The organism is Streptomyces corallincola, from assembly GCF_019104725.1.
Taxonomy (GTDB): Bacteria; Actinomycetota; Actinomycetes; order Streptomycetales; family Streptomycetaceae; genus Streptomyces; species Streptomyces corallincola.
Genome location: NZ_JAHRXF010000001.1, coordinates 224,572 through 282,242 on the forward strand (window position 1 = coordinate 224,572; position 57,671 = coordinate 282,242).

47 protein-coding genes and 2 pseudogenes (2 of these 49 only partly in view) are annotated in these 57,671 nt (G+C 72.4%); 25 read left to right on the forward strand and 24 right to left on the reverse strand.

The annotated features are described in order from the left end of the window. On the forward strand, nt 1-214 hold the final stretch of the coding sequence (locus KUM39_RS01030; protein WP_246619368.1) for a hypothetical protein. It extends 332 nt beyond the left edge of the window; the window shows 214 of its 546 coding nt (coding positions 333-546); its start codon lies beyond the left edge, outside the window; the stop codon is at nt 212-214. Here the strand turns inward: KUM39_RS01030 and KUM39_RS01035 are convergent. The 3 genes from KUM39_RS01035 to KUM39_RS01045 form a co-directional block, all read right to left on the reverse strand. After that, complete coding sequence (locus KUM39_RS01035; RefSeq protein ID WP_217783498.1) at nt 169-396, reverse strand: Mu transposase domain-containing protein; 228 nt, start codon at nt 394-396, stop codon at nt 169-171. The genes KUM39_RS01030 and KUM39_RS01035 overlap by 46 nt on opposite strands. A gap of 215 nt (nt 397-611) precedes the next feature. Next, the gene (locus tag KUM39_RS01040; RefSeq protein ID WP_217783369.1) at nt 612-821 is read right to left on the reverse strand and encodes a hypothetical protein; all 210 of its coding nucleotides are present in this window, start codon (nt 819-821) and stop codon (nt 612-614) included. Nucleotides 822-1,398: 577 nt separating this feature from the next. Beyond that, nucleotides 1,399-3,477: a SpoIIE family protein phosphatase gene (locus KUM39_RS01045; RefSeq protein ID WP_217783489.1), complete on the reverse strand. Its 2,079-nt coding sequence runs from the start codon at nt 3,475-3,477 to the stop codon at nt 1,399-1,401. A gap of 568 nt (nt 3,478-4,045) precedes the next feature. On the opposite strand from KUM39_RS01045, the gene KUM39_RS01050 reads away from it, so the two are divergent. From KUM39_RS01050 to KUM39_RS01065, 4 genes and pseudogenes are all read left to right on the forward strand, one after another. Then, nucleotides 4,046-4,882 carry a hypothetical protein gene (locus tag KUM39_RS01050; protein ID WP_217783490.1) on the forward strand — a complete coding sequence of 279 codons (837 nt, stop codon included), beginning with the start codon at nt 4,046-4,048 and terminating at the stop codon, nt 4,880-4,882. 306 nt (nt 4,883-5,188) lie between these two features. Further along, entirely contained in the window at nt 5,189-5,557 is a 369-nt protein-coding gene (locus KUM39_RS01055; RefSeq protein WP_217783370.1) for a hypothetical protein, read from the forward strand. Between the two features lie 289 nt (nt 5,558-5,846). Further along, nucleotides 5,847-7,862: an NADPH-dependent 2,4-dienoyl-CoA reductase gene (locus KUM39_RS01060; RefSeq protein WP_217783371.1), complete on the forward strand. Its 2,016-nt coding sequence runs from the start codon at nt 5,847-5,849 to the stop codon at nt 7,860-7,862. Between the two features lie 46 nt (nt 7,863-7,908). Further along, nucleotides 7,909-8,457 (forward strand): annotated as a pseudogene (locus KUM39_RS01065) (PadR family transcriptional regulator); the annotation flags it as partial. A gap of 193 nt (nt 8,458-8,650) precedes the next feature. On the opposite strand, the gene KUM39_RS01070 reads toward KUM39_RS01065, so the two are convergent. Together KUM39_RS01070 and KUM39_RS01075 are read right to left on the reverse strand one after the other, a co-directional pair. Continuing rightward, the gene (locus KUM39_RS01070; protein ID WP_217783373.1) at nt 8,651-9,214 is read right to left on the reverse strand and encodes a hypothetical protein; all 564 of its coding nucleotides are present in this window, start codon (nt 9,212-9,214) and stop codon (nt 8,651-8,653) included. 184 nt (nt 9,215-9,398) lie between these two features. After that, entirely contained in the window at nt 9,399-10,382 is a 984-nt protein-coding gene (locus tag KUM39_RS01075; protein ID WP_217783374.1) for a fibronectin type III domain-containing protein, read from the reverse strand. 224 nt (nt 10,383-10,606) lie between these two features. Between KUM39_RS01075 and KUM39_RS01080 the strand changes: the two genes are divergently transcribed. Continuing rightward, the gene (locus tag KUM39_RS01080) at nt 10,607-11,308 is read left to right on the forward strand and encodes a glycoside hydrolase family 75 protein (protein ID WP_217783375.1); all 702 of its coding nucleotides are present in this window, start codon (nt 10,607-10,609) and stop codon (nt 11,306-11,308) included. A 46-nt stretch (nt 11,309-11,354) separates the two neighbouring features. Here the strand turns inward: KUM39_RS01080 and KUM39_RS01085 are convergent, their stop codons facing one another. From KUM39_RS01085 to dhaK, 3 genes are all read right to left on the reverse strand, one after another. Beyond that, nucleotides 11,355-11,768: a PTS-dependent dihydroxyacetone kinase phosphotransferase subunit DhaM gene (locus KUM39_RS01085; RefSeq protein ID WP_217783376.1), complete on the reverse strand. Its 414-nt coding sequence runs from the start codon at nt 11,766-11,768 to the stop codon at nt 11,355-11,357. Between the two features lie 24 nt (nt 11,769-11,792). Beyond that, the gene (dhaL, locus tag KUM39_RS01090) at nt 11,793-12,395 is read right to left on the reverse strand and encodes a dihydroxyacetone kinase subunit DhaL (RefSeq protein ID WP_217783377.1); all 603 of its coding nucleotides are present in this window, start codon (nt 12,393-12,395) and stop codon (nt 11,793-11,795) included. Nucleotides 12,396-12,488: 93 nt separating this feature from the next. Continuing rightward, nucleotides 12,489-13,481: a dihydroxyacetone kinase subunit DhaK gene (gene dhaK, locus KUM39_RS01095; protein ID WP_217783378.1), complete on the reverse strand. Its 993-nt coding sequence runs from the start codon at nt 13,479-13,481 to the stop codon at nt 12,489-12,491. A gap of 309 nt (nt 13,482-13,790) precedes the next feature. Between dhaK and KUM39_RS01100 the strand changes: the two genes are divergently transcribed. Then, on the forward strand, nt 13,791-14,252 hold the full coding sequence (locus KUM39_RS01100) for a hypothetical protein (RefSeq protein ID WP_217783379.1): 462 nt from the start codon (nt 13,791-13,793) through the stop codon (nt 14,250-14,252). Between the two features lie 392 nt (nt 14,253-14,644). On the opposite strand, the gene KUM39_RS01105 is transcribed toward KUM39_RS01100, so the two are convergent. Further along, on the reverse strand, nt 14,645-15,010 hold the full coding sequence (locus KUM39_RS01105; protein WP_217783380.1) for a DUF6479 family protein: 366 nt from the start codon (nt 15,008-15,010) through the stop codon (nt 14,645-14,647). Nucleotides 15,011-15,164: 154 nt separating this feature from the next. On the opposite strand from KUM39_RS01105, the gene KUM39_RS01110 reads away from it, so the two are divergent. The 4 genes from KUM39_RS01110 to KUM39_RS01125 all read left to right on the forward strand — a co-directional run bounded on the left by KUM39_RS01110 (nt 15,165) and on the right by KUM39_RS01125 (nt 19,884). Then, a complete protein-coding gene (locus KUM39_RS01110; protein ID WP_217783381.1) occupies nt 15,165-15,539 on the forward strand; it encodes a four-helix bundle copper-binding protein in 375 nt (124 codons plus the stop codon). A 103-nt stretch (nt 15,540-15,642) separates the two neighbouring features. Then, nucleotides 15,643-16,485, forward strand: a complete 843-nt coding sequence (locus KUM39_RS01115) for an oxygenase MpaB family protein (protein ID WP_217783382.1) — start codon at nt 15,643-15,645, stop codon at nt 16,483-16,485. A gap of 108 nt (nt 16,486-16,593) precedes the next feature. Further along, nucleotides 16,594-18,165, forward strand: a complete 1,572-nt coding sequence (locus KUM39_RS01120; protein ID WP_217783383.1) for a phytoene desaturase family protein — start codon at nt 16,594-16,596, stop codon at nt 18,163-18,165. Nucleotides 18,166-18,387: 222 nt separating this feature from the next. Further along, nucleotides 18,388-19,884 (forward strand): acyl-CoA synthetase, encoded by a 1,497-nt coding sequence (locus KUM39_RS01125; protein ID WP_217783384.1) that lies wholly within the window; start codon nt 18,388-18,390, stop codon nt 19,882-19,884. Between the two features lie 66 nt (nt 19,885-19,950). Here the strand turns inward: KUM39_RS01125 and paaK are convergent, their stop codons facing one another. Continuing rightward, nucleotides 19,951-21,246, reverse strand: coding sequence for a phenylacetate--CoA ligase PaaK (gene paaK / locus KUM39_RS01130; protein ID WP_217783385.1), 1,296 nt, complete (start codon nt 21,244-21,246; stop codon nt 19,951-19,953). Nucleotides 21,247-21,498: 252 nt separating this feature from the next. On the opposite strand from paaK, the gene KUM39_RS01135 reads away from it, so the two are divergent. Continuing rightward, the gene (locus tag KUM39_RS01135) at nt 21,499-22,452 is read left to right on the forward strand and encodes an alpha/beta fold hydrolase (RefSeq protein WP_217783386.1); all 954 of its coding nucleotides are present in this window, start codon (nt 21,499-21,501) and stop codon (nt 22,450-22,452) included. An 88-nt stretch (nt 22,453-22,540) separates the two neighbouring features. Here KUM39_RS01135 and KUM39_RS01140 read toward each other — a convergent pair whose 3' ends face one another. Then, a complete protein-coding gene (locus tag KUM39_RS01140; RefSeq protein ID WP_217783387.1) occupies nt 22,541-23,434 on the reverse strand; it encodes a helix-turn-helix transcriptional regulator in 894 nt (297 codons plus the stop codon). Nucleotides 23,435-23,549: 115 nt separating this feature from the next. Between KUM39_RS01140 and KUM39_RS01145 the strand changes: the two genes are divergently transcribed. From KUM39_RS01145 to KUM39_RS01160, 4 genes are all read left to right on the forward strand, one after another. Beyond that, the gene (locus KUM39_RS01145; protein WP_217783388.1) at nt 23,550-24,257 is read left to right on the forward strand and encodes an SDR family NAD(P)-dependent oxidoreductase; all 708 of its coding nucleotides are present in this window, start codon (nt 23,550-23,552) and stop codon (nt 24,255-24,257) included. A 199-nt stretch (nt 24,258-24,456) separates the two neighbouring features. After that, nucleotides 24,457-24,699 carry a DUF397 domain-containing protein gene (locus KUM39_RS01150; protein WP_217783389.1) on the forward strand — a complete coding sequence of 81 codons (243 nt, stop codon included), beginning with the start codon at nt 24,457-24,459 and terminating at the stop codon, nt 24,697-24,699. A 191-nt stretch (nt 24,700-24,890) separates the two neighbouring features. Then, nucleotides 24,891-25,796, forward strand: a complete 906-nt coding sequence (locus tag KUM39_RS01155) for a universal stress protein (protein WP_217783390.1) — start codon at nt 24,891-24,893, stop codon at nt 25,794-25,796. 111 nt (nt 25,797-25,907) lie between these two features. Next, nucleotides 25,908-26,405, forward strand: a complete 498-nt coding sequence (locus KUM39_RS01160) for a hypothetical protein (RefSeq protein ID WP_217783391.1) — start codon at nt 25,908-25,910, stop codon at nt 26,403-26,405. A 70-nt stretch (nt 26,406-26,475) separates the two neighbouring features. Here the strand turns inward: KUM39_RS01160 and KUM39_RS01165 are convergent, their stop codons facing one another. Together KUM39_RS01165 and KUM39_RS01170 are read right to left on the reverse strand one after the other, a co-directional pair. After that, the gene (locus KUM39_RS01165; RefSeq protein ID WP_217783392.1) at nt 26,476-28,458 is read right to left on the reverse strand and encodes an N-acetylmuramoyl-L-alanine amidase; all 1,983 of its coding nucleotides are present in this window, start codon (nt 28,456-28,458) and stop codon (nt 26,476-26,478) included. 430 nt (nt 28,459-28,888) lie between these two features. Then, nucleotides 28,889-30,037 carry an aminoglycoside phosphotransferase family protein gene (locus KUM39_RS01170; RefSeq protein ID WP_217783393.1) on the reverse strand — a complete coding sequence of 383 codons (1,149 nt, stop codon included), beginning with the start codon at nt 30,035-30,037 and terminating at the stop codon, nt 28,889-28,891. Between the two features lie 332 nt (nt 30,038-30,369). On the opposite strand from KUM39_RS01170, the gene KUM39_RS01175 reads away from it, so the two are divergent. Then, a complete protein-coding gene (locus KUM39_RS01175; RefSeq protein WP_217783394.1) occupies nt 30,370-31,866 on the forward strand; it encodes a DNA-binding protein NsdB in 1,497 nt (498 codons plus the stop codon). Nucleotides 31,867-31,997: 131 nt separating this feature from the next. Here KUM39_RS01175 and KUM39_RS01180 read toward each other — a convergent pair whose 3' ends face one another. The 3 genes from KUM39_RS01180 to KUM39_RS01190 form a co-directional block, all read right to left on the reverse strand. Then, the gene (locus tag KUM39_RS01180) at nt 31,998-33,386 is read right to left on the reverse strand and encodes a SpoIIE family protein phosphatase (RefSeq protein ID WP_217783395.1); all 1,389 of its coding nucleotides are present in this window, start codon (nt 33,384-33,386) and stop codon (nt 31,998-32,000) included. A gap of 253 nt (nt 33,387-33,639) precedes the next feature. Then, nucleotides 33,640-34,674, reverse strand: coding sequence for a Gfo/Idh/MocA family protein (locus KUM39_RS01185; RefSeq protein WP_217783396.1), 1,035 nt, complete (start codon nt 34,672-34,674; stop codon nt 33,640-33,642). A 216-nt stretch (nt 34,675-34,890) separates the two neighbouring features. Continuing rightward, nucleotides 34,891-35,985, reverse strand: coding sequence for a baeRF3 domain-containing protein (locus KUM39_RS01190; RefSeq protein WP_217783397.1), 1,095 nt, complete (start codon nt 35,983-35,985; stop codon nt 34,891-34,893). A gap of 614 nt (nt 35,986-36,599) precedes the next feature. On the opposite strand from KUM39_RS01190, the gene asnB reads away from it, so the two are divergent. Beyond that, complete coding sequence (gene asnB / locus KUM39_RS01195; protein ID WP_217783398.1) at nt 36,600-38,441, forward strand: asparagine synthase (glutamine-hydrolyzing); 1,842 nt, start codon at nt 36,600-36,602, stop codon at nt 38,439-38,441. A 98-nt stretch (nt 38,442-38,539) separates the two neighbouring features. Here the strand turns inward: asnB and KUM39_RS01200 are convergent, their stop codons facing one another. Further along, nucleotides 38,540-40,159, reverse strand: coding sequence for an alpha/beta hydrolase (locus KUM39_RS01200; protein ID WP_217783399.1), 1,620 nt, complete (start codon nt 40,157-40,159; stop codon nt 38,540-38,542). Between the two features lie 298 nt (nt 40,160-40,457). On the opposite strand from KUM39_RS01200, the gene KUM39_RS01205 reads away from it, so the two are divergent. The 3 genes from KUM39_RS01205 to KUM39_RS01215 all read left to right on the forward strand — a co-directional run bounded on the left by KUM39_RS01205 (nt 40,458) and on the right by KUM39_RS01215 (nt 43,214). Then, nucleotides 40,458-41,183: a chaplin gene (locus KUM39_RS01205; protein WP_217783400.1), complete on the forward strand. Its 726-nt coding sequence runs from the start codon at nt 40,458-40,460 to the stop codon at nt 41,181-41,183. A 259-nt stretch (nt 41,184-41,442) separates the two neighbouring features. Then, the gene (locus KUM39_RS01210; RefSeq protein ID WP_217783401.1) at nt 41,443-42,297 is read left to right on the forward strand and encodes a GNAT family N-acetyltransferase; all 855 of its coding nucleotides are present in this window, start codon (nt 41,443-41,445) and stop codon (nt 42,295-42,297) included. Nucleotides 42,298-42,437: 140 nt separating this feature from the next. Continuing rightward, on the forward strand, nt 42,438-43,214 hold the full coding sequence (locus tag KUM39_RS01215; RefSeq protein WP_217783402.1) for a GNAT family N-acetyltransferase: 777 nt from the start codon (nt 42,438-42,440) through the stop codon (nt 43,212-43,214). 28 nt (nt 43,215-43,242) lie between these two features. On the opposite strand, the pseudogene KUM39_RS28735 reads toward KUM39_RS01215, so the two are convergent. The 3 genes and pseudogenes from KUM39_RS28735 to KUM39_RS01225 form a co-directional block, all read right to left on the reverse strand. Next, nucleotides 43,243-43,416 (reverse strand): annotated as a pseudogene (locus KUM39_RS28735) (GlsB/YeaQ/YmgE family stress response membrane protein); the annotation flags it as partial. Between the two features lie 63 nt (nt 43,417-43,479). Beyond that, entirely contained in the window at nt 43,480-46,209 is a 2,730-nt protein-coding gene (locus KUM39_RS01220) for a glycoside hydrolase family 2 protein (protein ID WP_217783403.1), read from the reverse strand. 228 nt (nt 46,210-46,437) lie between these two features. Next, on the reverse strand, nt 46,438-47,622 hold the full coding sequence (locus KUM39_RS01225; protein WP_217783404.1) for an ROK family transcriptional regulator: 1,185 nt from the start codon (nt 47,620-47,622) through the stop codon (nt 46,438-46,440). Nucleotides 47,623-47,757: 135 nt separating this feature from the next. Here KUM39_RS01225 and KUM39_RS01230 point away from each other — a divergent pair, with 135 nt between their 5' ends. Continuing rightward, on the forward strand, nt 47,758-49,215 hold the full coding sequence (locus tag KUM39_RS01230; protein WP_217783405.1) for an APC family permease: 1,458 nt from the start codon (nt 47,758-47,760) through the stop codon (nt 49,213-49,215). Between the two features lie 475 nt (nt 49,216-49,690). Here the strand turns inward: KUM39_RS01230 and KUM39_RS01235 are convergent, their stop codons facing one another. Further along, complete coding sequence (locus tag KUM39_RS01235) at nt 49,691-50,362, reverse strand: sigma-70 family RNA polymerase sigma factor (RefSeq protein ID WP_217783406.1); 672 nt, start codon at nt 50,360-50,362, stop codon at nt 49,691-49,693. 143 nt (nt 50,363-50,505) lie between these two features. Between KUM39_RS01235 and KUM39_RS01240 the strand changes: the two genes are divergently transcribed. Continuing rightward, the gene (locus tag KUM39_RS01240; RefSeq protein WP_217783407.1) at nt 50,506-51,684 is read left to right on the forward strand and encodes a MerR family transcriptional regulator; all 1,179 of its coding nucleotides are present in this window, start codon (nt 50,506-50,508) and stop codon (nt 51,682-51,684) included. 273 nt (nt 51,685-51,957) lie between these two features. Beyond that, a complete protein-coding gene (locus KUM39_RS01245) occupies nt 51,958-53,214 on the forward strand; it encodes an NAD(P)/FAD-dependent oxidoreductase (protein WP_217783408.1) in 1,257 nt (418 codons plus the stop codon). Between the two features lie 120 nt (nt 53,215-53,334). On the opposite strand, the gene KUM39_RS01250 is transcribed toward KUM39_RS01245, so the two are convergent. Together KUM39_RS01250 and KUM39_RS01255 are read right to left on the reverse strand one after the other, a co-directional pair. Then, complete coding sequence (locus KUM39_RS01250) at nt 53,335-54,714, reverse strand: cryptochrome/photolyase family protein (protein ID WP_217783409.1); 1,380 nt, start codon at nt 54,712-54,714, stop codon at nt 53,335-53,337. Nucleotides 54,715-55,025: 311 nt separating this feature from the next. Further along, nucleotides 55,026-56,555 carry an SDR family oxidoreductase gene (locus KUM39_RS01255; RefSeq protein WP_217783410.1) on the reverse strand — a complete coding sequence of 510 codons (1,530 nt, stop codon included), beginning with the start codon at nt 56,553-56,555 and terminating at the stop codon, nt 55,026-55,028. Between the two features lie 338 nt (nt 56,556-56,893). Between KUM39_RS01255 and KUM39_RS01260 the strand changes: the two genes are divergently transcribed. Further along, nucleotides 56,894-57,064 (forward strand): DUF8839 family protein, encoded by a 171-nt coding sequence (locus KUM39_RS01260; protein WP_217783411.1) that lies wholly within the window; start codon nt 56,894-56,896, stop codon nt 57,062-57,064. A 132-nt stretch (nt 57,065-57,196) separates the two neighbouring features. Here the strand turns inward: KUM39_RS01260 and KUM39_RS01265 are convergent, their stop codons facing one another. Next, a protein-coding gene (locus KUM39_RS01265; RefSeq protein ID WP_217783412.1) for an acyl-CoA dehydrogenase family protein crosses the window boundary here: on the reverse strand, nt 57,197-57,671 show its 3' end. 560 nt of this gene lie beyond the right edge of the window; the window shows 475 of its 1,035 coding nt (coding positions 561-1,035); its start codon lies beyond the right edge, outside the window — the gene reads right to left on this strand; its stop codon occupies nt 57,197-57,199.

The window sequence follows — 57,671 nt, forward strand, 5'->3', positions numbered from 1 at the left end:
CGTCAGGGTTCGTGGGCGGGCGATCACGATTCCGGGGACGGCCACCAGCCGGGTGATGGATGCCGAGCTTGAGCGGAAGCAGGTAGCCATTCAGGAGCGCTGGTCCCGCGCGGTAACGGCTGATGGACCGGTGAATCTCCCGGCTGAACGGGCCTGCTCCAGGGCCGTTCAGCCGGGAAAGGCACCCGGTTTGCGGACGAGGGCCTCCACGTAGTGGTCCAGCTCCAGGCGGATTCCGTACTTGGCGATCAGGCGTTCATGCCGGGCCACTTCCACGTTCTGGTCGTAGACCGCCAGGTGGGAGGCGTGCAGCATGACCCGGACCTTCTTGCCGATCAAGCGGACGGGGACCGAGTAGCGGTTGGTCCGGACGGTGATTTGGCTGTAGCGGTCCACTCGTGGTGTGAACAGCCGGCCCGTTTCGAACGGCTCGTCCGGCAGGGGCGTCAGCAGCGACTGTTCGACGGCGAAGTACTCGTCGATGGTCCGCGGTCTGGCACCGATGCGACGACGTCCGTCGTGGATGTCCCACTGATCGACCAGTTCGTTCAGCTCGGCGAGCGAGTCGACTTCGGGGGCGGGCGTGAAGTGGTGTGGCGGAAGTAGCCGATCTACCCCTCGACTCCGCCCTTCTCGTGGGCGCCCTCGATGCCGGGGCGACAGTAGAAGCTCTCGATGCCGAAGTGGGAGCGGAAGGCGATCCAGCGGTCCGTTTCCACCCGGGCCCGGCTGAGTCCCAGGACCTGGGCGGCAGCAGACTTCAGGTTGTCATGGCGGACCTTGGTTCGCGGAACCCCGCCCAGCGTCCTGAGCGCGTGCACGTGGCCTTCAAAGAACGCCTCCTGCCCGCAGGAGGCGGAAACGCGGTGGACGGCCTTGCCGGAATACGACAGGCGGAAGGAGAACAGGTAGCTGGTAGGAGATGTCCTCGACGCCTGTCTCCTCAACGAGCCGGTGGAAGATCCGCGTGACCGTGTGCCGCTGCTTCCGCGGCGCATCCAGGTCCGCCCACAGCATCTGGTCGATCACGAACTTGTACGGATCGAGAGCTGTAGCGCGAGGAGGGAGCTTCTTGGCTCCAGCCAGGCAGAGTTCACCGCCTTCCGAACCCTCCGATACGTCACCCCGTACTTGCGCTCCAGGGCTCGCATCGACATCCCAGCACGGTGGTCACGCCGGATCGCCGCATACCACTCGACCTTCGATATCTGCGGCATGATCAGCGCCTTTCACCAGGCGCATCCCGATGCCGCCCTGGCAAGAACCGCCGCGCTGTCAAAAGCACGTGAACATCACCCGACCGTGGATCGGGGTGCCTCCCAAACCCATGAACAACCGCTGTCGCTACCCGTGAACAAAGCCAATCCCAGTCGCAGCCGGGACGACGAACCCGGCCCCCTACCGAGCCCGAGCGATCAGCAGTGCCACGTCATCATGGTTGTCCGGCCGGTGCAGTGTCCGCAGAAGCAGATCGCAGGTCTCCTCCAACGGCCGCCCGGACCGCCCGAGCAGGGACAGCAGGGTGTCCAGCCGCTCGTCCAGGGCGTCGCTCCGTGTTTCGACCAGGCCGTCCGTGTAGAGCACCAGCTCATCGCCCGGCTCGAAGTCGAAGGTCACTGCGGAGAACCCCACCCCGCCCACGCCCAGCGGCACACCGGTCGGCAGATCGAGCAGTTCCGGTGCCCGGCCGGGGCGTACCCGTACCGGCGGCAGATGGCCCGCGTTGGCGATGCGGCACTGCCGCAGCCGGGGGTCGTGGACGACGTAGAGGCAGGTGGCGATGGACTGGTCGAGGCCGGAGGTGGTCCGGTCGAGGTGGCCGAGCAGGGCGGCGGGGTCCAGACCGAGGTGGGCCAGCGTGGTGATCACCGTGCGCAGCCGCCCCATCGTGGCGGCGGCGCCGATGCCGCTGCCCATCACGTCGCCCACCACCAGCGCGGTCCGGTCGCCGTCCAGCGGGACCACGTCGAACCAGTCCCCGCCCACCTCGCTGGTCGCGCCCGCCGGTTGGTAGCGCGATGCCACCTCCAGGCCCGCCGGTTCCGGCGGACGTTCCGGCAGCAGACTCCGCTGGAGGGTGAGCGCGGTGTCGCGGGCGTTCTGGTACCAGCGGGCGTTGTCGATCTGCACCGCCGCGCGCGCCGCCAGCTCGCGGGCGAGCAGGACGTCGTCGGCGTCGAACGGCGCCGGGTTCCGGGTCCGTTTGAGGTCCAGGGCGCCCAGCACCTCCCCGCGCGCGATCAGCGGCACCGCCAGATACGAGTGCAGCCCCGCGCGGGCGAGCTGCGCCGCCGCCTCCGCCGAGCGGGCGATGCGCGGCAGGTCCTCGTCGGTCACCCGGCGCACCAGCACCGGTTCGCCCGAGCGGACACACTCGGTGACCAGACGGTCCGGTGCGTACCGGGCGATCCGGCCGGGCGGGTCGGCGGCCCGTACCGCGTCCGAGTCCTGACGGGCGCGCAGCGCCAGCGCCCGCATCAGCGCCGCGTCCGCCGGACCGAGGGTGCTCGGGCGGCCGTCCACGACCGAGTCGAGCAGATCCACGGCGGCGAGGTCCGCGAGTTCCGGCACCGCCACCTCGGCCAGCTCGCCCGCCGTGCGGTCCAGCTCCAGCGTCGTACCGATCCGCGCGGTCGCGTCCGCGATGACCGCGAGCCTCCGCCGCGCCGCCTCCGCCGCCAGCGCGGCCCGGTGCGGCTCGGTGATGTCCACCAGGGACAGTGCCACGCCCAGCACATTGCCCAGGGAGTCCTCCAGCCGGTACAGGGACAGCGACCAGGTGCGGTCACCGTCCGGATCGGCGGGCGTACGGCCCACCACTGTCCGGTCGATGACCGGCGTGCCGGTGTCGAGGACCTGCCGGGACGTTTCCTCCAGCGTGTCGGCGTCGAGCAGCGGCAGGAGCTCGCGCAGGGTGCGCCCGAGGTGCGCCTCGGCCGGGATGCCGTCGGTCCGTTCCAGCGCCGGGTTCACCGACACGAACCGCAGCCCGGTGTCCAGCACCGCGAGCCCGTTGGGGGACTGCCGCACCATGCGCTCCGAGAGAGCCACGCCCTGTTCGAGCCGTCGTACGGTCGCCTGGTCGGCGGCGAGGCCGAGGGCGTAGACGGCGCCCTGGGCGTCCATGAGCCGCATGTTGCGGAACTCCACCAGTCGGATGGTGCCGTCCTTGTGCCGGATCGGGAAGCCGCCCGCCCAGCTCCGGCCGGTGCGCATCACGTCGGCGAACAGCTCCCCGACCAGCTTCAGGTGCCGTTCGTGCACCATCAGCCGGGCCGCGTACTGCCCCAGCGCCTCGCGCGCGGTGTAGCCGAACAGGTCCTCGGCCTGGGGGCTCCACAGCACGATGCGTCCGTCGTCGGCCAGCACCACGGAGGCCAGCCCGAGCGTGTCGAGCAGCCCGCCCGGCCGCAGCGCGCCCGACGGGGGTTCCTCGCCGTCGGCTCCCGCGTAGCCAGGCGTCCCGGCCCCGGTCACGCCGCGCACCGGCCTCTCACCGGTCTCCCCGGTGTCGTACGGGTACGGCGGACCGCCGCACGTACCGGTTCCGCTCGCTCCACCGCGCTCACCCCGGTTTCCGGCAGCCGCCCGTTTCTCTACGTATCCAGGTCGCTACGTAGCTACGTCGCTATGTCTCTGCGCCTCCCTCCACCATCCCCCACGACGGGCGACGGCGTCCGCCGGGAACGCGCCGGGGCGTCCAGCCGGAGCACATCGGAAGGCACCGGAGCGCGTCGAAACGCACCGGAGCACAGGGGAGCACATGGGGGATGGCGCCATGACTCCTTGAGAACTGGTGTGGCCCCGCCACGTCCTCGCCCCCTCGTCAGGGTTCACCCCCGCGTCTCGTAATTGGTCTGTACATGCCGACCTTGGCCCCGTCAGACTGTCCGCCGACGGAGTACCCCCACCCCCCACCTCTGTTGCAGGAGTTGGCATGCCCGCGTCCGCTACACCTTGCGCCACCACTCTTTGCGCCACCACCCCTCGCGCCGCCGCCCCACGCACCCGCCCCCGCGCTTTCTGCCGAGCCGCCCTCGCCGGACTGGTTACCCTCGCCTCCGCCGCTGTCGTGTCCCTCGCGGCGCCCGCGCCCGCCTTCGCCGCCGACACCTGGACGGAGACCGGTTCAGACCGGGCCGACCCGCTCACCGAGAGCCAGGGCCTGGCCTCGGTGGAGGTCCCGGTGAACAGCCCGAACCGGTACACGGGCGTCGGTACCATCCCGCTCTCCGTGTCCAGCCGGGGCTGGAACCATGTGGGCGACCCCGACGCCTCCGCCGACGGGCACTACATCGAGCCCTACCAGCGGGACGACGGCAACACCAAGATGTACCGGGTGCAGGCCCCCGGCGGTGCCTGGTCGGAGTACGTGCACACGCTCGCCCCCGGCGAGGCCATGAACAACTCCTGGGACGCGATCTCGCCGGACGGCCAGTGGATGCTGTCGGGGGAGTGGGGCGCGATGAACCGCCTCCTGGTCTTCCCGACCCCCGGCATCAACCCGGCCGCCTCGCCCTCGGCGAACCTGCCCCTGGTGTCCCAGGTGCGGCTCGACCACGCCGTACGCGACGTTCAGGGCTGCGACTTCTCCTCCCCGACCACCCTGCTCTGCTCCTCGGACGACCCCGAGGGCTCCCTCTTCGGCATCACCAAGCCGCTGCTCCAGATCGACCTCTCGGCCGCGCCGAACGGGTCCGGCGACGTCACCGGGCACGTCACCGCACTCCGCCAACTGCCGCTGCGCAGCGCCTGTTCCGGCAGCTTCGAGGCCGAGGGCATCGACTACGACCGCCGGACCGGCGTCCTCCGGGTCATCGTCGTGTCGCCCGGCTTCTGCACCGTCGTGGACAGCAAGACGTACAAGTTCACGCGCGGCTGAACCCCGGCCCGGCCCCTGCTCCGCCCTGATCCGACTCCGGTTCGGCTCCGGCCCGGCTCTGCTCCGGCTCGTCCCGGTGCGGGTGCGGGTGCGGGTGCGGGTGCCGGTGTCAGGGGACGGTGCGGGCGCCGGACCGGCTCGTTCCGGCCCCGGCTCAGCGGAAAGTTCGTGGTTTTCCGGTCGTACGGCGCGGTTCGTGGGCACTCGGACCGCGCCATCGCGCCACCGCCCCACCGCGACCGGAGGCACCGCGACCGGAGGCGCGGCCCCGCGCGTACGGCGCGAGCCACGAGAGGAGTACGCACGATGGACCGCGAACGTGACCACGAGGAATCCGTTTCCGTCGAGATCAGCGGATGCAGCAAGGAGGACGCCCGGATCGTCTTCGACGCGCTGAACCAGTGCTTCGAGTCCGACCGGGCCGCCGAGGACGTGCCCCAGCACGCCGACGAGAGCCGCCCGATGGTGTGGCTCGGCACGTTCGAGGTCAGCGAGACCACTCGGTGCGCCCCGCCCGCCCGGCTCTCGTCCAGTGTCGAGGCCGACGCGCAGGGGAGTTACTGGGCCATCGGCCGCCTGCACCAGACCCTCGACTCCCTCTTCACCGTGCGCGATCTCTCCTCCGCTTCGGGCGACCAGGAGAGGGAACTGCACGTCCTGCTGGAAAGCCGCTGACACGACCTTCGCGGCGCCCGCACCCCGTACGGCCCGTACGGGTTCCAAGGGTCGTGCAGGCCGTAGCGGGGTCGTCCAGATCGTAGGGACGCTCCTTCCGGCCTGTGACCCGGCGCACTTCCGGATGTCCCGCCTCCCGGCCCCGGCCCACGGTTCACCACCGTACGGCCGGGGTTGTCCCGTAAGGGGGCCGCACGCGGGCCGCCCGGGGCTTGTGCAACTAGTTGCACAAAGAGGTCCGGGTCCTCTAGAACGTAAGGCGACCGCACCGCGTACGGAGGGCCGCCCGATGAGCCGATACCCGCACCTGTTGTCCCCGCTCGACCTGGGCTTCACCACACTGCCCAACCGCGTGCTCATGGGGTCCATGCACATAGGTCTGGAGGAGGCGGAGAACGGGTTCGAGCGGATGGCCGCCTTCTACGCCGCCCGTGCGCGCGGAGGTGTCGGCCTCATCGTCACCGGCGGCATCGCCCCGAACGAGGAGGGCCGCCCTTACCCGGGCGGTGCCATGCTCACCACCGAGGCGGAGGCCGACCGGCACCGGACCGTCACCGACGCCGTGCACCGTGAGGGGGGCCGGATCGCCCTGCAGATCCTGCACTTCGGCCGGTACGCCTATCATCCCGACCTCGTCGCGCCGAGCGCCCTCCAGGCCCCGATCAGCCCCCATGTGCCGCGCGAACTCAGTGACGCCGACATCGAGCGGACCATCGACGACTATGTGCGTGCCGCACATCTCGCCCGGCGGGCCGGGTACGACGGCGTGGAGATCATGGGGTCGGAGGGTTATCTGATCAACGAGTTCATCGCCGCCCGCACCAACCGGCGCACCGACCGCTGGGGCGGCTCGTACGCGAACCGGACGCGCTTCCCCGTGGAGATCGTCCGCCGGGTCCGCGAGGCCGTCGGGGACGACTTCATCCTCATCTACCGGCTCTCCATGCTGGACCTCGTGCCCGGCGGCTCCTCGCTCCCCGAGGTCGTCACCCTCGCCAAGGCCGTCGAGGCCGCCGGTGCCACCCTCATCAACACCGGCATCGGCTGGCACGAGGCCCGTATCCCGACCATCGCCACCTCCGTGCCGCGCGGCGCCTACACCTGGGTCACGCGTCGGCTCATGGGCGAGGTCTCCGTACCCCTGGTGACCACCAACCGCATCAACACCCCTGAACTGGCCGAGCGGTTGCTCGCGGACGGCTGCGCCGACATGGTGTCGATGGCCCGCCCGATGCTCGCGGACCCGGACTTCGTCGCCAAGGCCGCCGCGGACATGCCCGACGCCATCAACACCTGCATCGGCTGCAACCAGGCGTGCCTGGACCACACCTTCAGCGGCAGGATCACCTCCTGCCTGGTCAACCCGCGCGCCTGCCACGAGACCGAGCTGGTGCTCTCCCCGACCCGCCTCGCCAAGCGCGTCGCCGTCGTCGGCGCGGGCCCCGCCGGGCTGGCCTGCGCGGTCACCGCCGCCGAACGCGGCCACCACGTCACCCTGTTCGACGGCGCCGACGAGATCGGCGGCCAGCTCAACGTGGCCCGCATGGTCCCCGGCAAGCAGGAGTTCGACGAGACGCTGCGCTACTTCCGCCACCGCCTCGCCGCGCAGGGCGTGGACGTGCGCCTCGCCACCTGGGCCACCGCCGCCGACCTCGACGGCTACGACGAGGTGGTCGTCGCCACCGGTGTCACCCCGCGCGTGCCCGAACTGCCCGGCATCGACCACCCGAGCGTCGTCGGCTACCTCGACGTACTGCGCGGCACCGCCCCCGTCGGCGCGCGCGTCGCCGTCCTCGGTGCGGGTGGCATCGGATTCGACGTCGCCGAGCACCTGACCGACGCGGGCGACGGCGCGAGCGACGACCCGGCGACGTACTTCCGGGCTTGGGGCGTGGACATGGAGTACGCGGCGCCCGGCGGTCTCACCGAGCCGAAGCGGCCCACCCCGCCCCGCACCGTGCACCTCCTCCAGCGCAAGACGACCAAGGTCGGCGCGGGCCTGGGCAGGACCACCGGCTGGATTCACCGCACCGAACTCAAGCACCGGGGCGTCACCATGACCCCTGGTGTCCGCTACGACCGCGTGGACGACTCCGGACTGCACATCACCGTGGACGGCGAGAGCCGCGTCCTGGAGGTGGACACCGTCGTCCTGTGCACCGGCCAGGAACCACGCCGCGACCTCTACGACGAGCTGACCGGCGCCGGACGCCGGGTCCACCTCATCGGCGGCGCCGACATCGCCGCCGAACTGGACGCCAAGCGGGCGGTCAAGCAGGGCACCGAGCTGGCGGCTGCCCTTTAGGCGGCTGGCCTTTAGCGCCGTGGCCGCGCCTTCCTAGGATGACCCCATGTCACTCCCGCACGCCATCCTCACCGCACTGCTGGAGAAGCCGTCCTCGGGCCTGGAACTGACCCGCCGGTTCGACAGGTCGATCGGCTACTTCTGGTCCGCGACCCACCAGCAGATCTACCGCGAACTGGGGCGGCTGGAGTCCGGAGGACACATTCGCGCCCTGCCCGCCGAGCAGCCCTCGCGCGGGCAGCGCAAGACGTACGAGGTGCTGCCCACCGGCCGCGCCGAACTCGCCCGCTGGACGGCCACCGCCCAGGACCCCAAGCCACAACGGGACGTACTACTGCTCCGGCTACGTGCCGCGGCGGTCGTCGGCACAGCCGGACTCGAAGCGGATCTGCGCCGCCATCTCGACCTCCACCGGCGGCAGTTGGCCGAGTACGAGGAGATCGAGCGGCGCGACTTCCCACCCGAACGCGCCGGTGCGCAGGACCGCCTGAGGCATCTGGTCCTGCGCGCCGGGATCGATCTGGAGACGTTCTGGACAGGGTGGCTGGCGGAGGCGCTGAAGGAGTTCCCGGAGGTGCCGGGGGAGTCCGGGGCGCCGGAGGGGTTGGCGGAGGAGCGGCGGTCGGGGCCGAGCCCGGAGCGGTCTCTCGGTGCGGAGACGGATGTGGGGGCGGACGAGGCGGGGAAGTCGGCAGGCTCGCCCGGCTGATTCCTGATGCCACGCTTGCCGTCTGCCGTCTGCCGTCTGCCGTCTGCCGTCTGCCGTCTGCCGTCTGTCGCTTGGGGCCTCAGAGGCGGTACGGGCGTGACCGGCGCCGCAGGAACCAGATGGCCCCGGCGATCCCGGAGGCGACCAGGGCCAAGCCGACGCTCATCGTGACCGGGCCGAAGTCGTGGCTGGAGCCGCCGACACCGCCCTGTACGCCCCGCGCGGGTGCCGGGGCAGAGGTGGAGGAGGTGGTCGGGGCGCCCGTCGCCACACCGGCACCGGTGGAGGTGCCGGAGACGACGACCGCCTGGGTGCCCGCCGTGATGCCGTTGGAGCAGACCACGACGACCGTGTACGTCCCCGGAGTCACCCCTGACCAGGCAGCGGACTGGCTGATCGTCGTACCGGACAGGGCGACCTGTCGGCCCTGCGAGAAGTTCGCCTGACGGCTGGTGAGCAGCGAGGCGTTGCCCCACGCCCCGCCCGACTGGGTACAGGCGCTGGTGACCACCGAGACCGTGCTCCCGGTGGTGCTCACCGAGATGCCGGTGGCCGCGGCCGAGGATCCGGCGAGCGCGGTCGGCAGTGCGGCGGCGGTGGCCAGGAGAAGACCGGAGCGGAGGAGGAGTCGTGACGTACGCATGGGTCGGGCCTCCTGCGGCACGGTCGGCGGTACGTCGGATGCGCCGCCGGGGGTGGGGGAACGCCGTGCTGCCTCAACTGGCAGCAAACGCGGCGCCGCAGGCCACCGCACCCGGGCCGCGCCCATACAGGTGACGCCCGCCTCATGTGCGGGACCCACATGGCCGCGCGCTACACGTCCTGGCTCAGCCGTCCCTGCCGGTCGTCACCGTGCGCTCCACGGACCAGCCGCCCCAGGTGCCGTCCGGCAGCCGGGGCCGCAGCCGCACCCGGTGCTCCTCGCCCGCCCGCTGCCCGAGATAGAAGCTGTACCGGGACCGGCCGCGCGGTGGTTCGCCGCCCCACACCAGGGAGGTGGCCGTGGCACCGTCCAGCTCGATCAGGTACTCGGTGATGACGCCGTCCACCTGCGGCGGGTCCCAGACGAGATCCGCGTAGTACGCCCCGTCGTCGGCGTGGTGCGTGCCCGCCGTGAAGCCGGTCGGGGCGGTGTTCCGTCCGTCGTCGGTGCCCGGTGTGGCGAGCCGGACCGCCGGGCTCGCGGGGGAGAGGTTGTCGGCCGCGTCCCGCGCCCGCACGGTGAACGTGTAGCGCGTACCCGGCCGGAGCCCCGTGACCACGGTCGCGGTCTGGGCGCCGCCCACACTGTGGATCTTCGTCCCGCCCTGAAGGATGTCGTACGACACCACAGCTCTGTCGTCCCGCGCTGCCGACCAGGACAGCTGGACCGCGCGGCTGCCGACCGCCCGTCCGGTCGCCGTGCCGGGCCGGGACGGGGCCGACCGGTCCGCCGCCGTCGCCACGGGCGTCCGCGCGCGCACCGCACGGCTCGCCGGTCCGGTCCGGCCGTCCTCGTCACGGGCCCGCACCGTGAAGACGTACACCGTGGACGGCTTGAGCCTGGTGACATCCACCATGTGCTGGGAGCCCGGTACCTCGGTGACTTTGGTGGAGCCTCGATACACCTCGTAGGTGTGGACACCGGGTCCGGTGGTCACCGCGTTCCACATCACGTGCACGCTGGTCGCGCTTCCGGCTGCCGCCGTGACGCCCGCCGGAGCGCCGGGTGCCCGCGCGCCGCCTTCCTCGGCCGCGCCGCTCCAGCCGCAGGAGGCGACCAGCAGCAGGGTGCCGCAGACCAGGAGTGGGCGTAGCAGAACGCGTCGCACGACTCCGCCTCCTGGACACCGGTCGTACCGTAAAGGTCCGGACCAATATGGCCCGGAGGGCGCGGGGGCGGCAAGAGGGTGTGCGGGCCGCTCCGTCGCGCCCCTTCCTCATGGAGTGTCAGAAAGCTGCTCCATCCGGCCCCATCGGGATGACGGTGCTCGTACTCTGGGCTGATTTTCGACATGCTGGCCCGAATGTCCCCTTATGTGAAGAGGTTCACGTAGTGCGTGCCCAGTCGCTGACGCTGGCCGCCGCCGGCGCCGCCCTTCTCGTCCCCGCCACCCTTCCCGCCGCCGCGGCCGTCCCTCCGCGGCAGCACGAGGCCACTGCCCGCAGTGAGGGTTCCGTGACCGCCGCCGCTCTCCTGGACCGGGTCCGCTCCTGCGACCAGGTCTCGCGCGGGCGCTACCGCACCGACGAGAGCGCCCGCGCCACCGTCCCGGTGTGCGGCACCCGCGACGCGGTGTTCTGGAAAGCGGATCTCGACATCGACTGCGACGGGCGTCCCACCGCCCGCTGCAACCGGCGCACCGATCCGCTGTTCAGCGCCGCCACCGCCTTCCAGCAGTCCGACGGCCGCCACCTCAGCGCCGAGGCGCTGCCGTACATCGTGATCCCGCAGCCCAGCGGCATCTGGAACCACACCGGGAGCGGAGTGCGGGGCGGTTCCGTGGCCGCCGTCGTCTACAAGGGGCGGGTGGTGTACGCCGTCGTCGGTGACACCGGGCCGCGCGGCATCATCGGTGAGGCGTCCTACGGCACCGCCCGCGCCCTCGGTATCGACGCCGACCCGCAGACCGGCGGAGTCCCCTCCGGCGTGACGTACATCGTCTTCCGGGACTCGAAGGTCCGGCCCATCGAGAACCACAGGGCGGCCGTGGCCACCGGGGAGCGGCTGGCGAAAGCGTTCACCGGAACCCGCTGAACGAGCATCCACGCAAGGGGAGTTGGGGCGGCGGCTCGCGCCGTCGTCACACCTTCCGGTAGCTGTACGCGTCGGCCGCCGCCGCCTCCACCGTGTCCAGGTCCGCTCCCGCGGCCGAGGTGACCACGGCGGCCACCGCGCCCTCCACGAACGGGGCGTCCACCAGCCGGGTGCCGTCGGGGAGTTCGTCGCCCTCCGCCAGCAACGCCTTCACGGTGAGCACCGCGCTGCCGAGGTCGGTGAGCACGGCGACCCCCGCACCCCGGTCCACGGACGCGGCAGCCGCGGAGATCAACTCCGAACTGGTGCCCAGCCCGCCGCCCTCGGTGCCGCCCGCCGCCGCGACCGGGACCGTGTCCGCCCCGCCCGCGAGCCCCTTCGCCAACTCGGCCACGGATTCCGCGACTTGTGCGCTGTGCGACACCAGCACGATTCCGACCAGCCGCTTGTCGTCACTCACGTGAGGCTCCCGTCGTCGCTCGTGTCAGGACCCGGACGCCGCTTCGTCCAGCGCGGCGATCAGCAGCGCCGACGACGTGGCACCGGGGTCCTGGTGGCCGATGCTGCGTTCACCGAGGTAACTCGCCCTGCCCTTGCGGGCCTGGAGCGGAACGGTCGCCTCGGCGCCCGCCTCGGCCGCCGAACGTGCCGCTCCGAAGCCCTCACCGAGCGCCTCGACCGCCGGGACCAGCGCGTCGATCATGGTCTTGTCGCCGGGCGACGCACCACCCAGGGTGCGTACGGCCTCCACCCCGGTGCCCAGCGCCTCGGCCAACTGCGCCTCGCTCACCTCGGCCGCGTCCCCGAGCGCCTTGCCGGTGCGGCGCAGCAGCGTGCCGTAGAGCGGTCCGGAGGCGCCGCCGACCGTGGAGATCAACTGTCGTCCGGCCAGGGCCAGTACACCGCCCGGCGTGTCCGGCGACTCCTTCTCCAGTGCGGCGGCGACGGCCGCGAACCCGCGCTGAAGATTGCTGCCGTGGTCGGCGTCCCCGATGGCGGAGTCGAGAGCGGTCAGCCGCTCGGCCTCCCGGTCCACGGACGCGGCGGTCGCCGCCATCCAGCGGCGGAAGAAATCGGCGTCGAGCACTGTCTCTCCTTGCGTAGCAGGGGTGTTGCGGCGGTCAGGGGTGAAGGGAGCGGTACCGGGACACCCCGTGGTGGGGCTTCGCCCGGCCCGGCGTCACATCCCCCAGCGGAGTCCGGGCGTCTTCACCGGCGCGTCCCAGAGCCGCAGCAGCTCCTCGTCCACCTGGCACAGCGTCACCGAGGCGCCCGCCATGTCCAGTGAGGTCACGTAGTTGCCGACCAGGGTGCGGGCCACGGTCACCCCGCGCTCCCCGAGTACCCGCTGCACCTCGGCGTTGAAGCCGTACAGCTCCAACAAGGGTGTCGCGCCCATGCCGTTGACCAGGACGAGCACCGGATTCCTGACCGGGAGGTCCTCCAGGACGGCGTTCACCGCGAAGTCCGCGATCTCCCCGGAGGTCATCATGGCCCGGCGCTCACGGCCCGGCTCGCCGTGGATGCCGATGCCCAACTCCAGCTCGCCGGACGGGAGATCGAACGTCGGTGACCCCTTCGCCGGAGTCGTGACGGCACTCAATGCCACCCCGAAACTGCGGGAGTTGGCGTTCACCTGGCGGGCGATCGACTCCACCCGCTCCAGTGGCTGGCCCTCGGCAGCCGCGGCACCGGCGATCTTCTCCACGAACAGGGTCGCGCCGGTGCCGCGCCGACCGGCGGTGTAGAGGCTGTCGGTCACCGCCACGTCGTCGTTGACCAGGACCTTCGCCACCTGGATGCCCTCGTCCTCGGCCAGTTCGGCGGCCATGTCGAAGTTGAGGACGTCCCCGGTGTAGTTCTTCACGATGAACAGCACCCCGGCCCCGCTGTCCACGGCCGCCGCCGCGCGGGCCATCTGGTCGGGCACCGGTGAGGTGAACACCTCGCCCGGACAGGCCGCCGAGAGCATGCCGGGTCCGACAAAGCCACCGTGCAGCGGCTCGTGCCCCGAACCGCCGCCCGAGACCAGTGCGACCTGCCCCGCCACCGGGGCGTCCCGGCGCACCACCACCCGGTTCTCCACGTCCACGGCCAGGTCGGGGTGCGCGGCGGCCATCCCACGCAGCGCGTCCGCCACGACCGTCTCCGGGACGTTGATCAGCATCCTCATCTGGATCTCCTAAGAGGGCTAGCAGTGCGTCTTCGACCTGCGTCTCGGGATTCGCTCTCGGATTCACTTGATGACAGCCGGAGGACTTCTGCCCTCAGTATCGACCTTGTGGCAGCGAAGGTCATGTGCACTGCGCACACCGATTCGCTGTGAGCGGTGGTGTCTCATCCGGGGCGCGCGCATGCTCGGTGGTACCGGCGCTTCGAACACCCCGGCACGGGGAACCCGGCCGCCGGGCGAGCGGGGCGCCGGGGCCGCGGTGGTGTGGCCCGTGAGAGGAAGCGGCCGGTCCGAGGAGGTGCGGATTCCGTGCGCGACTGGGAGATACCTGATGGCGCGGGGCTTTCGCAGGGCGAACGTCTCACGCTGGCACAGATCGAGACGGCTCTCGCGGACGACCGCGAGTTCAGTGCGCGGATGCGCGCGGTGGCGCGTACGGGGGCGCCGTCCGGCGCGGCCGGAACGCCGCCCCCTGGGCCGGGACCACATGTGGCCCGCGCACATCCCACCGAAGGCAGGCATGTGGCCGAACCGGCGTACCTCGTGGAGCGACGGCGCCGCCGGGACCGGTGGCTCCCCCTGGCCGTTCTGCTCCTGGCCCTCGCCTCCGTGCTCGTCGCCGTGCTGGGCATCCGCACCTCGGACCGCATACCCCTCTGGTGCTTCGCGGTCCTCTGGCCGCTCACCATGTTCCAGGCGTACCGGCTGCTGCGCCGCACGGTGCGCGGGCGGCGCTCCCGAGGCCGGGGCGGCTCCAGCACCTGGCGCTGAGCCCTCGGGGCGCGTCGTCGGCCGAGCCCGTCAGCCGTGCACCCATGCCATACGGTCACCTGTTCCGTACGCCCGTGCCGTCCGGTCAACCGTCCCACCCACGCCGCTCGGTTGCCCGTTCCAGCCACGCCACCCGGTCACCCGTACATCGTCCGATCAGCCGTGCACCCATGTCGCCCTTCAGCCGCGCGCCCGAGTCGGTGGCCGCACACATGGCGGTTCAGCCCACACAACCCGTCCAGGTCATGTGGGCTGAAGCCAATCCGGACTGAACCGGGCCCCGCGATTCACTCACCCGCCCCTCCGCTCCCGCGACTCACCCACTCACCCCTCCGCTCCCGCGACTCAGGCCGCACTCACCAGCCCCTCCGGCCCCGCACCCTCCCCGGCACTCAATGGGCGCCCAGCCCACCCCCGCCGAACGAACCGCTCGACCCCCTGCTCCAGCGCGGGCGGTCCTTCGATTCGCTCGGCCTGGTGTGCATGTTGGTCAGTTCGTACGGGGTGAGTGCCCGGCCGCCCTTGGGGACGAAGGGGATCTCATCCGGCTCGCGGTTCTCCTGTATCTGGTGCACCGCGCCCTCCGGCGGCAGGTGCGGCTGCTCCTCCGGGCGCGGCCGTGGCGGCTCGCGGTACTTGACGCGGGAGTTCATCCAGAACCCTCCCGCGAGCAGCGCCAGTACGCCCACGGCCACCAGGAAGAGTACGAGGCTCATCAAGCCGCTCGCGGCGGCCAGCTCCATCTGTGCAGTGCTCATAGCACTGGACTACCCCCATAAAGCAGGGCGAACCGGACACCGCGTGTCGCCGTACGTCACGGACGGCGACCATCCCCACCCTCCTTGCCGCACAAGCCCGTTGAGCCCCGCGTGGGCCGTGTTTGCGGTCCTCCGGCAGGGCAACCCGGACCCCGTGACTCCGCAGACCTCACCGCAGCAGCTCTACCGCTACCTGGAGGACCGCTTCGCGTGTGCCCAGGCGTGCACGGAGTGCGCCAGGGCGTGCGCGGTGCGTGCGAGCCTGCAAGAACCGGACGGCTCCGGCGGCCTGGATCAGGTACGTCGGCTCGGCATCATGTGCGCCGAGGTGTGCGACGCGACCTGCCGGGTGCTGTCCGAGGAGAGCGAGCAGGACCTCGACGGGGTCCGGGTGCACCTGGAGTGGTGCCGCTCGGTCTGCCTCGACTGCGCCCACGCCTTCGACGCCCAGCCCGGCGCGGAATCCGCCGCCGCGGCCTGCCGCGCCTGCGCCGCCGCCTGCACGGACTTCATGGCGACCTTCGTCTGAGCACCCCCACGTCTGAGCACCCCCACGTCCGAGCACCCCCGCGTTCGAGCACCCCCACGTCCAGGCGCCCCCCACTCCGCCCCACCGGAGTTACCCTGCGGACATGGGCGATCCGGGACTGTTCACGCCGAACTCCGTGACCTGGCAGATGCACGGTGACCCCATGATGTGGATCGCCGGAATCCGCGCCCTCCACCTCCAGGCGCTGCACCCCCGCGCGGTGCGCGGTGTCATGCAGAACTCCGACTTCCGCCGTGACGCCTGGGGCCGCCTGATGCGCACCGCGGGCTTCGTCGGCACCACCACCTACGGCACCACCGGGGCGGCCGAGGACGCCGGTGCGCGGGTCCGCCGTATCCACCGCAAGCTGTCCGCCACCGACCCCGACACCGGCGAGCGCTACGGCGTGGACGAACCCGCGCTGCTGCTCTGGGTGCACTGCGCGGAGATCGACTCCTACCTGCACGTGCTCCGCCGCTCCGGATTCCCCCTCACCGACGCCCAGGCCGACCGCTACCTCGCCGAACACCGCGTCAGCGCCCGCCTCGTCGGCCTCGACCCGGACTCCGTCCCCGCCGACCGGGCCGCGATGTCCGCGTACTTCGAGAAGGTCCGGCCCGACCTGGCCGCCGGACCGGAGGCCCGCGAGGTGGACGAGTTCCTGCGCCGTCCGCCCACGCATCCCCTCCTCGTCCCGGCACGTGCCCTGCTCTGGCGGCACGTCGCGCACCTCGCCTACGACTCGCTGCCGCCGTACGCCCACGAGCTGTACGGCCGTCCGGCACCCGCCCCGGCGGTCGTCACCCGCCGTCTGCGAGCCGCGGGCACCCTGCTGCGCGCGGTCCCCGCGCGTCTGCGGTGGCAGCTTCCGCCCCGGCACATCCTGCGGGCCGTCGCCCGCCTCGGCCCGGCCGCCCGCCCGGCGCCGTACAAAGTCGGGCCGTAGCCGCACCAGGTCCGGCCACAGCCGTACGGGGGCCGGGCCGTGGCCGTCCGGACCACGGAACGTCCGCCGCCCCTGGCCGTTGTGGATCATCACGTGTTACCAAGAGCCATGCCTGTGAACGAGGGAACCCGCACCTACGACGCCGTGATCGTCGGCGGTGGCCACAACGGTCTGGTCGCCGCCGCCTACCTGGCACGGGCCGGCCGGTCCGTGCTGGTGCTGGAACGGCTCGGCACCACTGGCGGCGCCGCCGTCTCCACCCGCCCCTTCGCCGGGGTGGACGCCCGGCTGTCCCGCTACTCCTACCTGGTCAGCCTGCTGCCGTCCAAGATCGTGGACGATCTGGGCCTCGACTTCCGGGTGCGCGGCCGGACCATCTCCTCGTACACCCCGGTCGAGCGGGACGGACAGCCCACCGGGCTCCTGGTCGGCGGGGGCGGGACGCGCACCCGCGAGGCGTTCGCCCGGCTGACCGGCGGCGGACGCGAGTACGAGGCGTGGCAGCGCTTCTACGACATGACGGGCCGCCTCGCGGAACGTGTCTTCCCCACTCTCACCGAGCCGCTGCCGAGCCGGGACGAACTGCGCCGCCGCGTGGACGACGAGACCGCCTGGCGGGCGCTGTTCGAGGATCCGATCGGCATCACCATCGAGGAGAACTTCACCGACGACCTGGTCCGGGGCGTGGTCCTCACCGACGCGCTGATCGGTACCTTCTCCGACGCCCACGACCCCTCCCTCGCGCAGAACCGCTGCTTCCTCTACCACGTCATCGGTGGCGGCACCGGCGCCTGGGACGTACCCGTCGGCGGCATGGGCGCCCTCACCGACGCCCTCGCGGACGCGGCACGCGCGGCGGGCGCCGTCCTCACCACCGGTGCCGAGGTGGTCCGCGTGGACACCGACGGCCGGGCCGCCGAGGTCACCTACCGCACCGCCGACGGCGAACGCGTCGCCGCCGCCCGGCACGTCCTGGTCAACGCCTCGCCGCGCGAACTCGCCGCCCTCACCGGCGACACGCCCCCCGAGCCCGCCGCCGAGGGCGCGCAGCTCAAGGTCAACATGCTGCTCACCCGGCTGCCCCGGCTCCGCGACACCTCCGTGGACCCGCGCGAGGCGTTCGCGGGCACCTTCCACATCGCGGAAGGGTACGAGCAGCTCGCCACCGCGCACGCCCAGGCCGCCGCCGGACGCCTCCCCGCGGCGCCGCCCTCCGAGATCTACTGCCACTCGCTGACCGACCCCAGCATCCTCGGCCCCGAACTGGCCGGGCGCGGCTTCCAGACCCTCACCCTGTTCGGCCTGCACACCCCGGCCCGCCTCTTCGACCGGGACAACGACGCCGTGCGCGACGAACTGCTCGCGGCGACCCTCGCCCAGCTCGACGCCCACCTCGCGGAACCGATCACCGACTGCCTTGCCACCGACGCCGACGGGCGCCCCTGCATCGAGGCGAAGACCCCGCTGGACCTGGAACGCGACCTCCGCCTGCCCGGCGGCAACATCTTCCACCAGCCCCTGAGCTGGCCCTACGCCGACGAGGGCACCGGCCGCTGGGGCGTGGAGACCCGGCACGCCAACGTCCTGCTGTGCGGGGCGGGCGCGGTGCGGGGCGGGGGAGTGAGCGGGGTGCCGGGGCACAACGCGGCGATGGCTGTGCTGGAGGGGGCGGGGGAGTAGGGCCGGGGAGCGGGGCGAGGGGCGGTGCTCGTGTGGTCGGCGTACATGTGGTGACGCCACATGTGGTGACGGCATACGTGGTGTCGCCACATGTCGTGCCGACACACGTGGCGACGACACACGTGGTGACGGAACACGTCGTAACGGCACATGGGCCGGTGCACCACGTATCACCCGCCGGGCGCTTGACCCCGTCACCGCCCGCCCAGATGATCAGCTCCCATGACGCAGGTACAGGGCAGCACGGTGGACGGGGTGCTGCGGCGCAGCGCCCGGCGGACCCCGGCGCGGGTGGCGCTGGAGTACGCCGACCGCGCTTGGACGTACGAGGAACTGGACGCCGCCGTGTCGCGCGGCGCGGGCCTGCTGCTCGGGGAGGGCCTCGCACCCGGCGACCGGGTCGCCGCCTACGGCCACAACTCGGATGCCTATGTGGTCGCCTTCCTGGCCTGCGCCCGCGCCGGGCTCGTCCATGTGCCGGTCAACCACCAGCTGACGGGCGCCGACCTGGCGTACATCCTGGAGCAGTCGGGCAGCACGCTGGTCCTCACCGATCCGGACCTCGCGGACCGGCTCCCGCCCGGCACGAGGGTGCTGCCGCTGCGGGACAACGACGGCTCCTTCCTCGACCGGCTCGCCGGGACCGCGCCGTACGACGGTCCCGAGGCGCGCACCGACGACCTCGTCCAATTGCTCTACACCTCCGGCACCACCGCGCTGCCCAAGGGCGCGATGATGACCCACCGGGCGCTGGTGCACGCGTACATGAGCGCCATCGCCGCCCTGGACCTGAGCGCGGGGGACCGGCCCGCGCACGCGCTGCCGCTGTACCACTCGGCGCAGATGCACGTCTTCCTGATGCCCTACCTCGCGGTCGGCGCCACCGGCGTCGTGCTCGACGCGCCCGACGGCGACCGTCTCTTCGAACTGGTCGAGTCGGGCCGCGTGGACAGCCTGTTCGCGCCGCCCACCGTGTGGATCGGCCTCGCGGGGCGCCCCGACTTCACCGCGCGCGATCTCGGCGGACTCCGTAAGGCGTACTACGGCGCGTCGATCATGCCCGTACCCGTGCTGGAGCGGCTGCGCGCGCACCTGCCCGGCCTCGCCTTCTACAACTGCTTCGGGCAGAGCGAGATCGGGCCGCTGGCGATGGTCCTCGGACCCGGCGAGCACGAGGGTCGCCCCGACTCCTGCGGGCGGCCCGTCCTGTTCGTGGACGCGCGTGTCACGGACGAGCACGGCGCCGATGTCCCCGACGGGACACCCGGTGAAATCGTCTACCGCTCACCGCAGTTGTGCCAGGGCTACTGGGACCGGCCCGAGGAGACGGCCGAGGCGTTCCGTGACGGCTGGTTCCGCTCCGGCGACCTCGCGGTCCGCGACACCGACGGCTATTACACGGTCGTGGACCGGGTGAAGGACGTCATCAACTCCGGTGGCGTACTGGTCGCTTCACGCCAGGTCGAGGACGCCCTCTACACCCACGAGGGCGTCGCCGAGGCCGCCGTGATCGGCCTGCCGGACGAGCGCTGGATCGAGGCCGTCACCGCTGTCGTCGTCCCGCGCGGCGAGGTCACCGAGGACCAACTCATCGCGTACGCCAGGGAGAAGCTCAGCCCGTTCAAGGTGCCCAAGCGGGTGCTGTTCGTGCCGGATCTGCCGCGCAACTCCAGTGGGAAGATCCTCAAGCGGGAACTGCGGGAACGGTTCGGGAGCTGACCTCCGGCGGGCCTGCCCCAACTCGGCATCGTAGGAGCCCTGTTGCCGGGAGCCGGTCGATCGCCGCTACTTCTCCCGCAGGTCCACGATGCGGCGGATCTTGCCCACCGACCGCTCCAGCGACTCCGGTTCGACGATCTCCACGCCCACCGACACCCCGATGCCGTCCTTCACGGCCGCGGCGATGGCGCGGGCCGCCTCGTCCCGTGCCTCGGGGGTCGCGCCCGCCCTGGCCTCGGCACGCACGGTCAGCGCGTCGAGACGGCCCTCGCGGGTGAGTCGGAGCTGGAAGTGCGGTGCGACACCGGGGGTGCGCAGCACGATCTCCTCGATCTGCGTGGGGAACAGGTTCACCCCGCGCAGGATCACCAGGTCGTCGCTGCGGCCGGTCACCTTCTCCATCCGCCGGAAGGCGCGCGCGGTGCCCGGCAGCAGGCGGCTGAGATCACGCGTGCGGTAACGGACGACCGGCATCGCCTCCTTGGTGAGCGAGGTGAACACCAGCTCCCCGCGCTCGCCCTCGGGCAGCACCTCGCCGGTGACCGGGTCCACGATCTCCGGATAGAAGTGGTCCTCCCACACATGGAGTCCGTCCTTGGTCTCGACGCACTCCTGCGCCACTCCCGGACCGATCACCTCCGACAGGCCGTAGATGTCCACGGCGTCGATCCCGAACCGCTCCTCGATCTCCTGCCGCATCCGGTCCGTCCACGGCTCCGCCCCGAACACCCCCACCCGCAGCGACGTTCCGCGCGGATCCACACCCTGCCGCTCGAACTCGTCCAGCAGCGTCAGCATGTACGACGGGGTCACCATGATGACGCCCGGTTCGAGATCCTGGATCAGCCGGACCTGCCGGGCCGTCATCCCACCCGACGCGGGTACGACCGTGCAGCCAAGGCGCTCGGCACCGTAGTGCGCGCCCAGCCCGCCGGTGAACAGCCCATAGCCGTACGCCACATGCACCACGTCACCGGGCCGTGCGCCCGCCGCGCGCAGCGAACGTGCCATCATGTCGGACCACATGGAAAGGTCGTTCTCCGTGTAGCCCACCACCGTGGGCAGTCCCGTCGTCCCGCTGGACGCGTGCAGCCGCCGGACCCGCTCACGCGGCACGGCGAACATTCCGTACGGGTAGTTGTCCCGCAGGTCGGCCTTGGTGGTGAACGGGAAGTGCGCGAGGTCCGCGAGGGAACGGCAGTCCTCGGGGCGGACGCCCGCCTTGTCGAAGGACGCGCGGTAGAACGGCACGTTCTCGTAGGCGTGCCGGAGCGAGGCCCGCATGCGTTCCAGTTGGAGCGCCCGCAGTTCCTCGTGCCCCAGCCGCTCGCCCGCGTCCAGCAGGTCCGTCCCGTCCGCCATCGGACACTCTCCCTCGTCGGCACCACATATTCCGGACGACCGATCATTCGGTCGATCGTCCCGGGGCCAGTTAATGCAGCCCGAGGGCTCCGGGCAAGGGGGTGACGGGGAATTTCCCGCACGGTTGTCCCTGCGGTCTGCGGTCTGCGGTCTGCGGTCTGCGGTCTGCGGTCTGCGGTTTCTGACGCGCCGGTCTGCCGCCCGCCGTCAAAGCCGTTGCGCGTTCGTGTCGCGGCCCCGGATGATCGCTCCGTGCCGACCTTCTCCGCAGCCGACGGAACCCTCCTCGCCCACCACGCGCGGGGCACCGGCGAGCCTCTTGCCGTGCTCCCCGGCGGCCCCATGCGAGCCTCCGCCTACCTGGGTGACCTCGGCGGTCTGGCCGCGTACCACCGCCTCCACCTGCTGGACCTGCGCGGCACCGGCGACTCCGCGTGCCCCGCCGACCTGGCGTCCTGCCGCGCCGACCGGCTGGTGGACGACGTAGAGGTATGGCGGGACCACATGGGGTGGGACCACATGGATCTGCTCGCACACTCGGCGGCCGCCACCGTGGCCCTGCTCTACGCGGCCCGCCACCCCGACCGCGTCCGCCGACTCCTGCTGATCACCCCCAACTGCTCCGCCCTCGGCTTCCGCACCACCCCCGAGGACCGGCTGGCGGCGGCCCGGCTCAGGGCACATGAATCCTGGTACCCCGCGGCCTTCCCCGCCCTCTCGGCCTGGCTCGACGGCACCGCTGACTACGACGAAGTGTTCAGCCCCTTCTTCTACGGCCGCTGGGACGAGGCCGCGCGGACACACGACGCCGCCGCCGACCACGAGACGAATGAGGAGGCCGCCGCGCACTTCTTCGCGGACGGTGCCCTCACTCCCGACGCCACCCGTGCCGCACTCGCCGCTCTCGCCGCGCCCGTACTCGTGTACGCGGGCGCACTCGACGGCGGCCCCCGTCCCGACCTGGCCCGTGAGGCCACACGTGTGTTCCGCGCCGCCGAGTTCACCGTCCAGCCCGGCGCCGGGCACTACCCGTGGCTGGATGACCCGGAGCACTTCGCGGGCGTCGTACGGGACTTCCTCGACCGCGATCCCGGCGCACCGGCACCTGCCTCGGCGCCCGCATCGGCACCAGCGTCGGCACCCGCACCCGCATCGGCACCAAGACCGGCAACCGAACCCGCACCTGGCCACGACCCGGCCGCGTAGCCGTACCGGCCCTTTACACCCACCCACCAACCCAAAGCCAAACGCAGACCCAGGCCCAAACCCAGGCCCAAGCCCAGACCCAGCCCCCTCAGCGCCCTCGTGACCCGCCCGTCGGCACACGGACCGGCGGACCGGCGATCGAGGCGAGCCGCAGCTTCGTCTCGTCCGCGCTGCCCGGCTCTGCCGTGAGAATGACGATCTTCAGTTCCGTGTCGCCGTCGGTCAGCACGTCGCAGTCCACGGTGACCTCTCCCACCGAGGGATGCTCGATCACCTTGTGGTCTTCGCGGTGCTCGCCCACCGCACCGGTGGCCCACAGTTCGGCGAACTGCCCGTTTCCGTCGCGGAGTTCGCGGACGAGCCGCGCCAGCCGGGGATCGTCGGGGAAGCGACCGGTCGCCCGGCGCAGGTCGGCCACCACGGCGGCGTCCGTGAGGTCCGGGTCGCGCTCGTTCACCGGCCACTGGGTCAGCCGGGTGGACTCCGCGCCGATGGGGAATCGGTACCGCGCGAAGTTCCGCGTCCAGGGGGCCGAGGCCGCCGGATCACCGAGCAGTGCCGCCCAGCCCCGGTTCCACCAGACCAGATGCCAGTCCGCCGCGAACACCGCCACCGCCACGTCCCCGAGCCGGGCCAGCACCCGCTGGACACCGGGCGGGATGTGCGCGGAGATCGTCCCGGTGGCGGGCGGCACCAGCCGTGCCAGCCGGTACAGATGATCCCGCTCGGGTCCCGACAACTGCAGCGCACGGGCCAGCGACGCGACCGTGGACTCCGAGGGAGTGGTGGCCCGCCCCTGTTCCAGCCGCACCACATAGTCCACGGACACACCCGCGAGATCGGCCAGTTCCTCCCGTCGCAGCCCGGCCGCGCGCCGACGGCGGCCCACCCGGAGCATCGCGGCGGACGGCGGCAGCCGGTTCCGCCACGTCCGGATCATGGCCCCCAGCCCGTCCTCGGATGGTGTCGTCATACCGTCCATCCTCGCGCATCCGCCCACCTGGGCGCGGACCCCGCACCTCGGCAAGGGTGGTACTGCGGGTCCTACCGTTCAGGCATCCCTGGCCGCCCCGGGCGCATGGGCCAACAATGGTTCCATGACGATCACCTTTATCACCGGAGCCAACAAGGGACTCGGCTACGAGACGGCCCGCCGTCTGGTGGAGCAGGGCCACACCGTACTGGTCGGGGCGCGCGACGCCGAGCAGGGCGAGAAGGCCGCCACCGCGCTCGGCGCCCGCTTCGTGCGAATCGATGTCACCGACGATGCCTCGGTGACCGCCGCAGCCGCGGATGTCGCCGCGCACGAGGGGTCGATCGACGTCCTCATCAACAACGCCGGTATCGCCGGTCCCTGGGGCGTGGACGCCGCCACCTACAGCGCCGCCGACATCCAGGGCGTGCTGGACGTCAACCTCGTGGGCGTGGTCCGCACCACCACCGCGTTCATGCCCCTGCTGCGCCGCTCGTCCGACCCCTCGGTCATCAACGTCACCAGCGGGCTGGGCTCGCTCGCCTTCACCCACGACCCCGACCGCGTCGAGTCCACCGTGGTCACCCCGCTGTACTGCGCGTCCAAGGCCGCGCTGACCATGCTCACCACGCAGTACGCCAAGGCACTGCCGGACGTCCGCTTCAACGCGGCCGACCCCGGTTACACGGCCACCGATCTCAACGCGCACTCAGGCCCGCAGACCGTCACCGAGGGCACCGACGCCGTCGTCGCGCTCGCCACCGAGGGCCCCGGAGCAGCCTCCGGTCGCTTCGTGGACCGCAGCGGCGAGATCTCGTTCTCGGGAACCTGAGGACACGGGGACTTGATGGCCCGGGAACCCGATAACACCGGGACCTGACACCGGGCCCCACTCGGGTGCCCGACCGGCCGCCCCCGGACTGCCCTTTGCCCGGTCACCGGTTATCCACAGGGTTTGTCCACAGGCCCTGTCGGCGTCCCCGCCCGCTCGCTAGGCTGGCCGGGGACGACGAACCGGGAGGAGCACGGACGTGACCGAGAGCACCACCCAGCAGAGGCCGGTCATGGGCTGGGACAAGCCGGAGCTTGACCTCAGCGGAGCCGATTGGCAGTCGAGCAGCAGAGGGCTGGGCGACGTCGAGATCGCCTTCGTCGAGGGCTTCATCGCCATGCGCAACGGTGACCGCCCCGACAACCCCTCGCTCATCTTCACCCCGGCGGAGTGGGGAGCTTTCGTCTCCGGCGCCCGCGAGGGCGAGTTCGACCTCACCTGAGTCCCGCCGCGCGCCCGGTTCGCCGCGCGCCCGGTCCGCCTCCCGCCCGGTCCGGCGCACCCGCGCCGGGAGCCGACCGGGGGGAGTCGGACCCCCGATTCCGGACACGCGACCCGTGGCGCGGTGCCAGGGCCTCCGCCTGCGCGAGGCTGGCACCGCGACGCACAGGTCGTGACCCGGAGGTGAGGAAGATGAGCAGCGCGCCGGTCATCGCCGCGGTGGACGGTTCCGACGACAGCGACCGCGCCCTGGACTGGGCCGTGGACGCGGCCCGCCGCCGCGCGGCACCGCTGCGGGTGGTGCACGTCCGCCAGTTCGCCGCCTGGGGGCAGGGCGACGTGATGATCGCGGACCTGCCCGAGGTGGAGGGCGATCCGGTGCTCGACCAGGCACGTGCCCGGATCGGGGACGCGACCGGACTCGCGGCCGTCGAGTACGTCGCCGTGGAGGGCGTACCCTCCGCCGTGCTGCCCGAACTCGGCCAGGACGCGGCCCTGTTGGTGCTCGGCTCGCGTGGCCGGGGTGGCTTCGCCAGCCTGCTGCTCGGCTCCAACGGCGTCGCCGCCGCGCGGGACGCCGACTGCCCGGTCGTCGTCGTACCGCGCCCCGACCGCCGGGCGACCGGCGACGGTACGAACGCGCCCGGACCCCGTGTCGTGCTCGGCGTGCACGTGGACAGCCCGGACGACGCGGCCCTGGACTTCGCGTTCGCCGAGGCCGCCGGAGAGGCGGCCCGCGTCGAGGTGATCGCCGCCTACCCGTGGCCGCAGCAGACGTGGTCGGCGCCCGGCCAGATGATGCCGGTGCCCGTGGAGCAGCAGTCGGTGGAGCAGGAGACCCGCACGCTGACCGAGCGGTTCCTCGCACCGCACCAGGAGCGGTATCCGGGCGTCCGCACCGAGATCCGCGTGCTGCCCGGTGACGCCGCCGGGCACCTCGTCGCCGCGTCCGGGGGCGCCCGCCTCGTGGTCGTCGGCCGCCACCGGCGCCGCCTGCTGGCTCCTGGCCGGATGACGGGCTCGGTCACCCAGGCGGTCCTGCTGCACGCCGCGAGCCCCATCGCCGTCGTACCGCCCGCGCCCGCCGGGGAGGAGTGAGACCCGCCGCCCGGAGCCCGGCCGGGGCGGGTTCCGGCGCGGCCGTACGACGGTGTCCTCCGGGCGGCGCCCGCGCGTCGCCGGACGCCCGCCTGCACGTACCATTGCGGCATGTCGTTCCTCCGCCGCCGCAGCGCCACCCCCGCCGGACCCGACTTCGACGTGCTGGCAATGGATCCGGGTGACTGGCCCGGAAATCTCGGCGCCGGTCTGCTGCCCGCCGCCGACGGCACCTGCCAGGGCGTGTTCCTGCGCTACGACCTCTTCGGCGGACGTGGCCCCGCCATGATCATCGGTAATCTGCCCGAGGGCTCCCCGGCCCGTGAGGTCGCCGAGGACGAGATCCCGTTCGAGGTCGGGCAACTGCTGGTCGCGCTGGAGAACGACGAGGAGATCACCGTCGTCGGCAGCGAGGACACCCCCGTCCTCCAGGGTGACAATCTGCTGATCGTGCGGAGGCTGAAGCTCTCCGAAAGCCGGATCTCCTGCGTCCAGTTCGACCGCAGCGACGGCGTCCTGGTCACCATCGCAGCCTGGGACCGCCCCATCACCGACGACCTGTACGCCCTGCTCAAGCCGCTTCCGGCGGAACTCTTCCAGCAGGGCTGACCACGGGACGGCCCACACGGAAGGGCGCCCGCGGGATCTCACTCCCGCGGGCGCCCGTCCGTCGTACCGCCTACTTCACCAGCCGCACGTCCGCCGCCCGTACGAACGCCACCCGGTGCCCGTACTGGATCTCGTAGTACATGTCCTTGCCGGTCACCACCCGGTGCGAATCGGTGCTGAACGTCGCCGAATAGTCGTACTGCCCCGGCATCTCGTCACCGACGACGTACTTCTGCCCCGCCGGGATCGTGTACGGCAGCGGGACCACGGACTGCACGGGTACGCCCGCCGGGTACGCCTCCTTCTCCGGGTAGGCGCGCCCGTAGACGGGGACGCTGGTCGCGCCGTCCTTCGGGGTGATCGTCAGCGTGGTCGCCGGGAGCGCGACGGGCTGCTTCGCCGGGTTCTGGAACCACGCCTTCTGGCCCAGGTACCAGATGGCGGTCCAGTCGCCCCAGTGGTCCGCGACCGCGTACTGCTGGCCCGTGGAGATCCGCGACGACAGGTCGTTCACGTCGGTCGTCGGGGTGGTGCCGAGGCCCGCGTCCTTGATCAGCGGCGCGTTGACGTCGTGGTCCGAGTACAGCCGCACCTCGCTGGAGCCGTGGGCCGCGCAGGGCTCGCCCTTGGTCGTGCAGCCCGTGTACACCGGCCGGTTGGCGGCGTAGTCCGGCATCACCGTCACCGCCGCCGCGTTGCGCAGCCCGGTCCGCTTGAAGGGGTGGCCCAGCAGCTCGAAGTAGTGCCGCCAGTCCCAGTACGGCCCCGGGTCGGTGTGCATGCCGGGGATCGTGGACGTGGTCGGTCCGGGCACGTTGTCATGGCCCAGGATGTGCTGCCGGTCCAGCGGAATGCCGTACGTCCGCGCCAGGTACGACACCAGCCGTGCCGACGAGCGGTACATCGCCTCCGTGTACCAGGCGTCCGGCGACACCAGGAAACCCTCGTGTTCGATGCCCACGGACCGGGCGTTGATGTCCCAGTTGCCCGCGTGCCAGGCCACGTCCTTCGCCTTGACGTGCTGGGCGATCAGCCCATCGGTCGAGCGGATCGTGTAGTTCCACGACACATAGGTGGGGTCCTGGACCAGGTTCAGTACGCCGTCCCAGGCACCCTCGGTGTCGTGGACGACGATGTACTTGATGCGCTGCGAGGTGGGCCGGTCGCCCAGGTCGTGGTTGCCGTAGTCGTCGTCCCCGAACTGGGAGTACGGCGCCGGAATCCACTCGCAGGAGACGTTCGACGGGCACTCCGCGCCGTCCGCCTTCCGGGTGCGCAGCCCGGTCCGCTTCAACTGCCCGGTGTCCGGCGTCAGTCGGGGCAGCGCGGCCAGGGTGACCGTCTGCCCGGCGTCGGTGGTCCGGTGCTCGCCGGTGCGCAGTACGTCGAACACGTCGTCGGCGTACCGGGCGGCGGTCGCGGTGTCGTCGGCGCCGGAGAACCGGGCGATCGCGCCGTACCAGTCCGCCGGATCGGCGCTGGTCGGCTCGCCCAGCTCGTGCTGCGCGGCGGCGAGCAGCGCTGCGCCGCCCCGGATGTTCGCGGCGGCGTCGGTGCGCAGCGTCTTGGCGGACAGCCCGGTGAGTCCGGCCGCGCGGGGCAGCGTCCTGAGCCGGGCCGGGAGCGCCGACTCGGCGGGCACCTTCGCCTTCGGGTGCAGGGCGGGGCGGGAGCTGTCGCCGCGCGCGTCCTCACTGCCCTCGGCCAGGTGCTCGGTAGCGGCCAGCGCGGTACGGGCGTCGGTGAGGTGCATGGGGCCGTAGCCGCCGCTGACGCTGGGCGCCCCGGCGTGCGTGTCCCAGCGGGACTGGAGGTACGACACGGCGAGCAGCACGCTCTGCGGTACGTGGTACTGGCTCGCGGCGTCGGCGAAGGCGTGCTGGAGCCCCTGCGCGGGACCAGCGGCGCCGGGGGTCGCCGGGGCCGGGGCGCTCTGCGCCGGGGCGGCACCGAGCAGCGGGAGCAGCAGAGCCGCGCAGGCGAGCGGGCCTGCGGACCGCCGCAGGATTCTGCGGCCGGGCGGGGGCGTGGGGGCGGTGGCGAGTGCTCGCAAGATGCGGCCTCCTGTGACGGGTGGGCGGCGGGGGGTACGGCGCCGGAACGGATCAGTGGTACCGGCTGGCCGACGATCCGTCAATGATGCTCGGTGAAGCGCGATTTCCCATGTCACAGGGGGTCCGGCGAGTTTCCGCCCGGCAGCCCTCGGGCCTGCGGAGCGTCAGTGGAGTACACCAGTGGCCGCACCACATGTGCGGCGGTCATAGGGAAAGTGTCGATGTTGTGTGGGCCTCGTATACGGGTCCCCGTGCCTGTTTACACGGGGACCCGTTCCCATGTCGGCGGTACTTGTGTGGGCCACACCTGTGTGGGTGGCGTCTATATGGGCTGGATCTATGTCGGCCGCGCCCGTCACGCCTGTCCCCGGACGCGCGAAGGTCCGCGGTGCGCCGCCGCTCAGGGCGCACCGCGGACCTTCGCCCCCGTCAGCGGGTGCCGACGGCCGCTCGTACGGCCCGCCGGGCCATCTGGCAGTCGTCGTGCAGCCGCCGCAGCAGGAGCCGCTGTTCCTCACCGGAGGGCGCGGCCGGACCGGTCTGCGTGCCGCCGCCCGCGACCGGAGCCGTCTCGTGCAGCGAACGCTGCACGGCCGTCTCGTACGTGCGGATCTCGCGGGTCAGGACGAGCATCAGGTTCACCAGGAAGGCGTCACGCGCGGCGGGCCCGCCCGACTGGGCGATCTGACTGATCTGACGGCGGCCCACCGGGTCCTCGCCGAGCACCATCCACAGGGTCGCCAGGTCGTAGCCCGGCAGATACCAACCGGCGTGCTCCCAGTCCACCAGTACCGGACCGGCGGGAGACAGCAGGATGTTGGAGAGCAGCGCGTCACCGTGACAGAACTGCCCCATGCCCTGGCGTCCGGCCGCGTGCGCGATGCCGTGCATCAGTTTCTGCAGGTCGCCCAGGTCCCGGTCGGTGAGCAGGCCCAGCTCGTGGAAGCGGTTGATGCGCCCCGCGTAGTCGAGCGGTGTGCCGAAGGTGCCCGCCGGGGGCCGCCAGGCGTTCAGCCGGCAGATCGCGCCGAGCGCGGTCCGGACGTCCGCGCGGGGCGGTGCCTCGCCGGGATGCCGCTGGAGCGCCGCCACCCGGCCGGGCATCCGCTCGATGACCAGGACGCCGTTGTCCGGGTCCGCCGCGATCAGCCGGGGCACCCGGACCGGCGGGCGGTGCCGGACGAACGAGCGGTACGCGGCTATCTCGTGCCGGATGCGGTCCGCCCGCGCGGGGGAGGGGTCGAGCAGGCACTTGGCGACGGCCGTGGCCCGGCCGGTCGTACCCACCAGGAGGACCGAGCGTCCGCCGCGGCGCAGTACCTGCACCGGAGCGAACTCCGGGCAGATGCGGTGCACCGAGGCGATGGCGGTGCGCAGTTGGGCGCCCTGCGGCCCGGAGAGGTCCAGCCGTCCGCTCAGCGGCTGGGTGCCGGGACGCCCCGGCACACGGCGTGTCCGGACCGTGCCCAGGAGGGGCGCTCCCGGCCGCGCCGCCGGTTCGAGGTAGGGTCCGCCGCCCGCGGTGCGGGTGCGCAGCGGCCGGGGCGGGGCGGACACGGAGGACGATGCTGCGTACATGGGAGATACAGATCCCTTCGTGTGCCTGCGATGCCTGACTGTCGGTGCTGTCGAAGCCGATATGTGTGGTCCGGGACCATGTGGTCCGCCCCTGTGCGTACGAGGTGGTTGTGTGGTCCCGGTACACGCCCTCCCGGCCCGGTCGGCCGTCGCATCCTGGGGAAATGCTTCTGTCATATGAAGTGGTGACCGGGTCGGGGTGGCGCATTCCTACCTGACACCCGTTGACCAGTGGCACACCATCTGGCGCACCCTGGCGAACCCTGGCGAATAGTCGCTCGGCAACCTCCGCGGGGCTACTGTCAACTCAGCCGAGAACCTGGGGGCTTGACGTGAGCGGACAACCCAACACCCGCCTCGCGGACCTGTTCGGCCTGGCCGGCTGGTCCAAGGGCGAACTCGCGAGGCAGGTCAACAAGCAGGCGGCGGCGATGGGCCACCCCCAGCTTTCGACCGACACCTCACGGGTGCGGCGGTGGATCGACATGGGAGAGATCCCGCGCGATCCGGTGCCGCGGGTGCTGGCAGCCCTGTTCACCGAGCGTCTCGGCCGTGTCGTGACCATCGAGGATCTCGGTCTGGTACGGCAAGGGCGCACGGGCAGACGGCGCGGCGACGGGAAAGAGGAACATCCCGACGGAGTGCCGTGGGCGCCCGAACGTACGGCCGCGGTCCTCACCGAATTCACGGGAATGGACCTCATGCTCAACCGACGCGGCTTGGTGGGCGCGGGTGCCGCGCTCGCCGCGGGAAGCTCACTCAGCAGTGCCATGCACGACTGGCTGCACACCGACCCCACCCTGAAGTCCGACGCACCTGTCCTCGACGACCCCCTGCACGCCGACCCCGCCGGATTCGACCGCTACGAAGCGGCCCCCGTCGGGTCCGAGGAGGTCGAGGAACTGGAGTGCTCCGTCGAGGTCTTCCGCGCCTGGGACGCCGCTCGTGGCGGCGGCCTGCAGCGCAAGGCCGTCGTGGGCCAGCTCAACGAGGTGGGCGGCATGCTCGCCTACCATCACCCGGCCCACCTCCAGCGGCGCCTGTGGGGCGTCGCCGCCAACCTCGCCGTCCTGGCGGGCTGGATGTCGCACGACGTGGGCCTGGAACCCACCGCGCAGAAGTATTTCGTCATCGCCGCGCACGCGGCCCGCGAGGGCGGCGACCGGCCGCGCGCCGGGGAGGCGCTCTCCCGCGCGGCCCGGCAGATGGTGCACCTGGGCCGTCCCGACGAGGCCCTGCACCTGATGAAACTCGCCCAGTCCGGCTCGGGCGACGGACTCCAGCCGCGTACACGGGCGATGTTCCACACCATCGAGGCGTGGGCACAGGCGTCGATGGGCAAGGGCCAGGCCATGCGCCGCACGCTCGGCCGGGCGGAGGACCTGTTCGTCTCCGACCGGCAGGACGAACGCACGCCGGACTGGATGCAGACCTTCAAGGACGAGGATCTGTACGGCATGCAGGCCCTGGCCTACCGCACGCTCGCGGAGTTCGACCCGGACGCGGCGGCGCAGGCCCAGCACTACGCCGAGAAGGCGCTCGCCCTGCGCGTGGACGGGCGCGAGCGGTCGAAGATCTTCGACCACCTGTCGATGGCCTCGGCCTGCTTCATCGCCAACGACCCCGAACAGGCCGACCGCTACGCCCGGTTGGCACTGATGTCGATGGGCTCCAACTCCTCCCGCCGCACCTGGGACCGGCTCCGGCAGATGTACCGGCTCACCGCCGCGTACTCCGACTACCCGAGGATCAGCCAACTGCGGGAGGAGATCCAGCGGGCCCTGCCGAGGCCGAGGCGCGGCAAGGGAGGCAACACCGCGCAGGCATAGGGCGGTTGAGCGGCACAGCGACGATGCGCGGCGAACATCCGCCGCGCGGTGCGCAGTTGGCTGACGCGGTACGAGGTGGTCGGGCACGGTGTCCGGCGCGCTCGGGCCGACCGGTGGAGGGGCCGGTCGTCTCAGCCGGTGACCCGGGCGACGAGTATCCGCGCGTCCCGTTCGCGTGCCGCCGCGCCGAACTCCGCCGCTGTCGCACGCGCGCACTCCTGCGCGCTGCGGGCCGCGCTCAGGCGCGGGGCGAGGGCGAGTAGCCGGGCGACGGTGTCCGTCCGCCGCCCTGCGGCCGGTGACCCGGTGTGCAGCAGGAGCACATCGCCGGGTTCGAGGGTCGTCTCGGTCTGCGCGTAGGCGGTTCCGGGCAGCCCGCCGCCGCGCGCGCCCTCCGGTGCGGCCAGCACCCGCCCCGTCCCGCCGCGAAACAGCAGCGGGGCGGGGCCACCGCCGCACGCCCAGGTCAGGGTGCGGGTGGCGTGGTGGTAGCGACAGCAGACGGTGCTGTGCGACGCGGTTCGCGCGCCCGAGTCGGGCAGGTGGTCCAGCAGGCCGAGGAGGAGGCCCGGACCGGTGCCCGCGAGAGCCAGCCCGCGCACGGCGCCGAGCAGCATGTCGGCGCCGTACCCGGTGGTGGTTCTCTGTACGTCGGGGAAGTCGCCGGTGCTCAACAGAGCTGTCCCGTCCGGAAGTTCGAGCCCGTCACACCACTGCCAACCGCTCGAAACACCCGCCGTGGAGGGGAGTTGGCGGGTGGCGAGGTCCAGGGTGCGTGGGACGGCGTACCCGACGGCGTTCGGGGGCGTGGTCTCCCGGAACTGCCGCTGCGCGGAGTCGCGTGTCTCGCGCACCGTGCGCCGGTGGCGCCGCAGTTCGCTGACGTCGCGCACCACGGCCCACATGGAGAGGGCACTGCCGTCCGGGCCGAGCACGGGTTCGCCCATCAGATGCACGGTCCGTACCGAGCCGTCGAGCCGGAGGGCGCGGAACTCGCCGTCGATGGGGCGTCCGTCCACCAGGCAGTCGGTGAGCATGGTGGTGAGCTTCGGACGGTCCTCCAGGGCTATCAGGGAGGGGAGTTCGTCCAGCGTGGGTGCCGGACGCGCGGGGTCCCGGCCGAGGATCTGGTACAGCTCGGCGGACCAACTCACCTCGGACGTGAGGAGGTTCCACTCCGCGCTGCCGACCCGGCTGAGCAGCGAACCGGTGGGTGGAGCCGCGGTCCCGGCCGGGAGTGCTCCTGCGTCGGCATCGGGGTGCTCCCGTGCGCCGCCCGCCTCCGGGCCGTCCCGCAGTTGTGCCAAGTGGGCGTCGAGGTCTTCGAGTTGGTGGAGGGCGAGGTCGTAGAGCGCTCGCTGCCAGCGCTCCTCGGGAGTCGTACCGCCACCGCCGCGTGTGTCCCGCCGTACCGCGTACACATCGCCCCGGAGCCGCCGCGTCTGGTGTATCAACGCCTCCACCGGGCCGTGGCCCGATGGGTGGGCGGACGGGCGGTCCGCGGGGGTGGGGTACGACATGACGCACTCCGATGAGGACGGTACGGCCGGGGGAGAGGTGGGGGCCGCTACGACTGTGGCACAGGCCGCGAGGCCCCGTAAGGGATTTGGCAACACACGATACGGCGGTGCTTCTGGCATATGCCAGAGTCTTCCCGGTGTGAACCGGGTACGCGGACCGCGTACCCGTCCGCATGGCCAAGTCGTAGAGAGAATAAGGGACTTGCGTCATGGCGGACGCCATCCGGGTCGCTCGCGGTCGCGTGTTCGACGGTCAGGTGTTCGCTATTCCGGGCTGGGCGAACAGGGCCGGTCGCTCGGCGAGTTCCACGGCGACCCGGCCGCCCTTCTCCAGTGAGCGGACGCCCGCCTCCGCCACCGCCGAGGCCGCGTAGCCGTCCCAGGTGCTCGGACCGGTGACCCGGCCGGCCCGAGTGGCGTCCACCCACGACCGCACCTCACGGTCGTAGGCGTCCGCGAACCGGACGAGGTAGTCCTGCGGCACCTCGTGGGCAGCGCGCCCCGCGCCCGTGACCAGCATCCCGCCGTCCTCACCGATCCGGGCGCTGCCCGCCTCGCAGACGGCCTCGCAGCGCACCTGATAGCCGAAACCGCAGTTGACGAAGATCTCCACGTCCACGAGCGCGCCGCGCTCCGTCTCGAACAGTGCGAACTGCGGATCGGTCAGCCCCTCGGGCGCGCCCGACGACGAGGTGGGCCGCAGCACGGTGACCGCCGTCAACTCCTGCCCGAGCAGCCAGCGGGCCGCGTCGATCTCGTGCGACACCGAGCTGTTGATCAGCATGGCGCTGGTGAAGTGGCCGGGGGAGGAGACGTTGCGATGCGTGCAGTGCAGCATTAGCGGGCGGCCCAGGGACCCACCGTCGAGCAGCGACTTCAGGCGCGTGTACTCCGTGTCGTACCGGCGCATGAAACCGACCTGGGCCAGCCGGTGGCCGAGCCTGGCTTCCGCCTCCACCACCCGCAGGGCACCGGTGGAGTCCGGCGACATGGGCTTCTCGCACAGGACGGGCAGCCCGCGCGCGAAGGCCGCGAGGAGTGCCTCCTCGTGAGCCGGACCGGGCGACGCGATCAGTACCGCCTCCACACCCGGGGCGTCCAGCGCCGCTGCCCAGTCCGTGTGCACCGAGGCCCCGTCGATACCCGCCAGCGCGTCCCGGGCCCGCTCCCCGTCGGGGTCGGCCACGGCCACCACCCTGGCTCCGCCGACCACGGAATTCAGGCGCCGTATGTGGTCCGCACCCATGTGTCCGGCACCCAGTACGGCCACCCCGAGCAGGTCTCCCACGCGCGTACTCCTCTTCCCGTTCTCCCACCGGACGGGCCCGCTGATCCGATCCGGTCCGGCCGGGGCCCGCCGCCGACGATCACGCCGTAGCGTACGCGGGGCGCGTTCGGGGGTGTGGTGGCGCGAGTGCGGCGGGGCGAGTACGGCGGAGTGTGGTGACGGGGCGCGGTGACGCGGGTGCGCCCTGGTGCGGTGACGTGGGTGTGGCGGCCGGTCTCAGTAGCGGAGCACTCCCGCCATTCCGCCCGCTTCGCCCAGCGTCCCGTCCGGTACGAAGCGCACGGCGGCGGCGGTCTCCAGGCACTGTTCGACGATTTCGTCCACGATGTCGTCCCGTGCGTCCAAGTCGCCCGGTGCGGCGGGCACCAGGTGGTCGCCGTCGTCACGGACGGCGGTGCGGTAGTTCTCCTCGACCGCGAGCAGCCGGACCCGGCCCTCCCGCGCGTTCTGCCACAGCTCGTCCACCCCGGCCGCGTAGGTGCGGTGCCCGCGCGCCGAGGTCAGCTCGCGCAGCACGGAGGCGACATCGGCACGGGCCTCCGCGGCCCGTATCGGCAGCAGCGCCTGCCACACGGCATCGGGTCCCGCGTCCGCGAGACCTCCGTGCGCCAGCTCCACTGCCGTACGCGCCGGGCCGCCGATCTCGTTCAGCAGGGCCAGCGCGGCCTGCTCGCCGGTGATGTAAAGGGGGCGGCGATGGGCACGCAGTAGATCCCGCGCGATCCCGTCCGCCTGGCGCAGAAACTGCCGGGTGTCCTCGTCGCGGAAGGTGCTCGGCTGGTCCCCGACCCGCTCCCGCCGCTCGGCGTCGAAGTTGTCCCGCCGCCGGAGCAGCGGGAACCCGTCGGCGCGGTGCTCCACCACCCGGTCGGGACCGCCGCTCCACAGCGTGACGCGGTCCGCGGCGAGCGACAGCACCCAGAACGGCCGCTCGGCCGCCTGTGCCGAGACGAGGTTGCGGGTGAGGAACGTGTCGGACAGCACCACCCGCTCGGGCACGCTGCGGCCCAGCGACCAGACCTGATGCTCACCCGGCGCCGCGAAGATCACCAAGCCGTCCTCGGCGTGCGCGAGATCGACCTCGGCCAGCGCCCGGTCCAGCTCCGCCTCCACCTCGGCGCGCCGTTCACGGGTGACGGCGGGGTCCGCCTCCAGGCGCTTGCGCGCCTCGTTCACCACATTGCGGAGCCGGACGGGGTCCTGGCCGTTGCCGCGCTCGCGGCGATGGGTCGGCGTCAGCACGGACACCGCCGGATAGATGCGCGGACGCCGCAGTTCGGCGAGGACGGCGGGACTCAGTGCGTGCTCCATGACAAGCACGATAGGTCGGAATCAGCGGCCCGGCATGCGGGGCGGAACGGGTCTTCTGGGCCGTAAGTGGCGCCTGTGGGTGGCTGTTTGGACACGTGAGGTGAGGGGCCGCGGTGCCGTGTGTGTGAGTGTGGGTGCGGGCGCCACGGGTGGGGGCCCAGTGTGCGTGGGACACGTGGGGTCGGGACACGCGTGGCGCCCGCACCGTATGTGGTCGCCGCATGTATGCCCCGCCCCCACGGGCGGGCGCACATGTGCCCCCGCCTGTGGGCGCTCCCCTCCGACGCGCCCCAGCCTCGTCCCTCCTCGCGCCTCGTCCCGCTTCGCTCCCCGCCCCGTCCGCCCGGTTTGGAGAAGTCTTTGCCCTTGGCCGGTTCCCGCCGCCGGGCCCCGAGCGGGCCGGGTCCGTGGTGGTTCCGGGCAGGCAAAGCGCGGCCGGAATCGTCGGGGCGCGCGCCCCGCGCGTGTTACGGCGATGTTGACCGCAGCCGTCGCCCGATGGACGCTCGACATATAGGTGCTCGATACAAATGGTTCTGCGGCCGGACCTCGCACACCTGGGAACGCGCAGGTGAACGGGGCGGTCGGCCGGGAGCCCGAGGCAGGAGGTACGCATGTGCGGCATCACCGGATGGGTCTCCTTCGAGCGTGACCTGACCACCGAGTCCACCGCATTGCATGCGATGACCGAGACGATGGCCTGCCGAGGCCCGGACGACCGGGGTACCTGGGCGGAGGGCCCGGCCGCGCTCGGACACCGTCGGCTCGCCATCATCGACCTCCCCGGCGGGCGTCAGCCGATGTCGCTGAGCACCCCCGAGGGCAACCTCGCCCTCGTCTACTCGGGCGAGACCTACAACTTCACCGAACTCCGCCGCGAACTCACCGACCGGGGACACCGGTTCACCACCGACTCCGACACCGAGGTCGTCCTGCACGGATACCTGGAGTGGGGCGAGGCCGTCGCGGAGCGGCTGAACGGCATGTACGCCTTCGCCGTGTGGGACGGTCGGCACGGCCGCCTGGTGATGATCCGCGACCGCATGGGCATCAAGCCGTTCTACTACTACCCGACCTCCGACGGCGTGCTGTTCGGCTCCGAACCGAAGGCCATCCTCGCCAACCCGCTGGCCCGGCACCGCGTCACCCTCGACGGCCTCCGCGAGCTGTTCACCTTCGTCAAGACGCCCGGCCACGCGGTGTGGGACGGCATGCGCGAGGTCGAACCCGGCACCGTGGTCACCGTCGATCGCGCCGGGGTGCGCGCCCGCGCCTACTGGCGGCTGGAGACCCGGCCGCACACGGACGACAAGGACACCACGATCGCGTCCGTGCGCACGCTGCTCGACGACATCGTGCGCCGCCAACTCGTCGCGGACGTCCCCCGCTGCACCCTGCTCTCGGGCGGCCTCGACTCCTCCGCGCTCACCGCCATCGCCGCCCGCGAACTCGCCGCGAACGGCGACAAGGTGCGCAGCTTCGCCGTGGACTTCGCCGGACAGACGGAGAACTTCGTCGCCGACGAACTGCGCGGCACCCCCGACACGCCGTTCGTGCACGACGTGGCCGAACTCGCCCGCACCGACCACCAGGACATCGTGCTCGACGCCCAGTCGCTCGCGGACCCCGCCGTGCGCGAGCGGGTGATCCGTGCCCGCGACCTGCCCGCCGGGTTCGGGGACATGGACGCGTCCCTGCTGCTCCTCTTCCGCGCCATCCGCGACCAGTCCACGGTCGCCCTGTCCGGCGAGTCCGCCGACGAGGTGTTCGGCGGCTACCTCCAGTTCTTCGACGAGGAGGCACGCAACGCCGACACCTTCCCCTGGCTGGTGCGGTTCGGCCGCCACTTCGGCGACGACAATGGTGTGCTCCGCCGTGAGCTGGTCGATTCCCTCGATGTCGGCAGCTATGTGGCCGACAGCTACAAGAAGGCCGTTGCCGGTGTGGAGCGGCTGGAGGGCGAGAGCGACTTCGAGTTCCGGATGCGGCGCGTCTGCAATCTGCACCTCACCCGCTTCGTCCGCGTCCTGCTCGACCGCAAGGACCGGATGAGCATGGCCGTCGGCCTGGAGGTCCGGGTCCCGTTCTGCGACCATCGCCTCGTGGAGTACGTCTACAACACCCCGTGGGCGCTGAAATCCTTCGACGGCCGGGAGAAGAGTCTGCTCCGGGAGGCCACCGCCGACGTCCTGCCCAAGTCCGTGTACGACAGGGTCAAGAGCCCCTATCCGTCCACCCAGGACCCCCGGTACGGGAGCGCTCTCCAGGACCAGGCGCGGGATCTGCTCGCGCAGCCGTCGCACCGCGTGTTCGACCTGGTGGACCGGGACCGGCTCAAGCGGGCCGCCGAGACCGACGCCCCGTCCGGCTCGCACGCGGTCCGCCGGGGCCTGGAACGCACCCTCGACCTGGCCCAGTGGCTGGACATGTACTCCCCGGAACTGGTGCTGGAGTAGGCCGGGAGGGCGAGCGGCAGCGGGACCCGGTGTCCGGTGGGGGGAGCGCGGCAGCAGCAACGGGCGGCCCGGAAGCCCCCCCCGGAACCGAGGCCTCCTCAGCCCCCGAGTCCCGCGCTGGAACTCCAGTCCTTGCCGCTCGCCGGGCAGGAACTGCCGCTCGGGGGCAGCGTGCCGTAGAGCAGGAAGTCGTTCACCTTGTGGTGGACGCACAGGGAGGACGAGTAACCGGTGTGCCCGTCACCCTTGTTGTCCAGCACCACGGCCGCCGGGCCCAGACGGTCGGCGGTCTCCTGGGCCCACCGGTACGGCGTGGCGGGGTCGCCGCGCGTGCCGACGAGCAGAATCCGGGCCGAGGACAGGTTCTTGACCTCGGCCCGGATGTAGTCGGTGCCCTTGGGACGGCCGTAGCACATCAGGTTCTGGGTGAGCCGGTAGCGGCCGAAGACCGGTGACGCCTTCTCGTACGCGGCCCGTAGGTCCCGCAGGTCACGGGTGATCCGTGCGGCGGTCGGCCGGTCGGGGTCGTCCGCGCAGTTGATCGCCATGAGCGCCGCCGGGAGATTGTCGGCGGGCACGGCGTCGTCGTCCGCCGGACCGGCCTTCGCGTGACCGCCGGAGGACGGCACCGGCCGAGCCGGTCCGCTGACCCCGCCCGAGCTGAAGGCCAGCACCCGCCGGGTGTCACCGTCCTCGACCAGCGCGGAGAGCGCCCGCTCCAGCGTGGGCCACAGCTCCTTGCTGTACAGCGCCTGCCCGATGGCACCGACGAGGTCCTGCCCGGTGAAGCCGCCGCCGAAGTCCGTCGGCATCGGGTTCTCGTCCAGCGACCGCACCAGCCGTACGACCTCGTCGCCCGCGCTCCGCCGGTCCTCGCCGAAGGGGCAGCCGATGTCCGTGACGCACCAGTCGAGGAAGTCGTCCAGCGCCGTCTGCTGCCCCTGTGCGCCCACCACCCCCTGCTGGGACAGCGGCTCGGTGAGGGTGTCCACGCCGTCCAGGGTCATCCGCCCCACGCGCTGCGGGAACTCCGCCGCGTAGACCGCGCCGAGTCGGCTGCCGTAGGAGAAGCCGAGGTAGTTCAGCCGCCGGTCGCCGAGCGCCTGGCGGATGACGTCCATGTCGCGGGCGGCGTCCACGGTGCCTATGTGGCGCAGCACCGGCCCGGAGTGCAGCGTGCACTGCTCGGCCGCCGCGCGCAGCTGGTCCAACGCGGCCCCGGGGCGGCCGAGGTCGGCGCTCGGGCTCAGCGCGTCCGCCGCCTGCTCGGTACCGTCGCCGCAGCTCACGGGGGAGGAGTGGCCGACGCCGCGCGGATCGAAGCCGACCACGTCGTAGCCGTTGGTGAGGTCGAAGAAGTCCTTGCCGCTGGTGGCGAGCCCGTCCACGCCGGAACCGCCCGGCCCGCCGAAGTTCAGCAGCAGCGAGCCGCGGGAGGCGCCGGTGGCGCGGTAGCGGGCGAGGGCCAGGGAGATCGATCCGGCGCGGGGATGGGCGTAGTCGAGCGGGACGGTGACCTTGCCGCACTGGAGGTCCCTGGGCCGGTCCTGGCCCGCGCAGGCCGTCCAGCTCACCCGCTGCCCGTAGAACGCGGCCAGGTCCGGCCGCGCCGGTTGACCGGCCGCGCCGGGAAGCCCCGTGCCGAGGACGGCCAGGGCGAGCGCTCCCGCCCCCGCGCAGTGCCGCACGGCTGGCCGGGTGGACAGCTTGACCAGCATCGTCGGCCTCCCTGGTACGGACCCGTCGCGGAGCGTGACGGCGCGCTCCCGCTCACCCTAAGCGGGCCTTTTCGGGGCCGCCTCCGGGCGTGATGCGGTCGAGGGTGATGATCGGATCATCATCCCCTTCACGTCTTGTGTGCCGTTCCCTCATCATTCGACGACTTTGCGCGCGGTTCGAATGATCATGCCACTCGATGGAGTGAAAGACGGATTAGCCATAACTCGGATGGTTCGCCCGCGTTCTCCGGTGGTGCGGGCGTGTGCCCGTGACGATGTCTGGAAGGCAGGCAAACCTATGAAGCGGACTACCCGAAACGGTCTGATCGCCGCCGTCGCCGCCTCCGGCGCGATGGCCGTGGCGATGCCGGTGTCCGCCGCTTTCGCAGCCGACGGCGCGTCCGCCGACGGCGCGGCGGTCGGCTCGCCCGGAGTGGTCTCCGGCAACACGGTTCAGGTCCCCATCGATGTGCCGGTGAATGTGTGCGGCAACACCGTGGATGGGGTGGGGCTGCTCAACCCGGCTTCGGGCAACGCGTGCGCGAGCATCGGCGGCGCGGCGACCTCCGGCAAGGCGTCCTCGGGGCGTTCGGTCCCCGCGGGCGGATCGTCCGCGTCGCGCGCGGTGGGCGGATCGTCGTCCACGGGCGGCGCCCCGGCGCTCGGTGACAGCGTCGGTTCGCCGGGCCTGCTGTCCGGCAACGGCATCAAGATCCCCGTGGAGGTGCCGGTCAATCTCGTCGGCAACTCGGTCAATGTCGTCGGCATCGGCAACCCCGCCACCGGCAACCAGGGCGGACGCACCCCCGGCAAGCCCGCCCAGCCGACCCCGGCCCCGAAGCCGCCCGCCCCGGTGAAGTCGCCCCCCGGCACCCGCGGCCTGGAACCGGCCCCGGTCGCCTCCGGTACGTCCCTGGCCCACACCGGGACCGACCTCACCACCCCCCTGGCAGCGGGCAGCGCCGCACTCCTCCTCACCGGCACGGTCCTCTACCGCCGCGCCCGGTCGGTGCGCCCGTACTGACGGCACCGCCCCCGCCCCGCAGAGGCCCCGCCGGCCACACACCGGCGGGGCCTCCGGCGTTGTACCGGCGACGACTTCGGCGTACGAGCACCAATGATGAGGTCAACCGGACTGGAAAACAGGCCACTTGAAGCGGCCAGGTACCGGCCTCCCGCCATTTCCGCATGACGCGAACCGTGTTGATCCGCGAGGATGCCGCCGACGCGGTCCCGTACCGCGCCGCCCGGCAGCAACGACCGTACGGAACTGGAGCACACCGATGACCCACCCGGACCCCTCGGCCCTCGTCGTCACCCGCGCCACCCGTGCCGACTGGCCGGTGATCAGCGGCTGGGCGGCGGCGGAGGGCTGGAATCCGGGAGTGTCGGACGGTGACGCGTTCTTCGCCCAGGACCCGCGGGGCTTCTTCCTCGGCCGGATCGACGGCGAGCCGGTCTCCGCGATCTCCGTGGTGAACCAGGGCGCCGACTACGCCTTCCTCGGCTGCTACCTTGTCCGCCCCGACCAGCGCGGCCGGGGCCACGGCATCGCCACCTGGAACGCCGGACTCGCGCACGCCGGGACCCGGACCGTCGGCCTGGACGGAGTCGTCGCACAGCAGGACAACTACCGTATGTCCGGGTTCCGTTCGGTCCATCGCACGATCCGGTACGCGGGTACGGCCCCGGAGACGGCACCCGCTTCCGGTGTACGGCCCGTCGTACCCGGTGATCTCCCCGCGATCTTCGCCTACGACCGGGAGTGCGTCCCCGCCGACCGCCCCGGCTTCCTGACGGCGTGGTTCACCACCGAGGGACACCGGGCGTACGTCCGGCACGACGGGCACCGGGCCACCGGTGTCGGCGTACTCCGCCCCGCGCTGGAGGGCCTGCGCGTCGGCCCCCTCTTCGCGGACACCGAAGCCGACGCCCGTGCCCTGTTCGCCGCGCTGCTCGACGGTGCGGCCGGGCAGCGGATCGCCATCGACGTACCCGAACCGAACGCGCTCGCGGTCAAGTTGGCGGAAGAAGCGGGACTCCAGCCGTGCTTCGAGACGGCGCGCATGTACAGCGGGCCGGTACGGGAGCACGCGGGGGAGCGCGTGTTCGGATCGGCCACCCTCGAACTGGGCTGAATCCAGGGACACTTAGGAGGAGGTGCGGCCGGGCGGCCGTGGATTCGAAGGGGCCTGATCGACGGCGGTTCCGGAAGAGGAACCGGCGGGGCGGGCGTAATTCCGTTGCCCGTCGTCGAGCCGGATGGTGGGGTGGCCGGATGGATCACTCAGCCGTACTCGCCCTCTACGACCGTGACATGCGTCAGGGGGCCAAGCCCGACGATCCGGGGTCCCGTGTCGAGCGCACCGCCCACGTCGTACGCCACCTGTCCGACGCCCGGAGCTGGAACGGCATCCTGTGGTCCGCACTGGACGAGGGCGTGGCCGACCGGGTGATCGCCGGGGAGATCGCGTACTTCAGCGGGCTCGGCGTGGACTTCGAGTGGAAGCTGTACGGGCACGACCGGCCGCACGACCTCGGCGCGCGGCTGCTCGCGGCCGGTTTCCGGGCCGAGCCCGAGGAGACGCTGCTGATCGCCGAGACCGCCTCCCTCGACACCGACACGCCTCCGCCGCCGGGCATCCGCCTGCTGACCGCCGTCGATCCGGCGGGCGTGGACCTCGTCGTGCGCGTGCACGAGAAGGTGTTCGGCAGGGACGGCGACGGATTGCGGCACCGGCTGCTCGCCCAGTTGGCCGCCGCCCCGGACACCGTTGTCGCGGTCGTGGCGATGGACGGGGACGAGCCGGTCTGCGCGGCTCGGATGGAACTGGTGCCCGGCACCCGCTTCGCCGGACTGTGGGGCGGCGGCACCGTCGAGTCCTGGCGGGGCCGGGGCCTCTACCGCGCCCTCGTCGCCCACCGGGCCCGCGTCGCCGCCACCCGTGGTTACCGCTATCTCCAGGTCGATGCCTCGGACCTGAGCCGCCCCATCCTGGAACGGCTCGGCTTCCATGCCCTGAGCACCACGACCCCTTATCTGTACGGCAGTTGATGCGAACTCAACGGCGCCCGGTCCGGTCCAGCGCGGCCACGATGCCCACGAGGATCGTCCACAGAATCCCGATGTGCTGCCGCCCCGGCACCACCAGCCGCCCCAGCACCCCGATGACGATGCCGATCACGATGGCGCTGACCCACCCTCTCCATGTCCACCTCCCCCGGTCCGTGTCCCCACTGAGGTGCCGTCCGCCCACGCCGACCGGGCGCAGTCCGCACCGCTTACCGCTCCCCTCCGTTCGTTCACCCCGCCTCGGCGGTCAGGGCGCCGGAACCGTCCGCTGCGGGGTGTTCCAGCCCGACACCCGCACCCGCGCCGGTGAGCCGTGCAGATCCGCCGTGCGGTACGTCGCGATCAGGGTGACCGTGTCGCCGGGCCACAGGCTGGTCTGGTTGTCCGACCAGATGACGGGCAGCACCGGGGTGCCGCCCGCGTCCACGAGGTGGACATCCGTCAGCAGGGACGGGGCGCGGGTCGTGCCCGCGTGACGCAGGGTGACCGTCGTCGTGGACGTCGTCCCGGACGTCCGGGTGTGGGCTGTCGCGGTCACCGGCGCCTCGGGCATCGAGGACAGGCCGCGCAGGTTCGCGTAGGACGTGGTCGGGGTGTAGTACCAGTCCGACTTGGACCAGTCGAGGGTGTCGGGCTTCGAGGAGAGCCAGTAGACGTTGCGGCTCAGTTCGCGGCCCGCCGCGTCCGTCAGGGTCAGCCGGAGGAGGTGGGTCTCCGCGAGGCCCGGCACCGATGCCGGAAGGGTGAACGTGTCGGCGCGCGCGCCGTCCCCCGCCACCTGGACGCCGCTCTCCGCGCGGTCGTACTTCTGGGTGCCGTCCGGATTGAACAGCGTTGCCCGCACGGTGAGTTCATCCGCCGCGGCATGCCGGTTGTTGACCACCGTCACCGAGTGGTCGTCGTACGAATACTGCACGTGCAGCGGCTCGTTGGCCTTCTTCGCGCCGAAGTAGGCGCCGCCCTGGTCGAGATAGCGGTCGAAGAGCTGCCAGTGGAGGGAGGTCCAGCCGCTGTTGAACATCCAGTGGATGACGCCGGTCGCCGGTCGGTCCTGGTCGGACGCGTTGCGGCCGTACGCCTCGAACTGGGCGCGGACCGCCTCGTACTGGGCCAGCTGGGCCTTGCGGACGTAGTCGCCGAGGTCCTTCGGGGCGCCGTAGCGGCCGGTCAGGGCCTGGTCATAGATCTTCAGGGTGCCGAAGGTGGCCGACGGGGAGCGGTGGTACTGGCGGGCGTCCGGGTCCTTCCAGAGGGTCTCCAGCTCGGCCGGGGTCATCATCCGGCGCAGGGTGTCCATCGTCGGGATGTCGGGGCCCGCGCTGGTCTCGGAGTTGAAGCCGGTCGCGCCGCCCTCGCGCTTGGCGTACCAGTAGTTCGGCGGCACCCATTCGTACGGCCCGGTCATCTTCACGCCCGAACTGCCGAGCTGGGGCGAGGACTTGTCCGAGGCGGCCGCCACAACGGGCACCGGCCAGTCGGCGGCCTCGAGTGCGTCGAGATAACCCTTCTCGATCTTCGCGTCCGGTGCGAAGTCGCTGCCGATCAGGAACGAGATCACACTCGGGTGGTCGCGCAGCCGGGCGGCCTCCGCCGCCATCGACGCCCGGGCGACCGGGTAGTCCGCCTCGTTCCACTTCTCCCCGGCCTCGGTGCCGTTGACCTGGCCCTCCCACTTGTCGCAGCACTCCCAGCCGGGCAGCGTGAGAACGCCGTAGCGGTCGGCCAGGTCGAAGAACTCGTCCGGCTCCAAGTGCCCTTCCAGACGCAGGGTGTTGAGACCCAGATCCAGCGCGTACTTCAGCCGGTCCGCGACGTACGCCGTGTCCCAGCGCAGGAACTCGTCCGGCGACCAGCCGGCCCCCTTGATGAGCAGCCCGCGGCCGTTGATCCGGTACGACCGTGCTCCGTCGGAGTTGAGCGGCGCCCGTACGTCACGGACGCCGAACCGCCGGTGGGCGGTGTCCGACACCGTTCCGTCGGCGGACGCGGTGAGATCCAGGCCGTAGAGCGGCTGGCCGCCCATCCCCGCCGGCCACCACACCTTCGGGGAGGTGAGGCGCAGACCCGGCACCTCGGCGGGCGTGAACTCCACACTCCGCGTCTCGTGCGCGGCCAGCGGTACCGAACGGGCCACCCGCACCCCGGCGACCGTCCCCGCGACCCGCGCCGTCACCGGCCGTGCCGTGTCGTTGCGGACCCTGGCGCGGACCGTCAGGTCCGCCGTGGCGAGCGACGGGACCGCCAGGTCCGTCACCACATGGGCGTCCTCCAGCGCCACCGGGCCGCCCCGGTGGACCAGTACGTCCCGGACGAGCCCCATGTTGCGGTCGGGCGGCGGCTGGACCCAGTCGAGCCAGCCCGTGGTCAGCTGCTGGTTCGGGTCGTTGGGCCGCACCCGGAAGGCGACCGTGTTGGTACCGCGTCGCACCAGCGAGGTGATGTCCAGGGCGTGCCGGGTGTAGATGCCGGACACCTCGTCCGCACCGGCGACCTGGTGGCCGTTCACATAGATGTCGGCGGCGGAGACCACGCCACTGAAGTCCAGCCGGGTGCGCCGCGAGGTGTCGTCCAGGGTGAAGTCGGAGCGGTACCACCAGGGCACCTCGAAGTCGGCGCGGGGGATCTTCGCCAGGTTCGTGGAGCGGAACGGGTCCGGGTACACCCCGTCCGCGAGCAGCGCCGCCAGCACCGTGGACCGGGAGCCCGCCGGGTGCCAGCCGGGCGTGCCGTAGCCGGGGGAGGAGACGGTCGCGGGCGAGTCGGGCACCTTCGCCGTGGACTGGATCGCGTACCCGGTGAGCGGCGTGGCGGAGCCCGCCTCGGACGGCACATGGGTCACGCTGACCCGGCCGCCGTGCGTGGCGTCCGGCTCCCCGGCACCGGGGGCGCTCCAGGCGCCGGTGGTCAGCGCGCCCAGCAGACTCAGCAGCGTGGCGGTCGTGGTGAGGCGGCGGGCGCGGGCGGGGGGAGAGAACACGGCGGGCTCCAGCCTCGTAAAGTTAGGAAACTTTACTAACCAGGCTCAAGGTAGGGCGAGGCCCAGGGCATGTCAACGACCGTCAGCACGGCGCGGCTTGAGGGGGGGCGGGGCGTGTCCGCGCGGCGCCGACCGGCCCGCCCGTCGCGTGGTGGGCGGTGCGTGGTGGGTCGTATGTGGGGTGCGGACATGTGGGCTCACCACATGGTTCGTGGGTGCGTCGTCCGTTCAGCCCCCGCCCGTCCGCCGCTCGAACACCACGTCCCGTGCCGTCCCCAACGCCGTCGCCACCGCGCCCAGCAGTACCGCGTCCTCGCCCAGTCGGCCCGGGGCGATACGGGGCCGCAGCGGAGTGAGCGTGCGCAGGTGCCGCCGTACCGGACCGAGGAGGAGATCCACGCTGTGCCCCACCCCGCCGCCGAGGACCACCAGATCGGGATCGAGGACCGCCGCCGCTGCCGCCACGGTGTGCGCTATCCGCTCGCCCTCCAGCGCCACCGCCCGAACCGCAGCCGGATCGCCCCGGCGGGCCGCGTCGAACACCGACTTCGCCGTGAGCTGCCCGCTCATGCCGAAACCCCGGGCCGACTCCACCACGGCCTCGCCCGATACCGCGTCCTCCAGGTGCTCCGGCTTCCGGCGGCCGGGCCACGGCAGGAACCCGATCTCCCCGGCCAGTCCGCGCGCCCCCGTGAACAGGCGCCCCTCGCTGACCACGCCCATCCCGAGACCGGTGCCGATCAGGATGTACGCGAACAGGCGGCTGCCCGCGCCGACCCCGTGGGTGTACTCCCCGAGCGCGGCCAGGTTCGCGTCGTTGTGCACCGCCAGTTCCACGCCGAGCCGCTCGCTCAGCGCGGTCACCAGCCCGGCCCGCCCCCAGCCCGGGAGGTGCATGGCGTACCGCACCCGGTCGCGCTCCGCGTCGTACACCCCCGGCGTGCCCAGCACTCCGTGCGCCACCTCGGCCTGGTCCACCCCGGAGTCGCCGATGACCTGGCCGACCGTGGCGACGATCAGGTCCGTCAGCGCGGCCGAGGACCGGGCGCGGTTGCGCACGTCGGCGCGTGCGACCACCGTGCCGTCCAGATCCACCACCGCGACCCGCAGCCGGCCGCGCCCCACGTCCACGCCGAGCGCGTACCCGGCGGCCGGGTCGGGGGCGTACAGCACGGCGGTCCTGCCCCGCTCCGGAGCGTGGGTGCCGGCCTCGCGGACCAGGCCCGCCGCCTCCAGGGAGGCCAGCGCGCTGGACACGGTCGGCTTCGACAGGCCGGTGTCACGGGCGAGTTGGGCACGTGAGGCGGCACCCGAGTCGCGCAGCCGGTCCAGCAGCAGCCGCTCGTTCGTACTGCGCAGGCGTCGGTGGTTCCAGGGCCGATCGGGGGACGTCACGGCGTCGCGGGCGGGCATCGCACCATTCTCGTCCACTTCCCGTCCGCTTTCGACGGGTACTTGACGCCTCTAGTCAGGATCCTTAACTTTATCGGCCGGTACCGGCACCCCCCCACCCGCGGCGAGACCCCGCCCCGCCCTCCAGGAGGCTCCATGTCCGGTAGTCCGCCGCCGTCGGGCGGCTTCGTCCGCCGAGTCGGTCTGTTCCAGGCCACGGCCATCAACATGAGCCAGATGTGCGGCATCGGGCCGTTCGTGACCATCCCGCTGATGGTCGCCGCGTTCGGCGGTCCGCAGGCGGCCGTGGGCTTCGTCGCGGGCGCGCTGCTCGCGCTGTGCGACGGGCTGGTGTGGGCCGAACTGGGCGCCGCGATGCCCGGCTCCGGCGGGAGTTACGTCTATCTGCGCCAGGCGTTCCAGTACCGCACCGGGCGTCTGATGCCGTTCCTGTTCGTGTGGACGGCGATGCTGTTCATTCCGCTGATCATGTCCACCGGCGTGGTCGGCTTCGTGCAGTACCTCGGGTATCTCGCTCCCGGACTGGGCCGTACCGAGGGCGACTTGATCGGTCTCGGGGTGATCGTGCTCGTCGTGCTGCTGCTCTGGCGCGGGGTCGAGCACATCGCGCGGATCACCGCCGTGATGTGGGCGGTGATGATCGCCTCGGTGGTGCTGGTGATCGCCGCCGCCGCGACCGCGTTCAGTCCGCACCTGGCGTTCACCTACCCCGCGCACGCCTTCGACCTGGCGACCGGTCACTTCTGGCTCGGCTTCGCCGCCGGTCTGACCATCGGCATCTACGACTACCTCGGCTACAACACGACCGCCTACATGGGCGCCGAGATCAAGGATCCCGGTCGCACCCTGCCCCGGTCCATCCTGTTCTCCATCGTCGGCATCATGGTCATCTACCTGCTGCTCCAGATCGGCACGCTCGGTGTGATCGACTGGCACCGGATGACCGACCCGGCGGACATCGCCTCCACCTCCGTCGCCTCGGCGGTGCTGGAGACGACGTGGGGGACGACGGCCGCCGACATCGTCACCGTCCTCATCCTGGTCACCGCGTTCGCCTCCGTCTTCACCGGCCTGCTCGGCGGCTCGCGCGTCCCCTACGACGCCGCCCGCGACCGCGTGTTCTTCCGGCCGTACGAGAAGCTGCACCCCCGGCACCGGTTCCCCACGGTCGGGCTCGCCACGATGGGGGTGATCACCGCCGTCGGGTTCCTGATCGGACGGCACACGGACCTCGCCACGCTGATCCAGCTGCTCACCACCGTCATGGTGATCGTCCAGGCGCTGGCGCAGATCATCGCGCTCACCGTGCTGCGCGCACGGCAGCCGACGCTGAAACGCCCGTACCGGATGTGGCTCTACCCGTTGCCCAGCGTCGTCGCCTTCGTGGGCTGGTGCGTGATCTACGGCTTCGCGGACCGCAATTCGCCGGGCCGTCACCCCATCGAGTGGTCCCTCGCCTGGGTCCTGCTCGGCTGTGCGGCCTTCCTGGTGTGGGCGCGGCGCGAGCGGGTGTGGCCGTTCGGCCCGAAGGAGATCAGCGAGGAGTACGCGGCCGGACGCGACCCCGACACGGCACCGGCGCCCACCGGCTGAGGAGGTGTGGTCCGGTCGGCCTGCCGTGGTGGCCGACCTGAAGTCGCCGCGGGAGACCGGGCGGTGCGGCCGTGGACGCCGGGCGTGGGGCGGGCTCGGAGCCGAAGGCGCGTACCGCGCCGCCGCACGGCGCGTGGGGTCAGGGAGAGGCCGGCCCGCCAGAACGGACCGGCCTCGGATCTTCCTTCTGTGTGGCCTTCACTGTTTTCGCCCGGTCCTCCCTTCCTGGTCTCTCCGGATGAGGCCGTGGAATGCTCTCGCCGTAGTACCGGTACGTGCCGACCCAGGGGACGAGCCCGTGCTCGGACGGCGGGGCCGCGATGGTGGGCCGACTCAGCGTGAGGCGTTGGCCATCGCGTCCATTTTGCTCCTGTTTGTGCTGGATGCATAGGGCTGAGGTTGATCGACACCGGCGCGGGGGCGCATCGTTCGTGCAGCGGATCGGCCCGTACGACTCCTCGGGTGGCGCCGTCCCTCACACGGCCGCGGGCTCCGGGGCGCGGGCGAACTCCGCCTCCCGTTCCAGTCGGCCACGCAGTTGGCGCAGGCCCCGGCGGGCGTGGCTCTTGACCGTGCCGAGCGGCCAGCCCGTGCGCGCGGCGATCTGGGTCTGCGTCAGGTCCTCGTAGAACGCCAGCCAGAGGACGCGCCGTTGGGCTTCCGGGAGCCGGTCCAGCTCGCGGTGGACGACGATCCGGTCGAGGGCCGACTCGGGCTGTGGGGTGCGCGGCTCGGCCCACGTCATCGCCGTACCGGCGGCATGGGCGAGGTCGCCGCGCCGGGTCCGCGCGGACAGCGCGTCGGCGATCTTGCGGCGGGTGATGCCGACGATCCAGCCGGGCAGCGGGCCGCGCTCCGGCCGGTAGCCGTGCCGTCCCCGCCACACCCCGAGGAACACCTGCTGGGTCACGTCCTCGGACTCCGCCGCGTCCCCCAGGGAACGCCAGGCCAGCGTGTAGACGAGCGTGGACCAGCGGCGGTAGGCCGCGGTCAGGCAGGCGTCGTCGCCGGCGACCAGGCCGCGCGCCAGCTCGTCGTCCTGGAACGCCTCCTCCGCGGGCGCCCACAGCGGCACCTGGCGGACCGGGCCCGCCTGGTCCGGAGTGCCCGCCGCACGGGTGACGGCGACGGCCGGATGCGGGGTCATGGGCGCGCCTCCTCGTGGGCTGGAGCATCGTCGCGGGACAGGGGGACCGGCTCTGGAACTGCTCCCGGCCCAGTACCCCCATCGTGCGGACCCCCAAGGTCCCGACTCAACTTGCATCGGTTCTGCGTCGTATAGTCGGGAACATGGGTGAGCCTCAGGACACGGGCGGACGCACCGGAACGGCGCGCGGGAGCGGACCCGGACCGGCGGGCGGCGGGCCGCCGCAGACCGGGTCGTGGGCGGGCGGTCCGCCGGAGGCCAGGGCGTCCGAGACCGCCGGATCGTCTCGGACCGGTGTGCCGGGCGCGGAGGCCGGACTGACCACCGGCGCCCTCGCCCGCCGCCTGGGCGTGTCGCCCACCACGCTCCGCTCCTGGGACCGCCGCTACGGCATCGGCACCACCGTCCGCACCGACGGCCGACACCGCCGCTGGACCCCCGACGACGTGGCGATGCTGACCACCATGTGCCGTCTGACCTCGTCCGGGGTCCCACCCGCCGAAGCCGCCCGCGCGGCCCAGCAGACGGCCCGTGCGGCGAAGGGGGCCCCGGCGGACGAACCCCCGCCTCCGGCACCTCCGTCCTCCGCCCCGGAACCGGCCCCGGACCCCGGGCCCGCCCCCGTCGCGGGTCGTTCCCACGCCGCCGGTGCGCTTCCGCTCGGCGACGTGCGCCAGGAGTGCCGGGGTCTCGCGCGGGCCGCGGTACGGCTCGACGCGGTCGCCGTGGAGGAGCAACTGACCGGTGCGGTGAGGGAGTACGGTGTCGATGTCGCCTGGCAGGACGTCATGGTGCCGACGTTGCACGCGGTCGGGCGCAAGTGGGCTTCCTCCGGAGACCGTTACGTCGAGGTGGAGCACCTGCTGTCCTGGCACGTGTCCACCGTGCTCCGCCGCAGCACCCGTGCGCTCACCCCGGCGGGCGGCACCGGTCCGGGCCCCGTCGTCCTTGCCTGTGTACCCGGCGAGCAGCACACGCTCCCGCTGGAGGCGTTGAACGCCGCGCTCAGCCAACTCGGCGTCCCCACGCGGATGTTCGGTGCCGCCGTCCCCGTGGAGGCCCTGACCGCCTCCGTGCGGCGGCTGGGCCCGGCGGCCGTGGTGCTGTGGGCGCAGTCCCGCTCGGCGGCCAGCCTGCCCCTCGCCCAGCACATCGCCGCCACCGAGTGGGGCGTCAAGGGCGCCCGCCGCCAGCCCCTCGTCGCCCTCGGCGGTCCCGGCTGGGCGGGCCGACCGCTGCGGGGCATGGTCCGGCCGGGCAGCCTCCGCGACGCGCTCGACACGCTGGCCAGGGCGTACGGCGGCGGGGGCGTACCGGCGTAGGGGGCGGCGAGGTCGCGGACCACGCGACCAGGAGGACGTGCACCGGGGGCGTACGGGCGCAGGGGGCGCGGCGGCCACGTCCACCCTTCCTTGGGCCGACCGGGTGCCGGTGCATCCGCCGGGGTACGCGGCGGGGAAGAGCTTCGACAGGTGTCCGTCCGCGCGTGGCGGGCGCCGTCCCCTCGGGCCGGGCGGGCGAGCCGCACAGGGTGCGGGCACCGCTCCGTCCGTCCCCGCGCGGGCCCCGTCGTCGGGGTCCGGGAAGGAGTTGCCGTGTCCGCGACCTCCGCGGTCCCCGACGTCCTGGTGATCGGCGCCGGTGCCGCCGGACTCGCCTGTGCCCACGACCTGCTGGACGCGGGGCTCGACGTACGGCTGGTCGAGGCGTCCGACGACGTCGGCGGCCGGATGCGCACCGACCGGGTGGGCGGTTTCGTGATCGACCGGGGTTTCCAGGTGTTCAACACCTCGTATCCACAGGTCCGCGGGCGGCTCGCGCTGAGCGAGCTGTGGCTGCGCCCCTTCACCCCCGGCGTCCTCGTCCACACCGAGGACGGCCGCCGCCGCTTCACCGACCCCACCCGGCGCCCCGGCACGCTGCCCGACCTGCTGCCCGGACGGCTCGCCGGTCCCCGCGACCTGCTCGCGCTCGGCGCGCTCTCCGCCCGCGACCTGCTGGCCCCGGTCCGCCGGATCAAGCGCGGAGGCGACCGCACCACCCGCACCGAACTGGCCGCCGCCGGGATCTCCGACGATCTCGTGGAACGCTTCTTCCGGCCGTTCCTCTCCGGGGTGTTCCTGGAGGACGAGCTGGAGACCTCCGGCCGGTTCTTCCACCTCGTCTGGCGCAGCATGCTGCGCGGCACCCTCTGCCTGCCCGCCGACGGCATCCAGGCCGTCCCCCGCGCCCTCGCCGCCCGCCTCCCGACCGGCACGACGACACTGGAGACGCCCGTCGCCCGGCTCACCGACGACGGCGCCGAGGCGGCCGACGGGACCGCGCTCCCCGCCCGCGCCGTCGTCGTCGCCACCGGCCCCGGACCCGCCGCCGAGCTCCTCCCCGGCCTCGACACCCCCGCCCGCCGGACCGTCACCACCTACTACCACGCGGCCTCCCGCTCACCGCTCGGCGAGTCCACCCTGCTGGTCGATCACCGCCGCCGGGTCCTCAACACCGTGGTGCTCAGCGAGGTCCACTCCGGCTACGCGCCCTCGGGAACGGCCCTGATCGCCAGCTCCGTGCTCGGACAGGACACCGTGGGCAGGGAGGTGACCGTCAAGGAGGCGCTGGCCGAGCTGTACGACACCGACACCTCGGGCTGGGAGACGGTCGCCGTCCGCACGATCCCCGACGCCCTCCCCGCCATGCCCCCGCCGCTGCCGCTCAGCCGCACCACCCGTGTCGCGCCCGGCCGTTACGTGTGCGGCGACCACCGCGCCACCGGCTCGGTGCAGGGGGCGCTGGCGTCCGGTGCGCGGGCCGCGCGGGAGGTGCTGGCGGATCTGGGGACATCCGGGGCCCGGCCCTGAGCGAGGGGAGTGCGGCGGGCCGCCCCCGGGCAAGCGGTGGGCGGCCCCGCGCGTGCGGCAGGCGGTGCCGGGAGGGGCGGGGTGCTGCGCGCACTCCCGGGAGCGCCAAGTGCCCCTACCTCACTTGTCCTTGTCCCGCGCAGCCTTGAACCGGTCCAGTCCTTCCGACAGTTCGACGATCGGCTCCGGGTAGTCCAGCCCGGAGCGTTCGGCGCGGCCCAGCTTCCACGGCTCGTGGACGGCGGGGCCCTCCACCCCGGCCAACTCCGGTACCCAGCGGCGTACATAGGTGCCGTCGGGGTCGTACCGCCTGGCCTGGGTGATCGGGTTGAGGACGCGGTTGGGGCGGGTGTCGGTACCGGTTCCGGCCATCCACTGCCAGTTCATCTGGTTGTTGGCCATGTCCCCGTCCACCAGCAGGTCCAGGAAGTGCCGGGCGCCCACCCGCCAGTCCACGTACAGCGTCTTGGCGAGGAAGCACGCCGTCAGCAGCCGGGCCCGGTTGTGCATCCAGCCCTCGTGCCGCAGCTGGCGCATCCCCGCGTCCACGACCGGATATCCGGTACGGCCCGCCCGCCACGCCTCGATGTCCGCGTCCGCCGACTTCCCGGTGCGCCAACGGTCGTTCTTCGTACGGTAGTCGGCGGTGGACGCCGTCGGCCGGGCCGCGAGGACCTGACGGTGGAAGTCCCGCCAGGCGAGCTGCCGTACGAACGCCTCCGCGCCCGGACCGCCCGCCTTGCGGGAGCGGTGGACCAGCTCGACGGGGGAGAGCGTGCCGAAGTGCAGATGCGGGGAGAGCCTGGAGGTGGCGTCACCGGGGAGATCGTCGTGCCGGTCCTCGTACGCCCCGATGCCGCCGCGCAGCCAGGCGGCGAACCGGTCGCGGCCCTCCGTCTCGCCGCCCGCCATCAGCCCCTCGGAGACGCCCGACAGGCCGGAACGGGACGGCAGTTCCTCCGAGCCGACGCCCTCGGGCACCCGGACGGTGCGCGGTGCGGCGAGCGCGTCGCGCAGATGCTGCTGCGACCACTGGCGGAAGTACGGGGTGAACACCGCGAAGTGGTCCTTGGCCGAGGGGGTCACCGCGCCGGGGGTGAGCGCCGAGGTCACCGTGTCGTGGACGTGCAGCCGCCGCCCGTCCGCCTCCAGCGCGTGACGCAGCCGGGCCTCGCGGTGGTGGGCGTAACCGCTCACGTCGGAGGCCATGTGCACCTCGTCGGCGTCCGCCTCCGCGACCACCTTGCAGACCTCCTCCACCGGGTCGCCCGACCGGATCACCAGTCGTCCACCGCGCTCCCGCAGTCCCGCGTCCAGATCGCGCAGGCTGTCCGCGAGGAAGGCCAGCCGGTTGGGCACCGCGAACCCGGCCCTGTCCATCGCCGTGTCGCGCACGAACAGGGGCACCACCTCCCGCGCGCCCTCCAGCGCGGCCCGCAGCGGTGGGTGGTCGTGCAGGCGCAGGTCGGCGGTGAAGAGGACGACCGAGACGACGTTCATGGTGCGGCTCCGGGGAGGGGAGGGCGGGGGGTGGTTCGGGGGAGACGGGGAGTGAGGGGGAGCGAGGAGGGGTGGGGAAGGCTGACGGGGGTGTGGTGTCCGGCTATGTGGTTCGGCACCATGTGGGCGGTCGGATGCGGGTGGGGGGTGCGTCTCTGGGCGTGCGCCATGTGGGCCGCGTACATGTGGGCCGCGTACATGTGGGCGGCCCACATGTGCCTTCGCCCCATAGACCCAGCCGCATGCCCCGCCCCGGCGCGGCCCCCGGCACCTGACCCTCCGCCGCCCACCCCCGCAGCGCACCCAACCCCTCACCGCACCCCCACCCGTTCCGGTCGCGGCACCCCCCGCCCGCTCTCCGCCGCGCGCGCGATGTTGCGGGCCATACCGCCGAACACCACGGCGTGGAACGGCGCGACGCTCCACCAGTACGCCTGCCCGAGCAGCCCGTGCGGATGGAACAGGGCGCGCTGGTGGTAGCGGCTGCGGCCGGGCCCCGCCTCCTCCACCCGCATCTCCAGCCAGGCCAGACCGGGCAGCCGCATCTCCGCCCGTAGCCGCAGCAGGCGCCCCGGCTCGATCTCCTCCACCCGCCAGAAGTCCAGCGAGTCGCCCACCCGCAGCCGCTGGGCGTCCCGTCGCCCCCGGCGCAGTCCTACCCCGCCCACCAGCCGGTCCAGCCAGCCGCGCAGCGCCCAGGCCAGGGGGAAGGAGTACCAGCCGTTGTCGCCGCCGACCCCCTCCACCACTCGCCACAGGGAGTCGGCGGGCGCGTTCACCTCGGTCTCCCGCTCGTCGGTGTAGAGGCTGCCGCCCGCCCAGTCCGGATCGGTGGGCAGCGGGTCGCTCGGCGCACCCGGCACCGCCGCCGACGACCAGCGGGTGACGACCTGAGCGTCCCGGATGCGCTGGAGCGCCAGTCGTACCGCCTCGTCGAAGGAGAACGGATGACCGGGCGGGCTCGGCAGATACTCCTCGATGTCGTGCTCGTGGCAGACCACCTCGTGCCGCAGCGACTCGGTGAGCGGCCGGGCGATCGACGCGGGCACCGGCGTCACCACCCCCACCCAGTGACTCGAAAGACCCGGTGTGAGCACCGGCACCGGCAGGATGATCCGCCGGGGCAGCTCGGCCACCTTCGCGTAGCGGAGCATCATCTCCTGGTACGTCAGCACGTCGGGGCCGCCGATGTCGAAGCCCCGGTTCACGTCCGTCGGCAGCGTCGCGGCGCCGACCAGGACACGCAGCACGTCCCGCACCCCGATGGGCTGGATACGGGTGTGCACCCAGCTCGGTGTCACCATCACCGGCAGCCGCTCGGTGAGGTAGCGGAGCATCTCGAACGACGCCGAACCGGACCCGATGATGACCGCGGCCCGCAGCACCGCCGTGGGCACACCGGACGCCAGCAGGATGCGCCCGACCTCCGCGCGGGAACGCAGATGCGGGGAGAGTTCGTGCTCGGGCACGTGCAGCGGGGTGAGACCGCCGAGGTAGACGATCCGGCGCACCCCGGCGGCCTTGGCCCGTTCCCCGAAGATGCGGGCCGCCCGCCGGTCCGTCGCCTCGAAGTCGTCGCCGCTGCCCAGGGCGTGCACGAGGTAGTAGGCCACGTCCACGTCCCGCATCGCCTCCGCGACCGAGTCCGCGTCCGTGACGTCCCCGCGCACCACCTCCACGTCCCCGACCCACGGGTGGTCACGGAGCTTGCCGGGGGAGCGGGCGAGGCAGCGCACCCGGTGCCCCGCCTCCAGCAGCTCCGGGACGAGACGGCCCCCGATGTATCCCGTACCGCCCGTCACGAGGCAGCGCAGTCCGCCCTGGGTGTCGTCGTCGCGCATCGGTCCCGCCCTTCGTCGTCGTACGTCCCCGTCCTGCCGGTGGGGAAGGCTGTCCGGAGAGGTCTCCGGAGCGGTGTCCGGGGAGTGTGTCCGGGTTTCTCCCGCCCATGTCTTCCCGCCGGGGACGCCGTACGGATGCGCGCCCCTCCGATGGCCCACACGCCGGGGCGCACTCCGTCACCCGACGCGACGAAGCCCGTACCGCGCGGACATGTCAGCGCCGGACCAGGGCAGACGGAACGTACGGGCCGGTACGACGGCTCGGTGGACACGAGCGGGGCGGGGACCCGGAGACGGGTCCGGTCCGGTCGGCTCCGGACGCAGGAGGTGCGGTCGGCATGGGTGAGAAGGTGCTGGAGCGGTTCCCGGCGGGTTCTCCGCGCGGTTCGTGGCCCGCCGAGGAGTACGCGGCGGCGCGGCGCGCGGCGGGCGAACCCGCGACGGTGGTCATGGATCTGCGGTCGGACGCGTTCCTGGTCGTGGTACCCGCGCAGGACATCGACAGTTGACGGCAGTGGGCTGAACGCGGGCCGCACGGAGACGGGTTGAGAGCGGTCCGCGTCAACTCGACTCATGTGAAAGCGGGTTGAGCTCCCCGCCGTGTCGCGCCGCACTACGTCGCGCCGCGTCCCAATCCGCTCTCAGACCCTTCCCAGTGCCCCCAGATGCGCGCGCCGGGTCTCCGCCGTCTGGCCCTGCACCAGCAGGAACAGCCCTTCGCGGGCGAGTCGCTGGGCGCGGCTGCGCAGGGACACGGCCCGGCCGCCGCCCGCCACCACGGCCGCGGTGGTGGCCGCGCCGAGTACGGCGTAGGCGTCGGCGCGCACGGCGAGCCGCTCCTCGATGCGGGCCAGGGGTTCCGAGTGGTCGGCGAGGTCGTAGGTGTGCCGTCGTACCCCGTCCAGGCGGGCGCGCAGCGGGGTGGCGGACTCCTCGTCCAGCAGGTCGAGCGCGGCGACGGCGATCCCGAAGACCGCCGGGTTGGCGTTCAGGGTGCGCGCCCGGTCGCCCGGCGCCCAGTGCTCGTACGGGGTGCGCAGCGCGACGGCCTCCTCGGGGACCCGGAGACCGTCGAGTTCCAGCGAGACGGTGCGGGCGGCGGTGAGCGCGGCGAGG

Bases quoted from the DNA above. Each gene is read 5' to 3' on its own strand.
- KUM39_RS01055 (WP_217783370.1), top strand. From the start codon at position 5,189: ATGGACCGCGAACGTGACCACGAGGAATCCGTTTCCGTCGAGATCAGC.
- KUM39_RS01060 (WP_217783371.1), top strand. From the start codon at position 5,847: ATGAGCCGATACCCGCACCTGTTGTCCCCGCTCGACCTGGGCTTCACC.
- KUM39_RS01070 (WP_217783373.1), bottom strand. From the start codon at position 9,214: ATGCGTACGTCACGACTCCTCCTCCGCTCCGGTCTTCTCCTGGCCACC.
- dhaK (WP_217783378.1), bottom strand. From the start codon at position 13,481: ATGAGGATGCTGATCAACGTCCCGGAGACGGTCGTGGCGGACGCGCTG.
- KUM39_RS01105 (WP_217783380.1), bottom strand. From the start codon at position 15,010: ATGAGCACTGCACAGATGGAGCTGGCCGCCGCGAGCGGCTTGATGAGC.
- KUM39_RS01115 (WP_217783382.1), top strand. From the start codon at position 15,643: ATGGGCGATCCGGGACTGTTCACGCCGAACTCCGTGACCTGGCAGATG.
- KUM39_RS01120 (WP_217783383.1), top strand. From the start codon at position 16,594: ATGCCTGTGAACGAGGGAACCCGCACCTACGACGCCGTGATCGTCGGC.
- KUM39_RS01125 (WP_217783384.1), top strand. From the start codon at position 18,388: ATGACGCAGGTACAGGGCAGCACGGTGGACGGGGTGCTGCGGCGCAGC.
- paaK (WP_217783385.1), bottom strand. From the start codon at position 21,246: ATGGCGGACGGGACGGACCTGCTGGACGCGGGCGAGCGGCTGGGGCAC.
- KUM39_RS01140 (WP_217783387.1), bottom strand. From the start codon at position 23,434: ATGGACGGTATGACGACACCATCCGAGGACGGGCTGGGGGCCATGATC.
- KUM39_RS01145 (WP_217783388.1), top strand. From the start codon at position 23,550: ATGACGATCACCTTTATCACCGGAGCCAACAAGGGACTCGGCTACGAG.
- KUM39_RS01155 (WP_217783390.1), top strand. From the start codon at position 24,891: ATGAGCAGCGCGCCGGTCATCGCCGCGGTGGACGGTTCCGACGACAGC.
- KUM39_RS01160 (WP_217783391.1), top strand. From the start codon at position 25,908: ATGTCGTTCCTCCGCCGCCGCAGCGCCACCCCCGCCGGACCCGACTTC.
- KUM39_RS01170 (WP_217783393.1), bottom strand. From the start codon at position 30,037: ATGTACGCAGCATCGTCCTCCGTGTCCGCCCCGCCCCGGCCGCTGCGC.
- KUM39_RS01180 (WP_217783395.1), bottom strand. From the start codon at position 33,386: ATGTCGTACCCCACCCCCGCGGACCGCCCGTCCGCCCACCCATCGGGC.
- KUM39_RS01190 (WP_217783397.1), bottom strand. From the start codon at position 35,985: ATGGAGCACGCACTGAGTCCCGCCGTCCTCGCCGAACTGCGGCGTCCG.
- asnB (WP_217783398.1), top strand. From the start codon at position 36,600: ATGTGCGGCATCACCGGATGGGTCTCCTTCGAGCGTGACCTGACCACC.
- KUM39_RS01200 (WP_217783399.1), bottom strand. From the start codon at position 40,159: ATGCTGGTCAAGCTGTCCACCCGGCCAGCCGTGCGGCACTGCGCGGGG.
- KUM39_RS01205 (WP_217783400.1), top strand. From the start codon at position 40,458: ATGAAGCGGACTACCCGAAACGGTCTGATCGCCGCCGTCGCCGCCTCC.
- KUM39_RS01210 (WP_217783401.1), top strand. From the start codon at position 41,443: ATGACCCACCCGGACCCCTCGGCCCTCGTCGTCACCCGCGCCACCCGT.
- KUM39_RS01215 (WP_217783402.1), top strand. From the start codon at position 42,438: ATGGATCACTCAGCCGTACTCGCCCTCTACGACCGTGACATGCGTCAG.
- KUM39_RS01225 (WP_217783404.1), bottom strand. From the start codon at position 47,622: ATGCCCGCCCGCGACGCCGTGACGTCCCCCGATCGGCCCTGGAACCAC.
- KUM39_RS01230 (WP_217783405.1), top strand. From the start codon at position 47,758: ATGTCCGGTAGTCCGCCGCCGTCGGGCGGCTTCGTCCGCCGAGTCGGT.
- KUM39_RS01235 (WP_217783406.1), bottom strand. From the start codon at position 50,362: ATGACCCCGCATCCGGCCGTCGCCGTCACCCGTGCGGCGGGCACTCCG.
- KUM39_RS01240 (WP_217783407.1), top strand. From the start codon at position 50,506: ATGGGTGAGCCTCAGGACACGGGCGGACGCACCGGAACGGCGCGCGGG.
- KUM39_RS01250 (WP_217783409.1), bottom strand. From the start codon at position 54,714: ATGAACGTCGTCTCGGTCGTCCTCTTCACCGCCGACCTGCGCCTGCAC.
- KUM39_RS01255 (WP_217783410.1), bottom strand. From the start codon at position 56,555: ATGCGCGACGACGACACCCAGGGCGGACTGCGCTGCCTCGTGACGGGC.
- KUM39_RS01260 (WP_217783411.1), top strand. From the start codon at position 56,894: ATGGGTGAGAAGGTGCTGGAGCGGTTCCCGGCGGGTTCTCCGCGCGGT.